The organism is Bifidobacterium sp. UTBIF-68 (assembly GCF_006408855.1).
GTDB lineage: Bacteria > Actinomycetota > Actinomycetes > Actinomycetales > Bifidobacteriaceae > Bifidobacterium > Bifidobacterium reuteri.
In genome coordinates this window covers 1-57,671 of record NZ_JFAN01000008.1, presented here as the reverse complement: position 1 = coordinate 57,671, position 57,671 = coordinate 1, and the positions used below count along the sequence as shown (strand labels likewise).

At 60.0% G+C, this 57,671-nt stretch carries 52 protein-coding genes, 1 tRNA gene and 2 pseudogenes (1 of these 55 running past the window's edge); 25 read left to right on the top strand and 30 right to left on the bottom strand.

Features of this window, described 5'->3' with window-relative positions:
- Together BW14_RS02590 and BW14_RS02585 are read right to left on the bottom strand one after the other, a co-directional pair.
- Window positions 1–573: the 5' portion of an AEC family transporter gene (locus tag BW14_RS02590; RefSeq protein WP_140463184.1), read on the bottom strand. Its footprint begins 558 nt before the window's first position; 573 of the gene's 1,131 nt are visible here — the first part of the coding sequence; the start codon lies at window positions 571–573; the stop codon falls past the left edge of the window.
- A gap of 82 nt (window positions 574–655) precedes the next feature.
- Window positions 656–1,183: a PadR family transcriptional regulator gene (locus BW14_RS02585; protein ID WP_140463186.1), complete on the bottom strand. Its 528-nt coding sequence runs from the start codon at window positions 1,181–1,183 to the stop codon at window positions 656–658.
- Between the two features lie 265 nt (window positions 1,184–1,448).
- On the opposite strand from BW14_RS02585, the gene BW14_RS02580 reads away from it, so the two are divergent.
- Entirely contained in the window at window positions 1,449–2,069 is a 621-nt protein-coding gene (locus BW14_RS02580; RefSeq protein WP_044090399.1) for an NADPH-dependent F420 reductase, read from the top strand.
- A gap of 179 nt (window positions 2,070–2,248) precedes the next feature.
- Here the strand turns inward: BW14_RS02580 and BW14_RS02575 are convergent, their stop codons facing one another.
- From BW14_RS02575 to BW14_RS02555, 5 genes are all read right to left on the bottom strand, one after another.
- The gene (locus BW14_RS02575; protein ID WP_044090418.1) at window positions 2,249–3,607 is read right to left on the bottom strand and encodes an MATE family efflux transporter; all 1,359 of its coding nucleotides are present in this window, start codon (window positions 3,605–3,607) and stop codon (window positions 2,249–2,251) included.
- 185 nt (window positions 3,608–3,792) lie between these two features.
- The gene (locus BW14_RS02570) at window positions 3,793–6,477 is read right to left on the bottom strand and encodes an excinuclease ABC subunit A (protein WP_044090421.1); all 2,685 of its coding nucleotides are present in this window, start codon (window positions 6,475–6,477) and stop codon (window positions 3,793–3,795) included.
- A 311-nt stretch (window positions 6,478–6,788) separates the two neighbouring features.
- Complete coding sequence (locus tag BW14_RS02565; RefSeq protein WP_081886630.1) at window positions 6,789–7,154, bottom strand: GntR family transcriptional regulator; 366 nt, start codon at window positions 7,152–7,154, stop codon at window positions 6,789–6,791.
- Window positions 7,154–8,203, bottom strand: a complete 1,050-nt coding sequence (locus tag BW14_RS02560; protein ID WP_140463188.1) for a hypothetical protein — start codon at window positions 8,201–8,203, stop codon at window positions 7,154–7,156. Before BW14_RS02560 ends, BW14_RS02565 begins: the two co-directional genes overlap by 1 nt.
- Before the next feature lie 223 nt (window positions 8,204–8,426).
- On the bottom strand, window positions 8,427–8,753 hold the full coding sequence (locus tag BW14_RS02555; RefSeq protein ID WP_044090401.1) for a type II toxin-antitoxin system HicB family antitoxin: 327 nt from the start codon (window positions 8,751–8,753) through the stop codon (window positions 8,427–8,429).
- Window positions 8,754–8,900: 147 nt separating this feature from the next.
- Here BW14_RS02555 and BW14_RS02550 point away from each other — a divergent pair, with 147 nt between their 5' ends.
- From BW14_RS02550 to BW14_RS02540, 3 genes are read left to right on the top strand one after another with little or no spacing between them, the layout of a single operon-like run.
- Window positions 8,901–10,136: a hypothetical protein gene (locus BW14_RS02550; protein ID WP_044090402.1), complete on the top strand. Its 1,236-nt coding sequence runs from the start codon at window positions 8,901–8,903 to the stop codon at window positions 10,134–10,136.
- A 21-nt stretch (window positions 10,137–10,157) separates the two neighbouring features.
- Window positions 10,158–10,412, top strand: a complete 255-nt coding sequence (locus BW14_RS12480) for a DUF4160 domain-containing protein (RefSeq protein ID WP_081886629.1) — start codon at window positions 10,158–10,160, stop codon at window positions 10,410–10,412.
- A 13-nt stretch (window positions 10,413–10,425) separates the two neighbouring features.
- Entirely contained in the window at window positions 10,426–10,674 is a 249-nt protein-coding gene (locus BW14_RS02540) for a DUF2442 domain-containing protein (protein WP_044090404.1), read from the top strand.
- A 265-nt stretch (window positions 10,675–10,939) separates the two neighbouring features.
- On the opposite strand, the gene BW14_RS02535 is transcribed toward BW14_RS02540, so the two are convergent.
- From BW14_RS02535 to BW14_RS02505, 7 genes are all read right to left on the bottom strand, one after another.
- A complete protein-coding gene (locus BW14_RS02535; protein ID WP_044090405.1) occupies window positions 10,940–11,983 on the bottom strand; it encodes a zinc-dependent alcohol dehydrogenase family protein in 1,044 nt (347 codons plus the stop codon).
- Window positions 11,984–12,156: 173 nt separating this feature from the next.
- On the bottom strand, window positions 12,157–12,840 hold the full coding sequence (locus BW14_RS02530; protein WP_140463190.1) for a haloacid dehalogenase-like hydrolase: 684 nt from the start codon (window positions 12,838–12,840) through the stop codon (window positions 12,157–12,159).
- A 145-nt stretch (window positions 12,841–12,985) separates the two neighbouring features.
- Window positions 12,986–14,185, bottom strand: coding sequence for an elongation factor Tu (gene tuf / locus BW14_RS02525; protein WP_044090407.1), 1,200 nt, complete (start codon window positions 14,183–14,185; stop codon window positions 12,986–12,988).
- Window positions 14,186–14,359: 174 nt separating this feature from the next.
- Window positions 14,360–16,483, bottom strand: coding sequence for an elongation factor G (gene fusA, locus BW14_RS02520; protein WP_044090409.1), 2,124 nt, complete (start codon window positions 16,481–16,483; stop codon window positions 14,360–14,362).
- A gap of 24 nt (window positions 16,484–16,507) precedes the next feature.
- Window positions 16,508–16,978: a 30S ribosomal protein S7 gene (gene rpsG / locus BW14_RS02515; protein WP_003828652.1), complete on the bottom strand. Its 471-nt coding sequence runs from the start codon at window positions 16,976–16,978 to the stop codon at window positions 16,508–16,510.
- 5 nt (window positions 16,979–16,983) lie between these two features.
- Window positions 16,984–17,355, bottom strand: coding sequence for a 30S ribosomal protein S12 (gene rpsL / locus BW14_RS02510; RefSeq protein ID WP_003808601.1), 372 nt, complete (start codon window positions 17,353–17,355; stop codon window positions 16,984–16,986).
- A gap of 418 nt (window positions 17,356–17,773) precedes the next feature.
- A complete protein-coding gene (locus BW14_RS02505) occupies window positions 17,774–18,835 on the bottom strand; it encodes a bile acid:sodium symporter family protein (RefSeq protein ID WP_044090416.1) in 1,062 nt (353 codons plus the stop codon).
- Between the two features lie 384 nt (window positions 18,836–19,219).
- Here BW14_RS02505 and BW14_RS02500 point away from each other — a divergent pair.
- Both BW14_RS02500 and BW14_RS02495 read left to right on the top strand, forming a co-directional pair.
- A tRNA-His gene (locus BW14_RS02500) sits at window positions 19,220–19,295 on the top strand.
- A gap of 361 nt (window positions 19,296–19,656) precedes the next feature.
- On the top strand, window positions 19,657–20,682 hold the full coding sequence (locus tag BW14_RS02495; protein ID WP_140489223.1) for a low specificity L-threonine aldolase: 1,026 nt from the start codon (window positions 19,657–19,659) through the stop codon (window positions 20,680–20,682).
- An 80-nt stretch (window positions 20,683–20,762) separates the two neighbouring features.
- Here the strand turns inward: BW14_RS02495 and BW14_RS02490 are convergent, their stop codons facing one another.
- From BW14_RS02490 to BW14_RS02475, 4 genes are all read right to left on the bottom strand, one after another.
- On the bottom strand, window positions 20,763–21,161 hold the full coding sequence (locus tag BW14_RS02490; protein WP_140489222.1) for a hypothetical protein: 399 nt from the start codon (window positions 21,159–21,161) through the stop codon (window positions 20,763–20,765).
- The gene (locus BW14_RS02485) at window positions 21,148–21,936 is read right to left on the bottom strand and encodes a serine protease (protein WP_140463857.1); all 789 of its coding nucleotides are present in this window, start codon (window positions 21,934–21,936) and stop codon (window positions 21,148–21,150) included. The genes BW14_RS02490 and BW14_RS02485 overlap by 14 nt, the downstream gene beginning before the upstream one ends.
- A gap of 139 nt (window positions 21,937–22,075) precedes the next feature.
- A complete protein-coding gene (locus BW14_RS02480; RefSeq protein ID WP_044089922.1) occupies window positions 22,076–23,251 on the bottom strand; it encodes a glycosyltransferase in 1,176 nt (391 codons plus the stop codon).
- A gap of 125 nt (window positions 23,252–23,376) precedes the next feature.
- The gene (locus tag BW14_RS02475) at window positions 23,377–24,669 is read right to left on the bottom strand and encodes a pyridoxal phosphate-dependent aminotransferase (RefSeq protein ID WP_140463855.1); all 1,293 of its coding nucleotides are present in this window, start codon (window positions 24,667–24,669) and stop codon (window positions 23,377–23,379) included.
- A 316-nt stretch (window positions 24,670–24,985) separates the two neighbouring features.
- Between BW14_RS02475 and purT the strand changes: the two genes are divergently transcribed.
- Complete coding sequence (gene purT, locus BW14_RS02470; protein WP_140463854.1) at window positions 24,986–26,311, top strand: formate-dependent phosphoribosylglycinamide formyltransferase; 1,326 nt, start codon at window positions 24,986–24,988, stop codon at window positions 26,309–26,311.
- 7 nt (window positions 26,312–26,318) lie between these two features.
- On the opposite strand, the gene BW14_RS02465 is transcribed toward purT, so the two are convergent.
- Entirely contained in the window at window positions 26,319–26,684 is a 366-nt protein-coding gene (locus BW14_RS02465) for a VOC family protein (RefSeq protein WP_044089926.1), read from the bottom strand.
- Window positions 26,685–26,908: 224 nt separating this feature from the next.
- Here BW14_RS02465 and purC point away from each other — a divergent pair, with 224 nt between their 5' ends.
- The 4 genes from purC to BW14_RS02445 all read left to right on the top strand — a co-directional run bounded on the left by purC (window position 26,909) and on the right by BW14_RS02445 (window position 33,683).
- Entirely contained in the window at window positions 26,909–27,661 is a 753-nt protein-coding gene (purC, locus tag BW14_RS02460) for a phosphoribosylaminoimidazolesuccinocarboxamide synthase (RefSeq protein WP_044089927.1), read from the top strand.
- A gap of 182 nt (window positions 27,662–27,843) precedes the next feature.
- The gene (locus BW14_RS02455) at window positions 27,844–31,602 is read left to right on the top strand and encodes a phosphoribosylformylglycinamidine synthase (protein ID WP_140463853.1); all 3,759 of its coding nucleotides are present in this window, start codon (window positions 27,844–27,846) and stop codon (window positions 31,600–31,602) included.
- Window positions 31,603–31,749: 147 nt separating this feature from the next.
- On the top strand, window positions 31,750–33,117 hold the full coding sequence (locus tag BW14_RS02450) for a lactonase family protein (RefSeq protein ID WP_258185072.1): 1,368 nt from the start codon (window positions 31,750–31,752) through the stop codon (window positions 33,115–33,117).
- The gene (locus tag BW14_RS02445) at window positions 33,108–33,683 is read left to right on the top strand and encodes a DNA-deoxyinosine glycosylase (protein WP_241451218.1); all 576 of its coding nucleotides are present in this window, start codon (window positions 33,108–33,110) and stop codon (window positions 33,681–33,683) included. Before BW14_RS02450 ends, BW14_RS02445 begins: the two co-directional genes overlap by 10 nt.
- On the opposite strand, the gene BW14_RS02440 is transcribed toward BW14_RS02445, so the two are convergent.
- Both BW14_RS02440 and BW14_RS02435 read right to left on the bottom strand, forming a co-directional pair.
- On the bottom strand, window positions 33,664–34,830 hold the full coding sequence (locus BW14_RS02440) for a type II toxin-antitoxin system HipA family toxin (protein WP_238566972.1): 1,167 nt from the start codon (window positions 34,828–34,830) through the stop codon (window positions 33,664–33,666). The genes BW14_RS02445 and BW14_RS02440 overlap by 20 nt on opposite strands.
- Window positions 34,830–35,165: a helix-turn-helix domain-containing protein gene (locus BW14_RS02435; protein WP_223847915.1), complete on the bottom strand. Its 336-nt coding sequence runs from the start codon at window positions 35,163–35,165 to the stop codon at window positions 34,830–34,832. The genes BW14_RS02440 and BW14_RS02435 overlap by 1 nt, the downstream gene beginning before the upstream one ends.
- Window positions 35,166–35,404: 239 nt before the next feature.
- Here BW14_RS02435 and BW14_RS02430 point away from each other — a divergent pair, with 239 nt between their 5' ends.
- A complete protein-coding gene (locus BW14_RS02430; RefSeq protein WP_044089932.1) occupies window positions 35,405–36,382 on the top strand; it encodes an aldo/keto reductase family protein in 978 nt (325 codons plus the stop codon).
- Between the two features lie 21 nt (window positions 36,383–36,403).
- Here BW14_RS02430 and BW14_RS02425 read toward each other — a convergent pair whose 3' ends face one another.
- Window positions 36,404–36,622, bottom strand: coding sequence for a hypothetical protein (locus BW14_RS02425; protein WP_044089933.1), 219 nt, complete (start codon window positions 36,620–36,622; stop codon window positions 36,404–36,406).
- Window positions 36,619–38,235, bottom strand: a complete 1,617-nt coding sequence (locus BW14_RS02420; protein ID WP_140463865.1) for a type VI secretion protein ImpB — start codon at window positions 38,233–38,235, stop codon at window positions 36,619–36,621. Before BW14_RS02420 ends, BW14_RS02425 begins: the two co-directional genes overlap by 4 nt.
- A 390-nt stretch (window positions 38,236–38,625) precedes the next feature.
- Between BW14_RS02420 and purF the strand changes: the two genes are divergently transcribed.
- From purF to BW14_RS02400, 4 genes are all read left to right on the top strand, one after another.
- On the top strand, window positions 38,626–40,137 hold the full coding sequence (purF, locus tag BW14_RS02415) for an amidophosphoribosyltransferase (protein WP_140463851.1): 1,512 nt from the start codon (window positions 38,626–38,628) through the stop codon (window positions 40,135–40,137).
- Window positions 40,138–40,392: 255 nt separating this feature from the next.
- Complete coding sequence (gene purM / locus BW14_RS02410) at window positions 40,393–41,439, top strand: phosphoribosylformylglycinamidine cyclo-ligase (protein ID WP_140463849.1); 1,047 nt, start codon at window positions 40,393–40,395, stop codon at window positions 41,437–41,439.
- Window positions 41,440–41,546: 107 nt separating this feature from the next.
- Window positions 41,547–42,818 (top strand): phosphoribosylamine--glycine ligase, encoded by a 1,272-nt coding sequence (gene purD, locus BW14_RS02405; protein ID WP_044089937.1) that lies wholly within the window; start codon window positions 41,547–41,549, stop codon window positions 42,816–42,818.
- 99 nt (window positions 42,819–42,917) lie between these two features.
- Entirely contained in the window at window positions 42,918–43,631 is a 714-nt protein-coding gene (locus BW14_RS02400) for a C40 family peptidase (RefSeq protein ID WP_044089938.1), read from the top strand.
- Window positions 43,632–43,737: 106 nt separating this feature from the next.
- Here BW14_RS02400 and BW14_RS02395 read toward each other — a convergent pair whose 3' ends face one another.
- Window positions 43,738–45,306, bottom strand: a complete 1,569-nt coding sequence (locus BW14_RS02395) for an aldehyde dehydrogenase family protein (protein WP_140463845.1) — start codon at window positions 45,304–45,306, stop codon at window positions 43,738–43,740.
- A gap of 42 nt (window positions 45,307–45,348) precedes the next feature.
- Window positions 45,349–47,877, bottom strand: coding sequence for a glycoside hydrolase family 2 TIM barrel-domain containing protein (locus tag BW14_RS02390; RefSeq protein ID WP_181161795.1), 2,529 nt, complete (start codon window positions 47,875–47,877; stop codon window positions 45,349–45,351).
- Window positions 47,878–47,883: 6 nt separating this feature from the next.
- Between BW14_RS02390 and BW14_RS11850 the strand changes: the two genes are divergently transcribed.
- A complete protein-coding gene (locus tag BW14_RS11850; RefSeq protein WP_181161796.1) occupies window positions 47,884–48,105 on the top strand; it encodes a hypothetical protein in 222 nt (73 codons plus the stop codon).
- A gap of 261 nt (window positions 48,106–48,366) precedes the next feature.
- Here the strand turns inward: BW14_RS11850 and BW14_RS02385 are convergent, their stop codons facing one another.
- From BW14_RS02385 to BW14_RS02375, 3 genes are all read right to left on the bottom strand, one after another.
- A complete protein-coding gene (locus tag BW14_RS02385) occupies window positions 48,367–50,439 on the bottom strand; it encodes an LTA synthase family protein (RefSeq protein WP_140463841.1) in 2,073 nt (690 codons plus the stop codon).
- A gap of 278 nt (window positions 50,440–50,717) precedes the next feature.
- On the bottom strand, window positions 50,718–51,644 hold the full coding sequence (locus tag BW14_RS02380) for a metal ABC transporter solute-binding protein (protein ID WP_140463839.1): 927 nt from the start codon (window positions 51,642–51,644) through the stop codon (window positions 50,718–50,720).
- 299 nt (window positions 51,645–51,943) lie between these two features.
- Window positions 51,944–52,840 (bottom strand): hypothetical protein, encoded by an 897-nt coding sequence (locus tag BW14_RS02375; RefSeq protein WP_258185037.1) that lies wholly within the window; start codon window positions 52,838–52,840, stop codon window positions 51,944–51,946.
- A 52-nt stretch (window positions 52,841–52,892) separates the two neighbouring features.
- Between BW14_RS02375 and rpmB the strand changes: the two genes are divergently transcribed.
- The 8 genes from rpmB to BW14_RS02335 all read left to right on the top strand — a co-directional run bounded on the left by rpmB (window position 52,893) and on the right by BW14_RS02335 (window position 56,977).
- Window positions 52,893–53,132, top strand: coding sequence for a 50S ribosomal protein L28 (gene rpmB, locus BW14_RS02370; protein WP_044089944.1), 240 nt, complete (start codon window positions 52,893–52,895; stop codon window positions 53,130–53,132).
- Between the two features lie 164 nt (window positions 53,133–53,296).
- Window positions 53,297–53,467 (top strand): 50S ribosomal protein L33, encoded by a 171-nt coding sequence (rpmG, locus tag BW14_RS02365; protein WP_044089945.1) that lies wholly within the window; start codon window positions 53,297–53,299, stop codon window positions 53,465–53,467.
- 15 nt (window positions 53,468–53,482) lie between these two features.
- The gene (gene rpsN, locus BW14_RS02360) at window positions 53,483–53,788 is read left to right on the top strand and encodes a 30S ribosomal protein S14 (protein ID WP_140463837.1); all 306 of its coding nucleotides are present in this window, start codon (window positions 53,483–53,485) and stop codon (window positions 53,786–53,788) included.
- Between the two features lie 29 nt (window positions 53,789–53,817).
- Entirely contained in the window at window positions 53,818–53,940 is a 123-nt protein-coding gene (locus BW14_RS02355) for a 50S ribosomal protein L36 (protein ID WP_003813936.1), read from the top strand.
- On the top strand, window positions 53,940–54,107 hold the full coding sequence (gene rpmF / locus BW14_RS02350) for a 50S ribosomal protein L32 (protein ID WP_094667360.1): 168 nt from the start codon (window positions 53,940–53,942) through the stop codon (window positions 54,105–54,107). Before BW14_RS02355 ends, rpmF begins: the two co-directional genes overlap by 1 nt.
- A gap of 99 nt (window positions 54,108–54,206) precedes the next feature.
- Window positions 54,207–55,832: a metal ABC transporter solute-binding protein, Zn/Mn family gene (locus BW14_RS02345; RefSeq protein ID WP_140463835.1), complete on the top strand. Its 1,626-nt coding sequence runs from the start codon at window positions 54,207–54,209 to the stop codon at window positions 55,830–55,832.
- Between the two features lie 242 nt (window positions 55,833–56,074).
- Entirely contained in the window at window positions 56,075–56,548 is a 474-nt protein-coding gene (locus BW14_RS02340) for a Fur family transcriptional regulator (protein WP_258185036.1), read from the top strand.
- Window positions 56,549–56,629: 81 nt separating this feature from the next.
- On the top strand, window positions 56,630–56,977 hold the full coding sequence (locus tag BW14_RS02335) for a lectin-C (RefSeq protein ID WP_181161797.1): 348 nt from the start codon (window positions 56,630–56,632) through the stop codon (window positions 56,975–56,977).
- A gap of 318 nt (window positions 56,978–57,295) precedes the next feature.
- Here the strand turns inward: BW14_RS02335 and BW14_RS02330 are convergent.
- Both BW14_RS02330 and BW14_RS02325 read right to left on the bottom strand, forming a co-directional pair.
- Window positions 57,296–57,400 (bottom strand): annotated as a pseudogene (locus BW14_RS02330) (class C sortase); the annotation flags it as partial.
- A 41-nt stretch (window positions 57,401–57,441) separates the two neighbouring features.
- A pseudogene (locus BW14_RS02325) lies at window positions 57,442–57,671 on the bottom strand (IS256 family transposase); the annotation flags it as partial.

Below are 57,671 nucleotides of genomic sequence, written 5' to 3'. Positions count from 1 at the left end.
TTCACCTGCATTATGCCTTTTGTCCGCACTGTGCCTTCCATCCACACCGCGACTTCCGGCGGCACTGTCGTTCACACCGATTCCGCCAGCGCCGCCGGCCGCGGCCGTAGGCCGAACCGGCTCGCACAGCCACACGCCGTACGTCCACAACAACGTCTGGTCGATGATCGACATCAGCGCCACATAGATCGCACCCTCCCTCGGCCACAATGCCATGATGAGCGGGATGCCGATGAATCCGGCATTGCCGAACACCAGCGATGCCTGGAAAACATGACTGCGCGAACCTTTGAGCCGCAAAAGATGCGCGAATGCCCAGAACGTGAGGATGAGCAGACCGTACATCACGGCGGTAAGCAGCATCACTCCCCAGTTGGCCTCGAGGTGCGAGCGGTCCGTACCGTCCACGGCATTCGAGAAGACCAGCACAGGGATGAGCACGTTGAGCAACAGCGAGCACATGCCGTCCAACGCGGTTTTGCCATAGAAACGCAGACGCACGCACCCGTATCCCACCATCAACATGATGAGAAAACCGACCAGCTGGCCGACCATCACGCCGAACTGTCCCACAGACTCCCTCCCGCTTGAGCAAACATCATCCGGCGACTATGTAAAGCGGCCATCTGGACAGCATGGCGGCACGATACGTCCGCTACTCGGATACGCCAAGTTCCTTCATGAGCCAGGCGCGTTCGGCGGCGATTTCGGCGTCATGGATCTCGGTGATGGCGATACGGTACTTGTCGGTCAGACTTTCGTTGTCGATTGGCCCTTCGCCGTCGCTGTACATGCGCCGCACATCCGAATCCAGCAGATCGAGCCGACGCCGCAGTACGGCATTGCGATCAGCGACATCGGGGATGACGGACAGGAAGGACATCACCACCGCCCATTTGGTGATGTCGCTGAGCATATACCCGCTCGTACTCTTCAGCTCCTCGATAAGCTTCTCACGACCCGCCGGCTCAAGGTGAAACTCACGCAGACGGCGCCCATTGACCACATTGAACGCCTCCCCCAAATAGCCGGCTTTGACGAACTTGCTGGTGACCGAATGGAGCGTGCCGTCGCTGAAGGCGCGGTTGTATCCCTGGAGCTGCTCCATCTTCTTGCGCAGCCTGTAGCCGCACAACGGCTCCTCGGAAAGGAAGCCCAACGTCATGATTTCCACAATATTCATGCGTTCATGATACCTCAGACTGAGATATTTCAGAACGACACGCCGCAAGCCACGGTTAATAAACCCCTCAAAACCGTTGGAAATACAGCGATTTCGCGACCGACATAAATCTTATTGATATATCTCAGCTTGAAATATATCAACGTGAGGTGCATACTGGCATCAACGCGAACATCGCAGACCGGTCACAGCACCAGACGCAGCGACATTCGCCGACAATCTAACCAACAAGGCAATAGGCTTTCATCATCGAAAGGAACACATCATGGCAAACATCACCATCTTCGGCGCAGGCAACATCGGATCCGCCGTGGCGGGCATCGCCGTCAAGGGCGGCGCGAACGTCCAGGTCATCGACCGCAACCCCGATAAGGCCACCGCCGCAGCCGAGGGCGTAACCGGCGCGAAGTTCGGCGAGGCCGCCATCACCGGCGACATCGTCGTCCTGGCCCTGCCCTTCCCCGCCTACGACGAGGCGATCGCCGCCTACGCCGACCAGCTCGCCGGCAAGACCGTGGTGGATGTCTCCAACCCGATCGATTTCACCACCTTCGACCTCGCCCTGCCGGAAGGCGCCAAGTCCGCTGCCGAGTACGTGGCCGCCAAGCTTCCGCAGTCTAGCGTGGTCAAGGCGTTCAACACCACCTTCGCCGCTACGCTGGCCACCGGTGAGAACGACGGCGCACCGACCGTGGTGCAGCTCGCCGCCGATGATGAGGCTGCCAAGAAGTCCGTGGCCGCCTTCATCGAGGCCGCCGGACTCAAGACCGTGGATGCCGGCGCCCTGAAGCGCGCACAGTACCTCGAGGGCTACGGCGCGCTGCAGATCATCCTGGGCGTCACCGAGCAAACCCCGTGGACCGCCGGCTTCAAGGTCGTAAAGTAATCACTTATCCCACAACGCACGCGCGGAGCCGATATCACCGATATCTGGTACACGGTATCCGCATGACAAGTGCCCATGACAGTGCCCCTGTGCGTTCGCGCAGCCCAATCGCTTGCCCGAATGCACAGGGGCACCCTTGTCTTCCGCTGCCAACGCCCTTTGTCGTATCACAGCGGACACTAACGCAGCTCGCGCAGGATGCGATGCATGAACGGAACGGTGGTGGCGAAGGTCAGGATGTCGGACACGGTCTGCGCCACCTCCACGCCAGTCACCCCGAAGAAGTGCGGCAGCACCAGCACCACCGGCGCCAAGTACAGGCCGGTGCGGCATACGGCGAGGAATGACGCCATACCCGTCTTCCCCATCGTCTGGCTGATCATATTGCCCATCATGTTCATGCCGTTGAGCGCCACGGTCAGGCATTGGAAATGCAGGGCAGCCACGCCCACCGTGACCACCGCCGGATCGGAACGGAAGATCTCCACCAATTGCGGCGAGGACAGCCAGATGGCCGCTCCAAGCACCAACAGTATGCAGGTGGACAGCTTCACGCAGAACCAGAAGCCCTCACGCACACGGGCGAACTTTCCTGCCCCATAGTTGTAGCCGCATACCGGCTGGAATCCCTGCCCCAGACCGATAATCACCGAATTCACCCCGAGCATGATGCGCATCACGATGGCCATGCCGGCGATCGCCGCATCACCGAACGGGTTGGCTGCGATGTTCACGCATGTGGCGGCAATGGATCCGGCGCTCTGACGAACCAACGAAGGCAAACCGCCGCCGATGATCTCGCGCACCAACAGCATATCCGGCCGGCAGTTGCGCAGGGAGAGCTTCAGCACGCCAAATCGGGCACTCATCGTGGTCAGGATGATAAAGCTCACGGTCTGGCAGATGCCGGTGGCGAGTCCCGCCCCGAAAATTCCCAAGTCAAGTACGAAAATGAACAGCGGGGCGAGCAGGAAATTGAGCAGAGCGCCACTGACCAGCCCGATCATGCCGAACGCGGATTGGCCTTGATATCTGAGCAGTCCGTTGAGCGCAAAGGAACCGCATACGCAGGGCGCCGCGACCAGAATAGGCGTCAGATACTGCACGGCATAGGGTGCGATGGTACTGGTGGAGCCAAGCATCATCACCAAGGGCCTGAGCATGGCGAGGCAGATCAGAGCGATCAGCAGCGCGGAAAGCACGGCTCCGGCGAATCCCAGCGCCAGCAACCGGGAGGCGCGTTCATTGTTGCGCTTGCCGAGTTCGCGGCTCATCGAGTTGCCGGCACCGTTGCCGAAGAAGAAACCAATCGCCTGCAGGATGGTCATGATGGAGAAGGCGATGCCGATGGCACCGGACTGCGCGGTGCCGAGCTGTCCGATGAAGAACGTGTCGGTCAGGTTGTACGCGGTGGTCACCAGGTTGGAGACGACAGCCGGCAGCGAAAGCCGCAGAATCAACGACGGTATCGGCTGCTCGGTCATCTGCCGGTATTTCGCGTCCGCACTTGCTCGTTTGATGCCCTGAACCTGTTTCACGGCGGCCATCCTACTCCCCCGTCAGTCCTGTACTGGACGTCGTGACCGGTATGCGGGGCATGCAAGCGAAATTCGAGCCATGGGATATCCTGACGCCCGACTCGACATCCCATATCCCACATGCCAAGGATTCCGCACGCCGCGTCATTCAGGGCAGGCACCACGAACGCCGCCGACGACGTTATCTATCGAATATGCAGATACCGCCCGGTGATGCTCGCGGGGTCCGCAGCGACCTGCTCCGGCGTGCCGGTAGCGACGATGTGCCCGCCGGCCTCGCCGCCGCCTGGCCCCATGTCGATGATCCAGTCGGCGTTGGCGATCATGTCGAGATCATGTTCGATGACGATGACCGTCGCACCCGCCGCGACCAGCCGGTCGAAGACGCCAAGCAATACACGCACGTCAAGCGGATGTAGGCCGATGGTCGGCTCATCAAACACGAACACCGCATCCGACTGCGCCTTGCCCATCTCGCTGGCGAGTTTGAGCCGCTGCGCCTCGCCACCCGAAAGCGCGGGCGTCGGTTCGCCGAGTGTCAGGTAGCCGAGTCCCAGATCGTGCAGTGTAGTGAGCCGACTATGCACCTTCTTCATGTCGGTGGTGACGGCGAGCGCCTCATCCACGCTCATCGCCATGAATTGCGGCAGCGTCAGCGAACGCAGGGGCGCGTCCACATCCCCCTGTTCCGCCGTGGATCCCTGTTCCATCGTGATTCCGCTCTCCGTCAATGTGGCACCCGGCACAACGGCACCGGCATCCGAACCGCTGCCTACGTTGTCACGCGCACTCAACTCGCCACAAGCCTTGACGACCTTCCCATCTCCGCCGCCTTTGACCGGTCGGTGGATAAGGCTCGCTTCCGGCGCATACCGCGACCCACGGCAGTCCGGGCAGGCGATGGTGACGTCCGGCAGGAACTGCACATCCAGTGAAATCGACCCGGTGCCGTCGCAGGTGGGGCAACGCAGCCGTCCGGTGTTGTAGGAGAAGTCGCCGGCCTTGTATCCGGCGGCCTTGGCCTCGTCCGTGCGAGCGAAGGCGCGGCGCAAATCGTCGTGGATGTCGGCGTAGGTGACCACGGTGGAGCGCACGTTCGCACCGATCGGCGTGGCGTCGATGAGGTTCGCGCGGGTGATGCTGTCCGCTTCGATGCCGCGAACGTGCGCCGGCAGACCATCTCCATCGACGTTGGCCTTGAGCGCCGGAATCAGCGATTCCAGCACCATCGTGGTCTTGCCCGAGCCCGAGACGCCGGTGACGACCGTGAGTCTGCCGCGCGGTACGTCCACGCTCAGCGGCTTGACGGTGTGCAACGGGCCGGTCTCCATGTGGATCCGGCCGGCATCGAACATCTTTTCCGGAGCGACGCGGGCACGCACGCGGGTCTCGCCGTTTTCGGTCAGGAACGGCGCTATGCGGCTGCCCGGGGTCTGTTCGACCTTGTCGACCGCGCCCTGCGCGATCACATGACCACCGCCGGCGCCGGCCACCGGCCCCATCTCGATGAGATGATCGGTGGCCTTGAGCACACGTACGTCATGATCGACCACCACCACGGAGTTGCCGTCCGCCACGAGGTCGCGCATCACGCCAAGCAGGCCGTCCACGTTCGAGGGATGCAAGCCAATGGACGGCTCATCGAGCACGTACAGCACGCCGGTGGTACGGTTGCGCACGGCGCGGGCCAGTTGCACACGTTGGCGTTCGCCTGTGGACAGCGTGGCGCCGGCACGGTCGAGCGACAGGTAGCCGAGACCGAGTTCAAGCAGTCTGCGGGCTACGTCGAGGAACGATTCGCAGATGTTCGTGGCCATCGGGCGCATGCTCTCAGGCAGAGTACCCGGCACGCCCCGCACCCACGTCACCGCGTCGTCCAGGGTCATGGCGGTTGCCTGCGCCAGATTGATGCCGCGTATTTCCGGCGCGCGTGCGGCGGCGCTCAGGCGCGTACCACCGCAGTCGGGACACGGCTTCTCCTCCAGGAATCGCGCCACGCGCTTCAATCCCTGCTCGTCCTTGGCCTTGGCGAGCGCGTTCTCGACCGTGTACACGGCGTTGTAATAGGTGAAGTCGAGCTCGGCGAAATCGTCGCCTTTCTTGGGCCGATACAGAATGTGCTTCTTGACGGCCGGTCCGTTGAATACGATGTCACGCTCTTCGGGCGTGAGTTCGCGGAATGGCACGTTGGTGCGCACGCCCATCGCGCCGCACACCTGCTTCATGAGGTCCCACATGAGCGAGCCCCATGGCAGCACCGCGCCGTCGTCGATGGATTTCGATTCGTCCGGCACCAGTGCGGCGCGGTTCACCTCGCGTACGATGCCGGTGCCGGAGCAAGCGGGGCATGCGCCCGCCGAATTGAAGGCCAGGCTTTCGGCGCCGGGGCCGTGGAATCGCTTGCCGCAATGGCTGCATACGATCGGCTGCTCCAACGCCACATTAAGCGTGGGGTCCGCGTGGGTTCCGCATTGCGGGCATACGTGCGAACCGACACGGGAGAACAGCAGACGCAGGCTGTTGAGCAGTTCGGTCATCGTGCCGAAGGTGGACCGGATGCCGGGTACGGCGGGCCGCTGATGCAACGCGAGCGCCGCCGGCACGTGCAGCACCTCATCCACTTGGGCGCGACTGGCCTGGGTCAGGCGCCGGCGCGTATACGTGGACAGCGCCTCCAGATACCGCCTTGACCCCTCCGCATACAGCACGCCGAGCGCAAGCGAGCTCTTGCCCGAACCGGAGACGCCGGCGACACCCACCAGCTCGCCGAGCGGCACGTCCACATCGACGTTCTTGAGGTTATGCACCCGCGCCCCGCGCACCTCGATGGCGCGAGGCCTGTGTGGCGCAGTCGTTGATATCCCGGACATCATCGACTCCCCGGATGTCTCCGGACTCCCGGACTTTGCCGAATCCTCGACCTTCCCATCAACATCCATATGCCGCACCATCTTTCCCTCGATCCGGAATCATTGTATGACCTGCCATACGAGCGCTAGGACAACGAACCTGATTATCCGTAGAGGCGCCGATAGATGACCAGCACGGCAGCCGTCCATCATCAGTCATCCGTCAGACGGCGCACACGCATAACGCATAACGCATAACCTGCGGAATCCGGCAGACTGTGGACTGCTATGGCACACGTCCGCAATCCGCCGGCACAGGACCTGATGTGAAACTACCACTGGGCGCGCAGGGCGCTGATGGCGTCCTCAAGGCTGGAACCAAGCCGCCGGGACTGTCCGGCGTAGTCTTTTGCGGCCTCCAGCAGGGGTTCGGGGATGGTCGCCACCCGCCTGATTCGGGCGGCGCGACCGGGGGCGGTCTCAATCACCCCTTGCTCAGCGAGTTCGGCATAGGCCTTGGCCACGGTGCCGGGTGCGATGCGCAGGTCGCCGGCCAGCTGACGCACCGACGGCAGTTTGTCACCGTCATGCAGAAGGCCTGCACGAACCATACCTTCGATTTGCTCACGAATCTGCTCATATACCGGCACCGGCGACGATTCGCGTATCACCAGGCGCACGTCATCGCCGCCGCCCATCATCGTGTCCTCCGAGGCGAAGTCCACAACTGGACCAATGCGGAACACGCCATCACGAGGTAGATGACCGCCAACACGGCCACCACGCCACCCATGATGATCTGTATGTTGCCCAAGGTCGGATACACATCATCCGCGTAGGCCGACGACCATGTGCCGCTGTTGGTGCCGACCCGAACCGTTGCGGTTCCCGCCACCATCAGTACCGCCGACGCGTAGACCAGCATCGTGCCGACCGACAGGAACACCGTGAATCGCGTCAGCAGTACGCGCCACAACCGGTCAGCATCGGCGAATCGGGCTTCAGGAGCACTCGGCACATGGGCGATGCGCCAGAGCGCCGCGCAGGTCAGGCCGACCAGCACCAGTGTGACGACGGCCAGTGGGATGGAATAATACGATCCGGGATAAGGACCGGAGGAATGAGCCCACGTCCCATTCGGAGCGACCAGCTGGATACTGCGCATCAGGCCGAAATCATCCGGACTGGCCGTCACCGTGGTGTATCCGAGATAGATAATGAGCAGCCCGGCGGCAAGCATCGGCTGCATGAGCACATACCGTCGCGCGTACGTCCATGGTTCGCGGGATTGCAGCGACGCCGTACGCACCTGGCCGCCGCCCAGCCGATCGGACATGTCCGGAAAGGGCAGCGCAAGAGCCAGCATGACCGCCGATGCCGCAAGGCCGGGAGCCATCGATGCGATGCGATACATATCCTTGGGCACTACAAATCCGACTATCAACACCATGACCAACACCGCCACACCGACGAGCAGAGCACACGCCATGCGACGGCGCACAATGGGCATGGGACCGCCCGCCGTCATATCCGGAACAGCCTCCCCTTCCATCAGGCCGCCCGATGAACCACCTGACGAATCATCCGATGGGCCACCCGACGAAACAGGCTGCTTCACCGACAGCGACGGCTCACGATTCATGTGCACCAACGCCCTGACGATCAGCACCACCACGGCGACAACAAGCACCAGCCGTAGCAAACCTATCAGCAACGCTGCCACTACGCCGAAAACAGAGAACGACATCGTACTCACCTCATCGCGCTTGAGGTGCATTGCCGCCTGTTACCGAACGCCATCAGCCATTTCGCCCGAAACCATTCGGCACCTCCAGCATGCAACTGCACCATATTTCTAGTACAGTTCAAAGTGTATCAGAAGTATGGTGCAGTTGCAATGGGTCGGCCGCTGCGTACCGATCAGGGACAACGTCCAGAGACAACGACAACGACGCAGAAGCAAAACGATTTCAGGACAAACGAGCCTGAACCAATCTATTCAGAGACACCCCCTGCTCAGCCGCTTCGATGGACAAACGTCTATGCACTTCAGGCGGCACCCGAACCATAAAGTGACCCGAATAATGGCGATCCTCGAAAGGAACCGGAACCGCAACGCCCCTCTCGACCAACTTGGCAGCCTCATCATGAGCCGAAATCCGAATACCGGTTAACGCCTCGACAAACGAACCGGACACGAATCTCAACTCCGGCATCTCCGCCACCGTTCCCACAAAACCCTCGCATTCATCCGACCAATGCACGCGATACACATATCGATCAATCACGTTTTTCATGGCACCCCAAGAATCATCCACTCGAATTATTCAATCATTGTAATCGGCCGGCGCAGGCAACCCATTACACCCACACACATCGCATATTCGAACATATGTGCTACACTGGTATCAATACAGATACCACATTTAAGATTGGGAGCCATCATGCATCACAGAACTCTTTTCGCCCCGCAAATCGACAACATGATCCGTTCCCCCAGATCATGGGAACCGGATATTTACCTGCCTCTCGATACTGCGGCCACACAGCTGTTTGACGTACTCGACAACATCGAGCCCTTAGGAGAAGACGGGTTCCGCCTACTGTGGATACCCGCAGAACGCGGTCCGATCACGGCCTTCGGCCACTACGACGAGCTGTATGAAGACGGCGAGTATCAGACTTATCAGGAATTCGAGCAATCCTGGTTAAGCTCCTATCCAGATGAAACCGTCTGGTACAAAATCACCTGTACTGAATATGACGATTGCCGGCATCTATTCATCAACGGCCGTTTCTGCATTCGTTTTGCCAACGATGATCATACCAACAATCCTGAATATTATGTTCCATTAATGAACTGGCTGATGTGCGGTGCTCAATACTGCGTTATCCAATGTAAAAACGATTCATATAACACCATTATTCGTGAAAAACTCCCATTTGACATGAGAACAGGAACAATCCTTCGCCGTGACGTATGGGACATATTCCCTGAGAATAAAGATATTTTCCTCAACGGTATCCACACTGAAGACATCCTACGATTCACTCAATTGTTCTCATCACTAGAAGAAGGAACCGTACTTAATAAGAAACTCCCCACACTAACTTCAGGAGAATATTTCAAAGCCTGTATGCTTGGATATGAGGCAAGTGGATACGCTTGCCCAAAGATGGACGCCACGCCGCTTGACTGGTGCATCAAGTACGCGGACTTTCGACATCACGGATTACGCGATCTTGATCAGAACTCACCAGAAGATTTCGAAGCATGGATGGACAGCAAACAAGCTGAAGGCCACACATGGGAAGTTCGCCCCGGTCACGGCTTTTCATGGATGCATCTTTTCCCGCGAAAAGACGAAGGCGGATGGTCTTTCAACGTCTCAGGTGCAAATTATTGGTCGTGCATTCAAGCAATTCACTTTGCCTTAGCGCTATATGATGCTGAGCTGCCCGTTTCGGTACTTCACGCTCGGCAAATAGCTCATATGGCAAACGGCAAAGACCTTATAGGAATAGTCCCACGCTACAGACTTCCAGTGTATTGCAGTGACTTATTCCAAGACAAAGACATCATCGACTACATGCGGCTTCCCTATGAACAAAGAGACAAGATCATCAAGAAAGCACACTGGTTTGACCTTCCCACAGTCCATATCAAAGCATCATCCTGATGTTTTCAACTGGAATTCGATATGCCGGAAATTTGCCGATTCAATGGAATCAGAATAACCATGAACTTTGCCGACCATGCTCCCCCGCATATTCATGCCGAATATGCGGGCCATAATGCCACGTATGACCTTAGCGGCAACTCAATCGGGGCCCAGCCTTTGCCCAAAAGACAACATACAATGGTAGTCAGGTGGATTTCGAGAAGGCGTGACGAGCTTCACCACGCTTGGCTCGCAGCTTCAAACTACTCGAATCCAGGAATGATAGAACCGTGACAAGGAGTGCGCCATGAACATCGACTACTCAATCCGCGTTAACAGCGCACAGCCGTTACCCGGTTATAGACTCAAGGTGATTTGCTCCGACGGGGCATCCGGTGTTTTCGACATGTCAAAATACATAGATAAAGGTGTTTTCCGTAAACTCAACGATCCTGCGGAGTTTGCCAAGGTCAAGCTCGTCTCAGGAGTACCCACCTGGCCCGGCAATATCGACATTGCCGCCGAACGTGTTCGCAGCGACATGACCACCGTCTAATGGCCCGTCTCGCTAATAATTGAGGAGTTCAGGCTCGGTCTCTTCCCTATTCAGCTTATTCAGATTCGCTGCTAGCCCCTCATCAAAGGGGCCACCCACACAGACAATTACGAGCAGACCACTACTTACTGCGTCATTAATTCGTGTATTGCGCGCCGAAGCGTCAGTATGTATGAGAAATGTTCGTCAACCCACATACATACTGACGCTTTTAGCGTGTGTAACGACATTCTCTCGACATTCTCTCGACACGCACCCGCAAATCTCAGAAGCGAATCAGCGCCTTGATGACCTTGCGCTGGTCCATCGCCTCATAGGCATCCTGAATATGGTCAAGATCGTATTCGGCGGTGAACACGCGACCGGGATTGATCTCGTGCTTGAGTACGGCATCCAGCAAGCCACCGTCGATGTCGTAGTGACGGACCGGCGCCGGACCGCCCTTGATGCCGATGTTGCCGTAGAACGTGCCCTCGGCGCTGATGGTCACATCATGCGGCAGACCGACACGGCCAATCACACCGCCGCGACGGACCAGCGCAATGGCGGTGTCGAAGGACTGCTTGGAGCCCACGCATTCGAGCACGGCGTCCGCACCGTAGCCGTCGGTCATCGCCAGCACCTTGTCGATGGCGGCCTGATCACGCTCGGGCACGATATCGGTGGCGCCGAATTCGCGGGCCAGCGCCGCTCGATCCTCATGGCGGCTCATGGCGATGATGCGCGTAGCCCCGCGCATCTTGGCGGCGATCACGCCGCATAGACCCACGGCGCCGTCACCCATCACCACGGCGGTGTCACCGGGCTTGACCTCGGCGGATGCGGCGGCATGATACCCGGTAGACATCACATCGGAGATGGTCAGCAGGGAGGCCAGCGTGGCATCGTCATAATCCTCCGGTGAGCCAGGCACCTTGACCAACGTGCCATCGGCTTCCGGAACGCGCAGGTATTCGGCCTGGCTGGCGGAGAAGTATCCGCCGTGGGGGCATACGGATTCGAATCCGGCCTTGCACACCGGGCACTTGCCGCAGCTGAACGGGAACGGCACAATCACGAAATCCCCCGTCTTGACGCTTTCGACAGCCGAACCGACCTCTTCGACTACGCCGATGGCCTCATGGCCGATCTGACTGTTGGGCTCCTGCCCGGACAATCCACGGTAGAACCACAGGTCTGAGCCGCATACGCACGCGCGGACAACGCGGATCACGACATCGTCGTCCTGCTGTACCCGCGCCTTGGGAATCTCCTCCACCGCGATAGTTCCCGGCTTGACGAAAACAGCGGCTTTCATGGTATCGCTCATACCCACTCCTTTGACTTGTCGTTGAGGATATCGTTGCCTGATATATTAGCTGCCGTCATCACCGCCAACGATTGGGGGCACACGCGTCAGGCAGTCATCCAGCGCACTCTATTGAATACCGTTTCCCAGTCGATATCCAATAGGCAATGCACATGCCAATCCATGCCTTTACGTTATTTCACCTGTGTTATGACATTGCCTTTGACCATGAAACCCTTGCGGGCCATATCGATCATCGGCTGGTCGAACGCGCTGTCCGTATAGAATTCATCAATCACCGCATCCGGGCCAAGTACTTCGCGCAGGCGCTTCGGCTTGTTGGTGTTGAAATTGAGATACGTCACCTCGAATGTTCTGGGGTCGATGGTCGAGGCAATGAGATTGTGTACTCCAAGCCGGCGGCACGCCTCCCCCACAGTCACATCAAACGACGCGGTCAAAATCACATCATCCGGTCTGGGTTCGTACCACGGCTTGATCTTGGACATATTGCGATCCCAGAACGCATTGACCAATGACTTCAAGCCACCATCCAAATCGTCGGCTCCGATGACGGACGCGTCTGCAACCATGACATCCTTGTCAAGTCCCGCTTTCACCGCATTGTCCAACGCCTGCGTGCGTAGACCGTCAATCGATCTGGACTTGGCCAGGTCCTGCAGGTATTTGCGAGTGACCTTGCCAACTCCGTGCTCCATCTGCTCCAACGTGGCCTTGCCGAGTTTGTATTTGATGGCGTATCGAAGCACCGGTGCCAGGTGACGAAACACTTTCACATCATAACGGGCACTGAACAGATAGAGGTCGAACAGGCTTTCGCCGTCATATATGGTGCCGTCAAAATCAAAAACCCGCATATGCTGCCTTCCTGCTCAGTTATCAACTATAAACTGCCGCAGGTCCGCAACGGTTGAAATCAGCATAAAAAATCCCCCTTGGCGCGAACCAAGGGGGATGTACTACGCTAGTTCAAGCGTGACGGGAAATCATGTCTGATGATAATCAGGCGATGACCTTGGTCACACGGCCGGAGCCAACGGTGTGGCCACCTTCACGCACAGCGAAGGTCAGGCCTTCCTCCATAGCGATGGGCTGAATCAGCTCAACGGTGAAGGTGGCGTGATCGCCAGGCTGAACCATCTCGACGCCTTCCGGCAACTCGATGACGCCGGTGACGTCGGTGGTGCGGAAGTAGAACTGCGGACGGTAGTTGGAGAAGAACGGCGAGTGACGGCCACCCTCGTCCTTGGTCAGCACGTAGACCTCACCCTCGAACTTGGTGTGCGGGGTGACGGAGCCCGGCTTGGCCAGAACCTGGCCACGCTCAACGTCGGTACGGTTGATACCGCGGAGCAGCAGACCGGTGTTGTCGCCAGCCTCGCAGGAGTCCATGGTCTTATGGAAGGTCTCGATGGAGGTCACGGTGGTGGACTGGGTCGGACGAACGCCGACGATCTCGACCGGGGAGTTGACGGCCAGCTGGCCACGCTCCACACGACCGGTGACGACGGTACCACGGCCGGAGATGGTGAAGACGTCCTCGATAGGCATCAGGAACGGCTTGTCCAGATCGTGAACCGGGGTCGGGATGTACTCGTCGACGGCGTCCATGAGCTTCTTGATCTGCTCAACCCAGTGCTCGTGATCCGGAGCGTCATTGTGCAGAGCGCCGTAAGCGGACACACGGATGACCGGGCAGTCACGATCGAAGCCGTTCTCGTCGAGGAGGTCACGGACCTCTTCCTCAACGAGCTCGATCAGCTCTTCGTCCTCAACCATATCGCACTTGTTCAGAGCGACGAGGATCTTCGGCACGCCAACCTGACGAGCGAGCAGCACGTGCTCGCGGGTCTGAGCCATCGGGCCATCGGTGGCGGCCACAACGAGGATAGCACCATCCATCTGGGCAGCACCGGTGATCATGTTCTTCACGAAGTCAGCGTGGCCCGGGCAGTCGACGTGAGCGTAGTGACGCTTAGCGGTCTGGTACTCGATGTGGGAGATGTTGATGGTGATACCGCGGGCGGCCTCTTCCGGAGCGGAGTCGATCTGGTTGAAGTCGTACTCAGTGTTGATATCCGGGTACTCCTCGTACAGAACCTTGGAGATGGCGGCAGTCAGGGTAGTCTTACCGTGATCGACGTGGCCGATGGTACCAATGTTAACGTGCGGCTTAGTACGCTCGTACTTTTCCTTTGCCATTACTCTTTGTCCTCCTGGACGTCTCGTGAGTTTCCCATGCGCTTTCGCATAGGCACTCGCTCTATTGTACTGGGTTTCTGGGTTATGTGCCACATTGAGGAGCCAGAACCCAGTCAGCGGTACACGATTTTACCGCTGACTGGAGACACTGGCTAGCCTTGACTGTGGCGCGTGTCACTCGCCGCGCTGAGCCTTGATGATCTCGTCGGAGACGCTCTTCGGCACCTCGGCGTAGGAGTCCATTTCCATGGTGAACATGGCGCGACCCTGGGTCTTGGAACGCAGGTCGCCGATGTAGCCGAACATCTCGGACAGCGGCACCTTGGCGTCGATGACCTTGACGCCGATGGCGTCGGTCATGGACTGGATGTTGCCACGACGCTGGTTCAGATCGCCGATGACCTCACCCATGTACTCCTCAGGAGTACGAACCTCGACCTTCATAATGGGCTCGAGGATGACCGGCTTGGCCTTGGGAGCAGCTTCCTTGAAGCACATGGAACCTGCAAGCTTGAAGGCCATTTCGGAGGAGTCGACCGGGTGCATCTGGCCATCGGTGACGGTGGCCTTGACGCCCACGACCGGGAAGCCGGCGAGAATACCGGATTCCATGGCCTCCTTGACGCCAGCCTCGATGGACGGGATGAACTCCTGGGAGATGTGACCGCCGGTGACGGCGTTCTCGAACTCGAAGGTCTTGCCCTCGGTGGTGTCGAGCGGCTCGAAGTTCATCAGGACCTTTGCGAACTGGCCGGAACCACCGGTCTGCTTCTTGTGGGTGTAGCCCTGGTCCATGACGGCCTTGCGGATGGTCTCGCGGTAGGCGACCTGCGGCTTGCCCTGGTTGCACTCAACCTTGAACTCGCGACGCATACGGTCGACGATGATGTCGAGCTGGAGCTCGCCCATGCCGGCGATCAGCGTCTGGCCGGACTCTTCGTCGGTGGTGACCTGGAAGGTCGGATCCTCTTCGGCCAGCTTGGCGAGGGCGATGCCCATCTTCTCCTGATCGGCCTTGGTCTTCGGCTCGACGGCCACCTGGATCACAGGATCCGGGAAGGTCATGGAGTCGAGGGTGATCGGGTTGTCGATGGCGCACAGGGTGTCACCGGTGGTGACGTTCTTCAGACCCACGAAGGTGTAGATGTTGCCGGCATCGGCCACATCCATCGGGTTCTCCTTATCGGCGTGCATCTGGAAGATCTTGCCGATACGTTCCTTCTTCTCGCGGGTGGAGTCGAGCACGGAGTCACCCGGCTTGACGGAGCCGGAGTACACGCGCACGAACACGAGCTTGCCGTAGAACGGGTGGGTGGAGATCTTGAAGACCAGGGCCGAGAACGGATCGGTCTTGGTGGGCTTGCGGTCGATCTCGATGGACTCGTCACCAGGCTGGTAGCCCTTGATGGCCGGCACGTCCTCGGGGGACGGCAGGTAATCGATGACGGCGTCCAGCATCGGCTGCACACCCTTGTCCTTGAAGGCGGAACCGCAGAAGACCGGGAAGGCCTTCTTGGCGATGGTCAGCTGACGCACGCCGGCGCGGATCTCTTCCTTGGACAGGTCGCCTTCCTCGAAGAACTTGTTCATGAGTTCGTCGTTGGCTTCAGCGGCGGCCTCGACAAGCTTCTCGTGGTATTCCTGGGCCTTCTCCTGGTACTCTTCCGGAATCGGGTCCATGTTGTAGTGAGCACCCAGCTCGTCGCCGGTGTTCCAGTCGTAGGCCTTCATCTCGACTAGGTCGATGACGCCGGTGAAGTCGCTTTCGGCACCCATCGGCAGCTGCATCACGATCGGGTCAGCGCCCAGCTTCTCGCGGATGGTGTCGACGGAGTAGTAGAAGTTCGCGCCCAGCTTGTCCATCTTGTTGACGAAGCAGATACGCGGAACGCCGTACTTGTCGGCCTGACGCCACACGGTCTCGGACTGCGGCTCCACGCCTTCCTTGCCATCGAACACGGCGACAGCGCCATCGAGCACACGCAGGGAGCGCTCCACCTCGGCCGTGAAGTCCACGTGGCCAGGGGTATCGATGATGTTGATCTGGAACTTCTCGTCGGTGTCATGGGTCTGACGGTTCCAGAAGCAGGTGGTGGCGGCGGACTGAATGGTGATGCCGCGCTCCTGCTCCTGAGCCATGAAGTCCATGGTGGCGGCGCCATCGTGGACCTCACCGATCTTGTAGCTCTTACCGGTGTAGTACAGGATACGCTCGGTAGTGGTGGTCTTACCGGCATCGATGTGAGCCATGATGCCGATGTTACGGACGTTGTGAAGATCCGAAATCTCTTCAGCCATCGTTGTTCCTTATTTCTCTCTGGATTACCAGCGGTAATGCGCGAAGGCCTTGTTGGCCTCTGCCATCTTATGAGTATCCTCGCGACGCTTGACAGAAGCACCGAGGCCGTTGGAGGCATCCAGGATCTCGTTGGCCAGACGCTCGGCCATGGTCTTCTCACGACGGGCGCGGGAGAAGTCGGTCAGCCAGCGCAGCGACAGCGTGTTGGCGCGGTTCGGCTTGACCTCGACCGGCACCTGGTAGGTGGCGCCACCGACGCGGCGGGAGCGGACCTCGAGGGACGGACGGATGTTGTCCAGGGCGCGCTTGAGCACGGCCACCGGCTCCTGGTCGGACTTCTCCTTGACCATGTCGAGAGCGGAGTACACGATGTCCTCGGCGATCGACTTCTTGCCGTCAAGCAGAATCTTGTTGATGAGCTGCGCCACCACGGTGGAACCGTAGATCGGATCGGGCAGCACGACGTGCTTCTTGGAAGGTCCCTTACGTGACATATCTCTTACTTCGCCTTCTTTGCTCCATACAGGGAACGACCCTGCTTACGGTCCTTGACACCCTGGGTATCGAGCGCACCACGCACGATGTGGTAACGCACACCCGGCAGATCCTTCACACGGCCGCCGCGCACGAGCACGATGGAGTGCTCCTGCAGGTTGTGGCCCTCGCCCGGAATGTAGGCGGTGACTTCGACGCCGGAGGACAGGCGAACACGGGCGACCTTACGCAGTGCCGAGTTCGGCTTCTTCGGGGTGGTGGTGTAGACACGGGTGCACACGCCGCGACGCAGCGGGCTTCCCTTCAGTGCCAAAGTCTTGGACTTCTTCGGCTTTGCCTGACGTCCCTTGCGGACGAGCTGTTCAATAGTAGGCAACTTGAATTCTCCGATTCAGTGGTTTCTTTTCTTTCGTGTGACCGCCGCACTGCGCCCACACTTTTCACCGAATCGTCTCGCACGTTCAATCCGCGCTTCGCGAAGCGTAAAAAGCAGCCCAGTCCACCGGCCCGATGGCCTTCTCGCCTCCTGCCTTCGCATTGCTGCGAGCATTCATCGGCGTGAAGGATATCCCAGCGCTGCACCTGTTACATAAGGCGCACCGTCGGCACACACAAATATCTATAATACGATTTCCTCGGACAACGACGCGCCCGAATCCTCCGGGCATCAGGCGCGGCCAGACAAAGCCAGACAAAGCCAGACCGGCCCCAGACAGCAAGTGCCCCCGAGGAGTCCATGTCACTCGGGGGCACCGCTACATCTTCAGTTATGAATCAGTATACCACTTCGGCGATCAGGCCTCGGCCTTGGCAGCGGCCTTGTCGGCGTCAAAGGCGTGCACGGAATCGGATTCCTTGGCGGAACCCTTCTCGCCATTGTCGGAATCCCAGTGGATTTCGTGCTTGTCATCGTGGTTGCGCCACCAGCTGGAGAGAATGGAACCGGAGATGTTGTGCCACACGGAGAAGAAGGTGGACGGCACAGCGGCAATCGGGTTGGATGCGAAGGAGGTCAGGGCCAAGGTCGCGCCCAGAGCGGAATCCTGCATGCCGACCTCGAACGTGATGGCCTTCTGCTGAGCGTAGCGGAAGCCCTTCGGGTAGATCTTGTACATCAGCTTGGAGAAACCGAAGCCAAGAGCGTAGCCGGACAGGTTGTGCAGGATCACGACCGGGATGGCCATGAGGGAGGACGCCACGAACAGCTTCGGGCCGTTGGCGGCGACGACCACGCCGATGATCAGGAGGATGGCCACCTGAGAGACGATCGGCAGTGCCACGGTGACCTTCTCGATCTTCTTGCCGAAGATCATATGGCACACCACACCAAGGGCAATCGGGAAGAGCACGACCTTGACGGCGTTGAGGAACAGGGACTCCACCGGCACGGACACGTACTGGGAGGCGAGCCACTGCATCAGCAGCGGGATCATGAACGGGGCGCACAGCGTGGAGAGGATGCCGATGGAGACATCGAGCGCCACATCACCGCGGGAGAGATAGCTCATGACGTTGGAGGAGGTGCCGGACGGGCAGCAGCCGACAAGGATCACGCCGACAGCCAGCGCACCGTCAAGGCGGAAGATCCAGCACAGCAGCACGGCGATGAGCGGCATGATGACGAAGTGGGCCACCGTACCGACAATGACCATCAGCGGCTGGGTGAGGATGCGCTTGAAATCGTCAAGCGTAAGGGTCAGGCCCATGCCGAACAACACGATGCCCAGCATGTATCCGGTGTACGGCTTGCCCCACAGGCTGGCCTGCGGCACGAAATAGTTGAACACGGCCCAGACGACCACGATGGCGGTAAACCATTTGGTCAGCCAATCAGCGAAGGCCTTAACTTTTCCCATTGGTGATTCTTCTCTCTGTAATGGATGTAACAACGTTTGAAACTAAGCGAGCCCAGCTTGACACGAAACGTAATGCTCACATTGTGAACGTTCACCCGGTCAGGAACGTTGTTTTTGGACGTTTGCGCGAAAACGGATGCGCATCGTTGTGTATTTCCCCAACCCGGCATCCGCGGCAGAGATGCGCTGCGGGGATGCGACCGCCACAATTGTTCATGGCGGCTTCCGCACGGCCCGACCCCCGACACAGCCGACACAGCCGACACCGCCTACACAGAGAGCGACACCAACGTACGCACATGCGACACGCCGGTGAGCACGCCGGCCGAAAGTTGTGTATAGTATCCATCTGTTGTCTTCCAGTCCTGCTGGGAAACAAGTATGGTGGCCATAGCTCAGTTGGTAGAGCATCTGATTGTGGTTCAGAAGGTCGCGGGTTCGAGCCTCGTTGGCCACCCCATTACCCCTCTGTTTATTGCGCGGAGGGGTTTTGTTTTTCTCAACAAGCGTACGTCTTTCCTAGGCTAAGGGTCCTTTCCTGGCTTATCGGTAGTACCACCACCCGGTTTCGGACTATTGGTTATCAGCTATCAGGTTTCCCGCTGTATGTTCGCGCATCAACGCAACAGCCGCGAACATACAGCCGATTCCGAGCCGCTAAGAGACCGCATGTTCGCGGCATCCTCGTTCGGACGCGAACATACAGCCGATTCCGCACCACTAAGAGACCGCATGTTCGCGGCATCCTCGTTCGGACGCGAACATACAGCTGATTCCCACACAATGTAGACTCGGGACTATCGCCTAGAGAGGGACTCCTGATGCTGTCTTTTGAAAACGACTACTCTCGCGCCGCGCATCCGTCGGTGATCGACGCCATAGCGCGCGCCAACGAACATCTGTACTCCGGATACGGCTCCGATGAGCTCACCGAACAGGCCAAGGCCAAGATCCGCGAAGCCTGCGGCAAGCCGGATGCGGATGTCTGGTTCCTGGTGGGCGGCACCCAGACCAATCAGGTGGTGATCGACACCATCACCCCGGCCTATGCAGGCGTTGTGGCAGTGACATCCGGACACCCCAACGTGCATGAAGCCGGCGCCATAGAGTTCTCCGGGCACAAGGTGCTCACCCTCCCCCACCACAATGGCAAGATGGATGCGCACGAACTGGACGAGTTCTGCAAGACCTTCTATGCCGACGGCAACTATGAGCACATGGTCTTCCCCGGTTCCGTGTACGTCTCGCAGAGCACAGAATACGGAACAATCTATTCCAAGGCCGAATTGGAGGCGATCGCCGAAGTCGCGCACCGCTACGACATGCCGCTGTTCGTGGACGGCGCGCGTCTCGGCTATGCGTTGACCGTCACCGGCGGCGACCTGTCGATGGAGGATCTGGCGAATATCGCTGACGTGTTCTACATCGGAGGCACCAAGGTGGGCGCGCTGTTTGGTGAAGCGGTGGTATTCACCAAACACAACACGCCGAAGCATTTCCTGACCCGCATCAAGCAGCATGGCGCCCTGCTTGCCAAGGGCTTTGTGCTGGGCGCGCAGTTCGATGCGCTGTTCACCGATGACCTGTATTTCACGATCGCACGCAACGCGAACATCGCCGCCGACCGTATCCGCGAAGCGCTCAAGACCAAGGGCTATCAGCTCACGTTCGAAGCGCCGACCAACCAGATCTTCATGACGATGGACCAGCCCACCATCGACCGCCTGACGCAGCATGTGAAGCTCGGCTTCACCGAGAAGGCCGACGATATGCATACCGTCATGCGCATCTGCACGAGCTGGGCGACCACGTCCGAAGAGGTCGATCAGCTCATCGCGCTGCTGTAAAAAACAAAAACCGGTGGTATATGCCAGACAGTAATACTCAGATACCAATCAGACATATACCACTAACGTAATTCGAGACTTCATGAATCAACTTTGATTACAATATTAGTGACAGATTGATCTACATTAATCACTCTCACTTCATGGTTATCATATTTGCATGAGCGAAATAAATCGCTACAAGATACATCCAATCTCCATTCCCCGTAATGCAGATTACCATGATATTGACCATTTTTATTCGTATAGTAAGCAACCAATGTCATTAATTGATTACTGTCAAGGGGAGTGAAGCTCACAGAATAGCCGCTTTGGGGAACATCGCTATCATCAACAACAGTAACTGTAACATCGGAAATCATTTCATTCTTAAAAAAATATAAAAGAGAAACAGAAGCAAGAATAATAATAATAATAATTAAAAAAATGATATTAATAACACTATTTCCGAAAGAACGATATTTCTTATTGTAACCCATCGTTATTCGCTTCGTTATATAGCTTATAAACACGATCATTAAACCTTGGGCTTAACAGTGTATGTTCTTGGCTAGGAACAGCCGACAGTACCCCATTCGCCCAACCTATACCTGTATTCTCATCATAAAGCTCAAGCCAGGGGCTGCCTGACGCACCATGCGCATCCACAAAAGAGCACCCTGAAGCCTTCAACACGTCATCCATATTGAACGGGTACAAAGTTTCAACTTTTGTCACACACGACTGCGGATCTTTATTGTTTCCTGGATTCTTAGGATATCCAACAATTCGAGCAGTAAAACTACCAAGATTCGAATGACCAAAACCATGGCCACCAAAAACTTCAACCGGCTTGCCCAGATAATCGGGCATTACAGAAGACACACTAATAAAACCAATATCATTAGGAACATCATATACAGATAACGATTGAGTATTGGCATTATTAATCCAGTCTGTAAATACTCGAGCAGTACCCATAGCATACATCTGCGTGTTTCCGCCAGACGGTGACGCATTAGGTACAAACATAAACTTAGTATACCAACCACTCCCACTTCCCCCATGTAAACAATGGGCAGCTGTCATCACCAATTTCTTAGAACTACTATTAACAAGCGAAGCTGTACAGGCTCCCTGCTTCTCCCCATTAACGAAGAACAACAATCCAGTAGGGCGAGCCGAACTGTCAGGATTAAATCCTGAGCGCGTTTTTAACCCTAGCGGCACAGCGGGTGGCACTGAATGGAATGTAGTTGTTATTTCTTTATCCACGTAGTATTCATCAGTTAAACATTATCAACATGGAAAAAATGTAAGTTACCACAAAGCACAACGTAGTATCGCTAACAAAAATCGTCCACATAGTTGATTTGCATATATCCCATGCTTCATCTATTCACATAGCGCTATCTCATTCCTCGATGGCCTCGCGCTCCATGTCCACGAACTTGTGCACGGACGCCTCTACGGAATAGTGCTCCTTGGTGTTCTGGGCGTACCTGGCACCCCATGCGACCCGTTCGCGCTGATGGGCGATCCACCAGTCGATGCGTCGGGCCAGCAACGCCGCGTCCCGCACCGGGAACAGTGACTCATCAAGCAGTGCGAATTGGCTTGCGGCAGACAGCTCGGACGCGGCGATCACCGGGACCAGGCCGCAGGCCATCGCCTCGATGACGCTCACCGATTCGATGTCCGCTATGGAGCAATGCACGAACAGGTCGCCGGATCGCAGCAATTCCGGCATGTCGGCATGCTTATGGAATCCGATGTCCGCCTTGCGCGCAAGCAACCTGCCGGCGCGGAACTTCAGATAGTGCTTCAGCGGGCCGGTGCCGGCGATGACCAATTGGATGTCCGCGGCATGGCGGGACATGGACACCGCCTTGATCAACGTGATCTGGTCCTTCTCGCGCGCGAGGCGCCCGGATGCGATGATGCGGAAAGGCACCGGCGACGCCGCATCAGGGTCCTCTGACGATTCGGCGGGGGGCTTCGGCGTGTAGACCGGCGAGTACCCGTTGGAGATCACGTGCAGCTTCGCCTGATACCCGTGCGAGCGCAGCAGGCTCGCCGTCATCTCGGTCGGCACGTGGATATGGTCGATGCGCTTGTACAGCCAATGCTTGAACAACCAATACAGAAATCCGGAGATGCCGGGGATATGACGCAGCGGCCCTGCGGAATACAGGACGTTCTCTGGCTGCAGATGGAACCCGGCGGTCACCGGGATGCCCATCTGACGGGCCACTTTGGCGGCATGACGGCCGAATTTGAACGGCATATAGACATGCACCACGTCCACGCCGCGGAATGCGGTGCGGAACAGGGTGTCGCTCGGCTGCGCGAACTGCATGAGCTGTTTGGAGGCCACCCAGGAGACCAACGGCACCTTGTTCACGCGTGCAGGGTATTCGGGAGCGCCGATGCCCACCAGCCGCACATGATGTCCCTGTCGCTCAAGTTCGGCGGCCCATTGCAATGCCGAGTTCGACGTGCCGTTGCCCTGATTGCCGACGGTATCCACCACCAAAGCGATGGTCAGCGGCCTGTCGATGCTCTCTTCACCAGTTCCGTTTTCGTGCATTGCCTTAGTGTAAGCCCCATGCGCTCCATGGCCCACCCGCAATCATGATGCAACGGGGACGTACCGTGAACAATGGTGTGGCGTATAACGAATTGTCTAATTACCTAGGCAACCCAGCCGATGGCTTATCGCAGATCATCCAACACTCGGCGTATGCGAGAGACCGCCTGATACAGATCAGCCGTATGCTTGAGCAGACTGATACGCACCCAGCCTTCGCCGTTCTCGCCAAAGCACGTACCGGGCATCAGCGCCACCCCAGCGGTGTTGAGCAGCCATTCGACGAATGCATCCGATACGCCGACTGCGGCATGCGTAACCGCTCCCTCAACTTCGGCATTCGGCAAGTCACCAGCGCCTGAACCACCAGCATCTGTATCGTCCACCCAACCCCGCTGCCCCGGTATGCGAGCCCATGCGAACAATCCACCGTGCGATTGGGCGACGTCCAGACCACTGCCGTCCAATCCGTCGCGCACAACCTCGAACCGGTGCTGGTATTGCACCGCCAAGTCTTTCGCGGTGGACTGGTCGGAATTCAACGCGATCGCCCCGGCCTGCTGGATGACGCTGGATGCCAGCACGGCGGTCTGCCGGTGCACCGCCTTGACCGCGCCCAGCACCTCGGCGTTGCCCGCCACGAAGCCGCCTCGCCACCCGGCCACCATGAACATCTTCGACAACGACCCCAATTCCACCGCCACATCCAGCGCACCCGGCGTCTCCAGTAGACTCAGGGAATGGGCCTCACCGAACTCAAGACCGGCATAGGCAAAGTCATTGAGCACGATGAAACCGTATCGCTTCGCCAGCCGAACCGCCGATGCATACAGTTCGGGCGACGCCACGGCACCGGTGGGATTGTTCGGATAGTTGAGTATCAGCAGTTTGGCACGCTCCCACAATCCGGCATCCACGGCATCCAAATCCGGCAGAAAACCGTGTCCTGCGTCGGCTGGAATCGTCTCGAATCTGCCTCCGGCGACGGAGGTTGACCCCTCATACTGCGGGTAATAAGGGTCTACTGCGACCACGGTGTCGCCCGGGTCAATGAGCGCCTGAATCACAGTGGCGATGCCCACCGACGAACCGGATGTGGCAAGCAGCTGTGTTGCGGGATCCACAGTCACACCATGCTCGCGCTCATACCAGCCGGCGATGGCGTTCAGATATTGCGGTACGCCATCGAACGGCGGATACCGGAACAGCCCTGGGTCATGGGCGGCTTGGGCAAGTGCGTCCTGCACGAACACAGGCGGCTGACCATCCGGGTTGCCTTTGCTCAGATCGATGATGTCATGTCCTGCGGCAATGGCGGCCGCGGCGCGTGCGTCGGCTTCGGCGAAAGGGTTGCCGGGGAGTCCCACCGCTCTTCTGGAAATCAGTTCAGAAACCAGTGCAGCGTCCTGCGCCGACATACCGCATCCCCCTTTGTCTGTCGTGTTGACCGCCTGAATCCTGGCGAACCTTCGGTCATCGAACCACTTAGCCGTCAAACCGCCTGAACTGCTCAGGCTGGCCGCCTGTTGGGCGTATGAACCTATAAGGCCAGCCGAGCATCCCCTATAACGTTGGCCCGACCGCGCTGAACAAATCGGCCGGTGATTCATACGGTACGGGAGGTTTGTTCCATATGCAATGGCGCGCCTATACGTGATGCTTATAGCAGGTTACAGTCTGCAACCGTCGTGGGACTCAAGAGGGAAATCATCGCGGTATGGCAGAATGTGGGGTATGACTGAGCATGCCGTGAACGATTCCGCAAACCTCGACTCCCCCGCGACCGCCAACGCCCCCGCTGTCGGCCGCCCGCTGGGCACGCCGCTGGGCAAGCGCCCCACCCGCGTACTGTTTCTCGGCGCGGGCGAGCTGGGCAAGGAGGTGACCATCGAACTGATGCGTCTGGGTGCCTGGGTGTGCGCCGCCGATTCCTATGCAGGCGCGCCGGCCCAGCAGGTGGCGCATGAGTATCGTGTATTGGACATGGCGAGCGCCGCCGATTTGCAGGCTCTGTTCGACGAGGTGAAGCCGGACATCATCGTGCCCGAGGTGGAGGCCATCGCCACTGATGTGCTGGCGGGTGCCGCCAAGGCCGGCGCACAGGTAGTGCCGAGTGCCGAGATCGCGGCGATCTGCATGGACCGCGAGCGTCTGCGCGTGCTCGCCCACGAGGAGCTTAGCCTGCCGACCACCCCGTATCGTTTCGCCGGCTCGTTGGAGGAGCTGCGCGCAGGTGCTTTGGAGGTCGGCTATCCGTGTGTGGTCAAGCCGGTGATGAGCTCGTCCGGTCACGGCCAGTCCGTGGTGCGTTCCGCCGACGCGATTGACGCAGCATGGACTGAAGCGCAGGAAGGCCGTCGCGCCGCCGGCGAGGGGGATGTGTCGCGCGTGATTGTGGAGGCGCTGGCTCCGCTGGACTATGAATTGACAGTGCTTACGGTGAGCTCGTCGGCCGGGATCGTGACGTGCGCGCCGATCGGCCAGCGTCAGGAATCAGGGGATTACCGCGAATCATGGCAGCCGGCCGTGGCGGTAAACGGCGATGCCGATCTGTCTGTACTTGACCGCGCTCATGACATCGCCCGCGCCGCCGTGGAGGGGCTTGTGGCCCGAGCACAGACCGCAGGCGAGACCGGCTGGGGCGTGTTTGGTGTGGAATTGTTCGTGCTGACCAATGGTCGCGTGTTGTTCAACGAGGTCTCCCCTCGCCCGCATGACACTGGCATGGTGACGATGGCCTCACAACGGCTCAGCGAGTTCGCGCTGCATGCCCGGGCGATTCTGGGCCTGCCGGTCACGCCCGAGCATGTGGCGCTGACGTTGCGCAACGGTCAGGTGGCCGCCAGCCACGCCATCGTGGTGGAAGGCGAAGGCGAGGCGGTATTCACGAACGTCGCCGAGGCGCTGGCCGAGCCTGACACTGATCTGCGCATCTTCGCCAAGCCCGAGGTACACGGCCACCGCCGTATGGCCGTTGCGCTGGCCATCGGTACCAGTGAAGCCGATGCCCGCGCCAAAGCCGCACACGTCGCCGACGCACTGACGATTACCGTGGAGTAGCAACCAATCAGCTCAGCATGGCCTCGATGTTGTTGCCATCCGGGTCATGGATGAAGGCGGCGTAGTAGGTCGGGCCATAGTTCGGACGAGGACCGGGCTGGCCGTTGTCCGTGCCGCCGGCCTCGAGCCCCGCCGCATGGAATGCCTTGATGGTGTCCTCATTCTCGGCGCGGAAGGCCACGTGCGTCGGCACGACCGGATTGTCGCCTTTCGGAGACTCCAGCCAGACGCTGTCGCCATCCTCGTCGTTGGCAAAGCACACGGCACCCGGGTATTCGGCCTTCTTCACGTAACCGAGCGGGGCCAGCAGCTTCCCGTAGAATTCCGCACGCTCGTTAGCGTCCTTGACGAACAGTCCAATGTGATCGATCATGACGAACCTCCTTGTATCATTACGTCACTTCCCATTATCGCCTTTGTCGTGATTGATATCCGCGATTCGCCGATAATTCGTCTCAGAGGTCAAGATTCCTTCATCTCAACCACGGACGCCAGGAACAGGCGCTCCGTACATGTCGGATATCCCCGGCGATTGGTACCCTTTTTACCGTTAGTTCACCCAGAAATCCGCTCTTCAGCACGATTTGGAAGGCAGTCATGGAGAAACTGGAAAAGCTCTACGAGGGCAAGGCCAAGCAACTGTACGCAACCGACGATCCCGAGATTCTGTGGGTCGAATACAAGAACACCGCCACCGCCGGCGACGGTGAGAAGAAGGAAGACTTCACCGGCAAGGGCCGTCTGAACAACCTCATCACGACCATCATCTTCGACCTGCTCAAGAAGCGCGGCATTGACAGCCACCTCGTCAAGCGTGTGAACGCCACCGGCCAGCTGGTGCGCAAGGTGAACATGTTCCCGCTCGAGATCGTGCTGCGCAATGTGGCCGCCGGTCACTTCTGCTCGCGTCTCGGCGTGGAGGAGGGCCTGCCGCTCAAGGAGCCGGTGCTCGAGTACTTCCTGAAGAACGACGATCTGCATGATCCGTTCGTCAACGACGATGACCTGGTGGCTCTGGGCGTCTGCACCCGCGAGGATCTGGCCGAGATCGCCCCGCTGGCCCGCAAGATCAACGAGGCCCTGATCGAGATCTTCGCCAAGATCGACGTCAAGCTCGTGGACTTCAAGATCGAGATGGGACGCGCCTCCGATGGCACGCTGCTGCTGGCCGACGAGATCACCCCGGATTCCTGCCGCCTGTGGGACCAGCGTGACCATTCCGGCAAGGTGGAGCACCTGGACAAGGACCTGTTCCGCCGCGGCCTCGGCTCGATCATCCCGGCCTACGAGGAGATCGAGGAGCGTCTGGCCGAGCTGGCCAAGTCCGAAGGCATCGAAGTCGCCGAGTGACGCACACGCTGCAACATACCGCATTTGGCTCTCCTCGGTGAGGGAGCTGTCAGTGACGCTGATTTGAGGGGAGGACCAATGGTCTCGCAGCCACGGCTCCCATCGGTCATCTACCACGTCAGCTTCCCTCATCGAAGGGAGCCAAATCCATTCCAGCTTTGATTTGTTGAGAAAGGAACCCCATGGTTTTCCGCGTGTACGTGGAGAAGAAACCCGGCTTTGATGTCGAGGCGCAGCAGCTTGCCGGCGAGCTGCGCACCATCCTGGGCATCAGCGGCCTGAAGGCCCTGCACATCGTGAACCGTTACGATGCGGAAGGCATTTCCGAAGACCTGTTCAATCAGACCGTGCCCACCGTGTTCAGCGAACCGCAGGTGGATAACGTGTCCTACGATCTGCCCGATTTCGGCGACGCCAAGGTGTTCGCCACCGAATTCCTGCCCGGACAGTTCGATCAGCGCGCCGATTCGGCGGCCGAATGCATCCAGCTCATCTCCCAAGGCGAGCGTCCGACCGTGCGTTCCGCGAAGCTGTACGCCCTCGAAGGCAATCTGACCGATGCGGACATCGAGACCATCAAAAAGTACGTCATCAACCCGGTCGAGGCGCGCGAGGCCAGTCTGGACACCAAGGCGACCTTGAAGACCCAGGTACCTATGCCGGGCAAGGTGGAGGCCATCGCCGGATTCAACGAGATGGACGCGGCCGCGGGCCAGCGGTTCATCGACGAACGCGGGCTTGCCATGGATCTGGCCGATCTGGAATTCTGCCAGCGGTACTTCACCGAGGAGGGCCGCGAGCCCACCATCACCGAAATCAAGGTGATCGACACCTACTGGTCCGACCACTGCCGCCACACCACGTTCGGCACCGAGCTGGACGAAGTGGACATCGACGACGCCGTGGTCAAGGCCGCTTTCGACCGCTACATGGCGATGCGCCATGAGCTGGGCCGTGATGCCAAGCCCGTATGCCTGATGGACATGGGCACGATTGGCGCCAAGTGGCTCAAGAAGAACGGCATCCTGACCGGTCTCGACGAGTCCGAGGAGATCAACGCCTGCACCGTCAAGGTCAAGGTGGATGTGAACGGCGAGGATCAGGACTGGCTGTTCCTGTTCAAGAACGAGACGCACAACCACCCCACTGAGATCGAGCCGTTCGGTGGCGCTGCCACCTGCATCGGCGGCTGCATCCGAGATCCTCTATCCGGCCGCTCCTATGTGTATCAGGCCATGCGCGTCACCGGTGCCGCCGATCCGACAGTGCCGGTGTCTGAGACGCTGGAAGGCAAGCTGCCCCAGCGCAAGCTGGTGACCACCGCTGCCGCCGGCTATTCCTCCTACGGCAACCAGATCGGCCTGGCCACCGGTCAGGTGGACGAGATCTACCATCCCGGCTACGTGGCCAAGCGTATGGAGGTGGGCGCGGTCGTGGCCGCCACCCCGGCCGACCATGTGCGCCGCGAGACCCCGGCCCCCGGCGACAAGATCATCCTCCTGGGCGGTCGCACCGGCCGTGACGGCATCGGCGGCGCCACCGGCGCTTCCAAGGCACATAACGTGGAGTCGCTGGAGCTGGACGGCGCCGAAGTGCAGAAGGGCAACGCTCCGGTCGAGCGCAAGCTGCAGCGCCTGTTCCGTCGCGGTGACGCCTGCCGCCTTATTAAGCGTTGCAACGACTTCGGTGCGGGCGGCGTGTCCGTGGCGGTCGGCGAACTGGCGGACGGCCTGTATGTGGATCTCAACACCGTGCCCAAGAAGTACGAGGGCCTGGACGGCACCGAGCTGGCCATCTCCGAATCGCAGGAGCGCATGGCCGTGGACGTGGCCGCCGCCGATGTGGACGAGTTCCTGGGCTATGCCCGCGAGGAGAACCTCGAAGCCACGGTGATCGCCACCGTGACCGAGGACCCGCGCATGGTGATGACCTGGAACGGCGACGAGATCGTGAACCTCTCCCGCGAGTTCCTGGCCTCCAACGGCGCATCCAAGCATCAGGTCGTGCACGTCGAGGCGCAGCAGGCGTACGAGGTGCCGGCCGAATGGCGTTCCGGCTCGCTCGCCGAGCGTATGCACGCGCTCGTCACCAACCTCAATGTGGCCTCCAACAAGGGACTCTCCGAGCGTTTCGATTCCACAATCGGCGCGGGCACCGTGCTCATGCCGTTCGGTGGCGTCAAGCAGCTCACCCCGAACGAGGCCATGGTGGCCAAGTTCCCGGTGTTCGGCGAGACCACCACCGCCTCCGCGATGGCTTGGGGCTTCAACCCGTACATCATGGAGAAGAACCAGTTCACCGGCGCATACCTGTCCGTGGTCGAATCGCTGGCCAAGCTTGTGGCAGCCGGCTTCGAACACGAGAAGGCATACCTGAGCTTCCAGGAGTACTTCGAGAAGCTGCGCGACGAGCCGGAACGCTGGGGCAAGCCCACGGCGGCCGTGCTTGGCGCGTTGATGGCCCAGGTGGACCTTGGCGCCGGCGCGATCGGCGGCAAGGATTCCATGTCCGGCTCCTTCGAGGATTTGGACGTGCCGCCTACGCTCATCTCCTTCGCCGTGGCCGTGGGCAACATGAAGCGCGCCACCTCCCCCGAGTTCAAGGGTGCCGGTCACCGCATCGTGCGCATCGCGCCACGGTATTTGGCCGACGGCCTCACGCCGGACAAGGATGCGCTGCTCGACGCGTTCGCGCTGGTCGAGGAGCTGACCGACCCGTCGCACCACACCGCGCTGGCCGTATCCACACCGGGCTATGGCGGCACCGCCGAGGCCCTATTCAAGATGACCGTGGGCAACGGCATCGGCGTGGACCTCAACGACGGCATCGCCGTGGACGACCTGTTCGCTCCCGCATACGGTTCGTTCATCGTGGAGCTTGCGGACAACGAGAAGATTCCGGCGGTCTCCAACCTGGTCGAGGTGGGTGAGATCGGTGTGACCACGGAGGGTTATGCCTTCCGTGCCGCCGGCGAGACCATCGATCTGGCTCACCTGCAGAACGCATGGGAGGGCGGCATCGAATCCGTGTTCCCGTACCGGTCCAAGGGCGCGGAAAAGAACCAGACTGTGGAGACCATCGATTTCCACACCGAGGCATCCGGCGTGAAGAAGACTGTGTACACGGGTGCTTCCGTGGCCAAGCCGCGTGTGATCATCCCCGTGTTCCCGGGCAACAACTGCGAGTACGATTCCGCCGCCGCCTTCGAGCGCGCCGGTGCCGAAGCGCACACGCTGATCGTCAACAACCTCACCCCCGAGGCCGTGGCCGAATCCGCCGCAGCGCTGGTGGAGGAAATCAACAAGAGCCAGATCGTGATGATTCCTGGCGGCTTCTCCGGCGGTGACGAACCGGACGGCTCCGCCAAGTTCATCACCGCGTTCTTCCGCTCCCCGGCCGTGACCGAAGCGGTGCGCGACCTGCTGAAGAACCGCGATGGTCTGATGCTCGGCATCTGCAACGGCTTCCAGGCCCTGATCAAGCTGGGTCTGGTGCCGTTCGGCGACATCGTGCCGATGACCGCCGAATGCCCGACGCTGACGTTCAACACCATCGGCCGCCACCAGAGCCGTCTGGTACGTACGCGTGTGGCCTCCGACCTGTCCCCGTGGCTGGCCAAGACCTCGGTCGGCGACGTGCACACCGTGGCCATCTCCCATGGCGAAGGCCGCTTCGTGGCCTCCGACGAGGTGCTGGCCAAGCTCAAGGCCAACGGCCAGATCGCCACGCAGTACGTGGACGAGGCCGGCGTGCCGGGCATGGATCTTGCCGTGAACCCGAACGGTTCACTGCTCGCCATCGAGGGCATCACCAGTCCGGACGGCCGCGTCTTCGGCAAGATGGGTCATTCGGAGCGTTCCGGCAACGGCCTGTACGCCAACGTGCCCGGCGACAAGGTCCAGCCGATCTTCGAGGCCGGCGTGGAGTACTTCACCGCCTGATGCGCATCTGATATCCGCCAGATGAATACGGAAAGGCTGTTGCCTGCCGGAAGAGACTGAGTTTCCGGCAGGCAACAGCCTTTCCGTTTTTCCAGATATTTCGGACTCCCCCTTGGCTCAGGGTCGCAGTGGAGTAGATTGAATGTCATGGCTCATGACGTGGATGACATGGATACCCGTAATGGGGATATGACACTTGCAGTCGGCGGGTTTGGCGCTCTTCGCGGCTCATCATGCCCCGGCATCGAGGCGCTGACGTTGCACACATCGATTGACGACGATGGCATGACGCAGGCAGTGTCGTTGCACAAGGAGGGAGTTCTGGCCGACGTGCCCTCCCCCACGTGGATTACGCGTGACGGTGACACATTGTATGCCGTATTGGAGGACACCAATGAGGTGGCGTCATTCCGCATCGATTGGGATGGCGGCACTGTCTCCGATGCCGACACCGTTGACACCGATACCGTCGCCGGCCCGCGTACAACCGCGCTGTCTTTGACTGAGCTGTCCCGTGTGCCGACTCCGGGCAGCAGCCCGACCCACGCGGCGGTAGCTGTGGACGATCTGGGTGGGAAGCATCTTATCGTGGCCAATTACGCCGATGGCCATGTGTGCGTGCATCCCATCGCCGCCGACGGCTCTGTGCTCGAGGCCACACAGGTGCTTGCCGGTAAAGGGCGCGGACCGCTTCCCGCTCAGGAAGGCCCCCATGCGCATTGGATTCTGCCCTTACAGGACGGCCACGTGCTGTCCACCGATCTGGGTGCTGATCGCATCTATGTGCATCGTTGGGAGCATGGCAGGCTTGAGCGAACCGGCGAGGTACCGATGGCATCCGGCACCGGTCCGCGCGACCTTCATCTGCTGCCCGTTCCGGGCGCGGCGGATGCTGCGGCGAACGGCTCCGATTGGCGTGTGGCCGTGGTCGGCGAGTGGGCGAATACGGTGACGCTACTCGGCTCGGAGAATGCCACCGGCGCACTCGACACGAATGACGACACCGCCAGCATCAAGGTGTTGCAGACCGTCGATCTTGGTGGCGATCCGCTGGATCAGGCGGCTTCTTTGGCCTTCGTACCGTGGTCTGCTCTGCGGCGCGGCGAATCGGATGGAGACGCGGACGGCAATGCATCAGGCTCCGGAGACGGAGACGACAACAAACATGATGCCGGCAATGCGGCGGTGGCTGCTGCCGTGCACGATATCTCGCAGCACAACGACATCTCCGGAATCGCCTATGTGGGTCTGCGCGGCTCGGAACGTATCGTGGCGTTGGCATGGGACGGTGAGCGCCTGTCCCGTCTTGCGCCGGAGGACGAGCCGGGTTGGCGCGGGCGCGGCGTCGACTGCGGCGGCAGCCGTCCGCGGCACATCCTGCCGGTCGGAAACCTCCTGCTCGTGGCGAACGAGGTGTCGAACGGCCTGACGGTCTTCCATCTGGCTTCGGACGGCGAGCCGACACGGGTCGCCGCTCTTCCCTCCGGCTCCCCGACCGTGTTCGTATGCCTGTGAAACGCAGTACAGCCATGGACAGCCGTGTGGAACATCATGTGAAACATGTGGAGCATGGATTCGGGCCGGTGTGGGACGGCACGTCACGTGTGCTGGTGCTGGGATCGATGCCGAGTCCGAAGTCGCGCGAGGAGTCGTTCTACTACATGCATCCGCGCAACCGGTTCTGGCCTGTGATGGAGGCGATATTCACCGACCCGGCCAATCCGACGGACGTCGCGGGCGATACGCCACAGTCGCGACGCGGGTTCGCCCTGCGGCATCACGTCGCGTTGTGGGACGTGATTGCCTCGTGCGACATCATGGGCGCGTCCGACGCGAGCATCCGCAACGCCGTGCCGAACGATCCGGCGCCAATCCTCGCTACCGCGCCGATCACACGCATCGTCACGACCGGTGCCAAGGCCGCGCAACTGTATCGCCGTCTCATCGCTCCGACGTTGGCGGCGGACGGCATCGACGTGCCGATGACGCCGCTGCCCTCGACCAGCCCGGCCAACGCCTCGATGAGCCTCGACCACCTCATCGCCGTCTACCGTGAGGCGTTCATCCCATACTTGCCATGAATCCCGCATCGGCCACACGCTCACGGATGTCCTTGGCTATGGAGATGCACCGCGCACGGGCGATGCCGGAGCGTGTGCCGACCATCGTCAGATCATCAATCGTGATTCCCCGCCCTTTACCGTTCACGGCGGTGGTGTGTTCGCCGTTGATTCCGGGGTTTTCGGTCAGATCGTAGCCGGGAGACAGATGCCACTCCCCTTTGTCTCGGTCATACAGGTATGAGAAGTTCTTGGCATGATCATCCCGGTTGCCGATGAATACGTTGAAGCACATCAGCCTGTAGAGACGCTCGCAGTCCTCCACGCTGTTGCACAGGCGCATGGTAAGCCGCATCAGCAGACCGTAATCGAGGTTGGCGAGACGGTGGGAAGTCTCCAACAATCCTCCGGCCGAAACCATATGAATCTTCGTTCGTGAGTGGTTCGGCCCGCTCACTCGGTCGAACCGCCGAGTACCGAAATACCCGGCGCACCGCTTCGATGGGAACAGCCGTGTTTCCGGCATGTCGATGCCGCAGGCGACCGCCAATCGGGAGATCGCATACTCCTGTTCGCCGATATTCGCGGGATCCATGGAGGACGGGAATTTGATGATCCATTCCTCGCCGTCGATTTCCGTCAGGATCTTGGGACGCGCACCTCCGGACGAACCGCCGAGGGCGAACAGTGTGTCTAGATCATCCGAAAAATCCGTTTCCAACAGGCTGGCGCATTCCGCTGCTATGTCGTCCAGATCCGTCGGGAATACGCTGTCATCCATCGATGCGGCCGGCTCGTACTCAAGCGCTCCCATGCCGCCGGCGCCCACGATCGACAATCGGGTCAACGGGCCGACCGAGAACGGATCAATACCGCGTTCCCGTAGCATGCGATCGGTCAGCAATCTTCCCCAACCATCCGGCATGCTGTCGTCGAACACCCCGAACATGCCGTTGAGCGGGTCTCGCTTGGCCACGAACACGCCGGATCGCAGTGGCAGCGACAGAGGGCTGATGCTGAATCCGGCAGTCAGCCAATCATGGTCGTAGGCGAATGCCAATGTGCGGGACGGAGCCATTGTGAGCCATCCCACGGTCATCCCGTCATAGATCACGCGCACACGATCCACGGTCGCGTCCAGGTTTCCCAGTTCATCGCGAGACATCATCACTGCGCTTTTCTGCCTTTCTCGCCAACCTTCCCGCCGACCACCTTGCCGGAGTCGCCACGTGCGGCGACGACGGCGTCGATGTCCCTGTAGTACGGGTGTGCGAACAGTCCTTCGAAATCGCCCTCGCATCCCAACGCGAAGGCTATGTTGATCAACGATGTCAATGAAATCTCATGTGACTGCTCGAACCGTCTGAGCGACGAGAGGCTGACACCCGACTTGGAGGACAACGCCGTTTGGGACATGCCATGCTCCTTGCGGCGCGCGACCATGCGACGTGCGATACCGGCGGACACATCACCCGGCATGACTTCATCCAGCAAAGTAAACATACCAACATATTAGCAATTTCCAGTTATTAGAAGCATTATTATTAATATATAGATAGTTTTTTATACTGTATTGTTCCAACGGCGCCTTGCGACACGCGAGGTGACGCGGTGCGGGTTTGCGTTCAAGTGCGGTTGAGGTGTTTCCATGGACGTGTTAGCGTTCACGGCCGGTTGCGACGGAGACACCCGATCGGCGCGTGGAACGCGGAACCGCAGGAGCTGCAAACGAAGGAGCATCAATGAAGTACCGCAGCGTGGGCAAGTCAGGACTGAAGATCAGCGAGATCGCACTGGGAAGCTGGGTGACGCAGCTGACGAACGACGCGCAGCTGGACACGGCGCGAGACATCGTACGACTCGCCTATGAGTCGGGCGTCAACTTCTTCGATTGCGCGGACGCCTATTCGGGCGGCGCGGCCGAGCGGTTCCTCGGCGAGGTTCTCAAGGAATACCCCCGCAAGGAGCTGGTCATCTCCAGCAAGGTCTTCTTCCCCACCGGCGAAGGCGTGAACGACCGCGGCCTGAGCCGCAAGCATATCTTCGAAAGCATCGACCAGACGCTGAAGAACATGCAGCTCGACTATCTGGACATGTACTTCTGCCACCGCTTCGACGAGACCACCGATCTGACCGAGACGCTGCGCGCCATGAGCGATCTGGTGGCGCAGGGCAAGGTGCTCTACTATGGCGTCTCCGAAGAGTGGGGCTCCGCCCGCCTCGAGGAGGCACAGCGCATCATCGACCGCTACAACCTCTACCCAATCACCGTGGTGCAGCCGCAGTACAACCTGCAGGACCGTTACATCGAGCATGAGATCATGGGCACCTGCCGCAAACTGGGCATCGGCATCACCACGTTCTCCCCGCTCGCACAGGGCCTGCTGACCGGCAAGTACCGCAAGGGTCAGCCGCTGCCGGCCGGTTCGCGCGCCACCTGGCAGTCCGATCACCAGATCAACGACCTGCTCACCGACGAGAACCTCGACAAGGTCGAGCGTCTGCGCAAGGTCGCCGAGGAGCTCGGCACGAACCTGCCGGTGCTGTCGATGGCGTGGATCCTGCAGCACCCGGAGATCAGCTGCGTGATCGCCGGTGCCTCCAAGCCGAGCCAGCTGGAGAACAACATCAAGGCCTCCGGCTTTGTGATCCCCGCCGACGCGATGGCCGAAATCGACAAGATCACCGGCTTCCACCGCTTCGAACGCCACGTGGGCTGATTCCGTCTCAGCCAGCCCACATCAGGCTCCGAAATCCGTATCGCCTTGGGCCTCGGCCTTGGCGATGCGGATTTCGGCGTTTTTCGCCACCTGTTCGATGACCTGGTCATAGCCGGTCAAGGCGGCGAACGGCATGAACTGGGCGGCGCGGTTGTGACGGGACATCTGCGGATGCCGGCGTGAGACATGATGCGGCAAATCGATGATGTCGTCGTAACGGTGAGTCTCCTGCAGCGTCATGCGCTATGGCCTCCGATCTGCGTATTGCGCGCGATGCCGGTGGCGCCGTCCTCCAGATCCATGGCCTTGATGACGGCATTGCGACCGAAGCGTCGCTTCACATCAAGCAGTGTGCGTTGGATGTTCTGCTCTCCTTTCCCTCCAATGCCATTTTCCGGTTGCTCCGCTGAACCGTCACCGCCGTCATCCGCCCCATCGCCGCCCAACCCAGCGCCCGACGGCTCGTCGGCGAACAGATCGAGCTGCTCATACCGCTTGCCGACCGCCAGCTCATCAAGCGTGGCCAGATCATCGGCGATAACGGTCAGCCGACGCACCAACAGCATCGGGTTGGCGATGCGCTCGAACAAGGAGGCCATGGACGGCCGGATGCTGGCCGCGGATGACGTGAATCCCTCCAATCCGATGGAACCGACCGACGGTTTGGGCACCGCACGCCCATAACGGTCATAGGAGACGTCACCCTGATAGTGATTCTTGGCGTACTCCGCCATCCGTCGCATCGATTTGTCCTCGCAGCCGTCAAGTTTCCGGGGATTCAGGCTGCCGATGTCATAGCCGATGGCCAATGTCAGGCGATTGGTCCTGACACCTTTGGCCTCAAGATCAAGCGCCAGCGCGTCCGCCATCTCCTTGACGATAAGTCGGGCCGTACGCCAGTCGGCCGGCCCGGTGAGCACCTGCCCGATGCTGGTGCTGTGCCCATCCGGTTCATATGACTTAATATCCGCGATGGTGCACGACTCCCAGCCCCACGCATGGTCAATCAGCAACTCGGCGTTCACGCCGAACATGCGGTACAGCAAATCCTCGTTGTAGTAATCCGAAGCCCGCCCCACCGAGCAACGGGCGATATCCCCCATGGTCAGCAGGCCGGCATGCTCGAGTTTGCGGGCATAGCCTCGCCCCACCCGCCAGAAATCAGTGAGCGGCCTATGGTTCCAGAGCAATCGACGATACGACATCTCATCAAGCTCCGCCACCCGCACGCCGTCCTTGTCGGCCGGCATATGCTTGGCCACGATATCCATGGCGATTTTGGCCAGATACAGGTTGGTGCCGATGCCCGCCGTGGCGGTGATACCCGTCTCGGCGAGAATCTCCCGCACGATGGTCATAGCCATCTCATGCGGCGTCATCTTCAAGGCACGCAGGTATGGCGTCGCATCGATGAACACCTCATCGATCGAATACACATGGATGTGTTCGGGAGCCGCGTATTTCAGGTATATGCCGTAGATCTTCCCGCTCACCTGCAGGTAATGCGCCATGCGCGGTTTGGCGATGATCATCGAGGCCTTGAGCGATGCGCATGCCGCCAGATCATTGGCGTCGCAGGACTCTCCGATGAATCGGCCCGTAGGCGTATGGAGGGCGCGCTCCATATTGACCGCCGCCAGACGCTGCTTCGCCTCGAACAGACGCGCGCGCCCCGGAATGCCATACGCCTTGAGCGACGGCGAGACGGCCAGACATATGGTCTTGTCGGTGCGGCTCTCGTCCGCCACCACCAGGTGCGTGGTCAATGGGTCCAGATTCAGCGCCGCGCATTCCACGGAAGCATAGAAGGATTTGAGATCGATTGCGAGATACGTATGTGTCTCCCGAACCATCATCCGCCTCCCTTCGGTCGCATCCCTTATGATTTCCAGGCACGCCCATGATACCAAAACAGTCGAACATTTGTTCGATATGTTCGTGTCGAACCCGAGAATCAGACGACCCGCGCCAAACCTCCCCAACCAACCTCCCGAACCCACCCACCTCAGCGCAAGAAATCCCGGAAATCATCCCACTCGTCCCGGAATCCTTGCACTACGCCAGCTCCAGCGCAAGAAATCCGGGATGATGGGGACGATTCCCCGAAATCCTTGCGCCGGGACAGCGCCACTCGACCCGAGGAGGAAGAAAAGAAGACCATGCACCCCACAACACGGCGATGTAGCCGCCGATTGGTAGGGTTGACAGATAGTTAACCCCCTGTTTGAAAAAGGAGCTTTGGCTTGTCGGCTGAACTCGAAGACATTCATGAGGAATGTGGCATCTTCGGCGTGTGGGGACACCCTGACGCCGCCCGGCTCACCTATTTCGGCTTGCACGCATTGCAACATCGCGGCCAGGAAGGCGCTGGCATCGTCTCCAATGACAACGGCCATCTCATCGGCCACCGCGGCCTCGGCCTGCTCACCCAGGTGTTCGGCGACGAGCGGGAAATCGAGCGGCTCAAAGGCAACCGCGCCATCGGCCACGTGCGCTACGCCACTGCAGGCTCCGGCACCACGGACAACATCCAGCCGTTCATCTTCCGCTTCCATGACGGCGACGTGGCCCTGTGCCACAACGGCAACCTGACCAACTGCCCGTCATTGCGCCGCAAGCTCGAGGATGAAGGCGCGATCTTCCATTCGAATTCCGACACCGAAGTGCTCATGCACCTCATCCGTCGATCCCTGCAGCGCACCTTCATGGACAAGCTCAAGGAAGCGCTCAACACCGTGCACGGCGGCTTCGCCTACCTGCTTATGACCGAGAACGCCATGATCGGCGCACTCGACCCGAACGGCTTCCGCCCGCTCTCCCTCGGCAAGATGAAGAACGGCGCCTACGTGCTCGCCTCCGAAACCTGCGCGTTGGACGTAGTCGGCGCCGAGCTGGTGCGCAACATACGCCCCGGCGAGATCGTGGTGGTCAGCGACCACGGCTACAAGATCATCCAGTACACCAACAACACGCAGCTGGCCATCTGCTCGATGGAATACATCTACTTCGCCCGCCCGGATTCCGACATCTACGGCATCAATGTGCACTCCGCCCGCAAGCGCATGGGCGCGCGCCTCTTCGCCGAGGCCCCCGTGGATGCGGACATGGTGATCGGTGTGCCGAACTCCTCGCTCTCCGCCGCATCCGGTTACGCGGAGGCAGCCGGGTTGCCCAACGAAATGGGTCTGATCAAGAACCAGTATGTGGCACGCACCTTCATCCAGCCCACGCAGGAGCTGCGCGAACAGGGTGTGAGGATGAAGCTGTCCGCCGTACGCGGCGTGGTCAAGGGCAAGCGCGTCATCGTCATCGACGATTCCATCGTGCGCGGCACCACCTCCAAGCGCATCGTACAGCTGCTCAAGGAGGCCGGCGCGGCCGAAGTGCATATGCGCATCAGCTCGCCGCCGCTCAAATACCCGTGCTTCTATGGCATCGACATCTCCACCACCAAGGAGCTGATCGCCGCCAAGAAGAGCGTGGAGGAGATCCGCGATTACATCGGCGCCGACTCCCTGGCATATCTGTCGCTCGACGGTCTGGTGGAATCCATCGGGCTCAACGCCGACGCGCCCTATGGTGGTCTGTGCGTCGCCTACTTCAACGGCGACTACCCCACCGCCCTCGATGATTACGAGGCCGACTTCCTCAAGTCGCTCACCCCGGAAGATCGCGTGCGGCTGCCGGAATTCGCGCTGTACAAGAGCAAGTACGTCGGCAACGAGTACAACACCGTGCAGCCTGAAGCCGTGTAGCCTCGTTGCCGCGCGCCATCGCCCTGACTACCTGAACTACCTGACTACCCCTCAGTCAGCTTCCGCTGACAGCTCCCCTGACAAGGGGAGCCGGATAATATCGAAACCAATCTCTTCAGACCTCCCCTGACAAGGGGAACCGGATGATAACGGAACCGATCTTCAGATCTCCTTGACAGGAGAACCTGATACATGAAACCAGCTCTGCAGACGGCTTCCCCATCAAGGAAGCCGGAATACTAGAAAGGCCCATTCATGCCAAAAGCATATGAGAACGCCGGCGTAAGCGTCGAAGCCGGATACGAAGTCGTCAACCGCATCAAGTCGCATGTGGCACGTACCGCACGTCCCGGCGCAGGCGGCATCGGCGGTTTCGGCGGTCTGTTCGACCTCGCCTCCCTTGGCTATAAGGAACCGGTGCTGGTTTCCGGCACGGATGGCGTGGGCACCAAGCTCATGGTGGCCAAGATGATGAACAAGCATGACACCATCGGCCAGGACTGCGTGGCCATGTGCGTCAACGACATCCTCGCCCAGGGCGCCGAGCCGCTGTTCTTCCTTGACTACATCGCCTGCGGCAAGAACGATCCGGCCCTGCTCGAGCAGGTCGTCAAGGGCGTGGCCGACGGCTGCGTGGACGCCGGCGCCGCACTGGTCGGTGGCGAAACCGCGGAAATGCCCGACATGTACGATGCCGACGAATACGACTTGGCTGGCTTCACCGTCGGCGTCGTGGAAAAGTCGAAGATCATCGATGGCAGCACCATCGCCGAGGGCGACGTGCTCATCGGCCTGCCCTCCTCCGGCATCCACTCCAACGGCTACTCCCTGGTGCGCAAGATCCTGTTCAAGGACCACGACCTGACCGTCGATTCCAAGCCCGAAGAGCTGGGCGGCGAAACGCTGGGCGAGGAGATCCTGAAGCCCACGCGCATCTACGCGAAGCCGCTGAAGCCCCTGTTCGCCGGCGACGACCTGCTGCACGGCGTGGCGCACATCACCGGTGGCGCGTTCGTGGAAAAGGTGCCGCGCATCATCCCCGAAGGCCTCGCCGCCGCGTTCGATATCACCAGCTGGGACGTCCCGCCAATCTTCCGCCTGCTGCAGAACCTCGGCAATGTCGATGAACTCGAAATGTACAACATCTTCAACATGGGCATCGGCATGGTGCTTATCGTCGCCCCCGACAAGGTGGCCGAAGTCGAACGAGTGCTTGACGCCGAGAACGAGAAGCACTACACCGTCGGCAAGATCGTCAAGGACGTCGACGGCACCCGCGTTCAGCTGCACAAGGGCATGTGATCCCCGAAGGGTCCTGGAGTAAAGAACTCCAGGACCCCAGCATGCTCGCACCAGCGAGCATAACCCCGTATAGACTTTCAGCAGAATCAGGAAAGGACACAATAAGGATGGGTCAGAAGGTTCTGGTCATCGGTTCCGGTGCGCGCGAACACGCCATCGCCCACACCCTGCTCAAGGGCTCCAGCGTCGATGAGGTCACCGTGGCTCCGGGCAATCCGGGCATGGTCGGCGATGGTATCCGCATCACGCAGCTCAGCCAGTCGAATCACGCCGCGCTCATCGAGTTCGTGCAGCAGAACGGGTATGACTGGGTGTTCGTCGGCCCTGAAGTACCGCTGATCGAAGGCATCGTGGACGATTTCGCCAAGGCCGGCATCAAAGCATTCGGCCCGAACAAGGCCGCCGCCCAGATCGAGGGTTCCAAGGACTTCGCCAAGCAGCTCATGGCGCGTCACAACATTCCCACCGCCAAGTACCAGACCTTCAGCGATCTGGAACTGGCCAAGGAATACGTCAACGAACATGGCGCCCCCATCGTCATCAAAGCCGACGGTCTCGCAGCCGGCAAGGGCGTGACCGTGGCCATGGACCTGCACACCGCCATCCGAGCGCTCGAAGACATCTTCGTCGACCATCGTTTCGGCTCCGCCGGAGCCAAAGTCGTCATCGAGGACTTCCTCGAAGGCCAGGAATTCTCCCTGATGAGCTTCGTCAACGGCACCGAATTCTGGCCTATGCCCATCTCCCAGGACCACAAGCGCGCCCACGATGGCGACGAAGGCCCGAACACCGGCGGCATGGGTGCCTATAGCCCCGTGCCGCAGATTCCCCAATCCGTCATCGACGAGGCCATCGACACCATCGTGCGTCCGACCGTCGAAGGCATGGCCGAGGAAGGCACCCCGTTCACCGGCATCCTCTACGCCGGCCTGATCGCCACCGCCAACGGCCCCAAAGTCATCGAATTCAACGCCCGCTTCGGCGACCCGGAAACCGAAGTCGTGCTCCCCAAGCTCACCTCCGACCTCGGTGCCGGCATCAGCGAGATCCTCAACGGCGGGACTCCGGAATTCACTTGGGATGAAACCAATGCCACCTTGGGCGTCGTCCTCGCATCCAAGGGATATCCGGAGCATGTCATCAAGGGCGCGCGCGTCCCTGAAATCCCCGTCGATGAGGACTCCCACGTCTACTATGCCGGCGTCGTCTCCGACGGCAAGGGCGGACTCGTCGCCGATTCCGGCCGCGTGCTCCTCGTCGAGACCTCCGCCCCTGACATCAAGTCCGCGCAGGACAAGGTGTACTCGATCATCGACAAACTGGATTGGCGGGGGATGTTCTATCGCCACGACATCGGTTTCAAAGCCCTGAATGACTGATTACGGAGCGTCCTCGGCGTTGCCCCTGTACCTTTCGCGTGAGGTACAGGGGCAACGCTATATTGGTAGGCAGTTTGTGTGGAAGGAATCATTGCATCCATGGTGACCATCAATCACGTCGGCACGTTCGCCGCATCAGCTGCCTGCATCGCTGCTCTCGCACTTCCGCTGGGCTTTGTCCCCATGGCCAACGCAGCAGACAGTGCCTCCGGAGCTGTCTCTTCGGCTCGTGCGTTTCCTGCTTACAAATCCACCAAGCGCATCACCGTCGGCGTGGAATCGACGTCCACCGACAGCAACGGCGACTGGGGCGATGTCGAATCATTGAATGTGCCTCAAACTCAGTCCCAAGCCGAGAAGGACGCAGCCGCAGAGCAAGCCCAGGCCGCTCAGGCAGCTCAGGCAGCTGCGGATTCCGCCGCCGAGGCAGCCAGCCGCAGCGCATCCCGCACCGCCGTCGCAGCCAATGACGTGCCTGTCTCCGGAAATGCCACCGATCTCGTCGCGTTCGCATTGCAGTTCCAGGGAGCCCCATATGTCTATGGAGGCACCACCCCCGATGGCTGGGATTGCTCCGGTTTCACCCAGTACGTGTTCGCCCACTTCGGCATCAGTCTGCCTCGTATCGCTGCGGACCAAGGTTCCGCAGGCACGCTGGTCACCGATCCGCAGCCCGGCGATTTGATGATCAGCGCCACGCACGCCGGCATCTACATCGGCAACGGTCTGATGATTCATGCCATGACGCCGGCGCAGGGCACGCAGGTCACTGCGGTGATGAGCGGTATGAGCTATTACCGTGTGCTGAAGTAAGTTGAAGTAATCAGCACAACGTTCGCGCACAGGAATGGGGGATGCATGATGACATACATCCCCCATTCCATATCCTTCCATATCCAGCTATGGCCTCGACTCGAACTCAGCTCAATGCAATGATGCAATCGACGATCCGGGTACGCCAAGCATTGAACGGTGGATACACCGCCTGCATCGTATCAGGCCATTGAGTCTTGGAGACCACCGTCTTGATATGGCTGAACGTCTCGAACCCGGCCTTGCCATGGTAGGAACCCATGCCCGAGGCCCCCACGCCGCCGAACGGCAATCGGCTGGACAGCAGCTGCGCCAACGTCAATGAATATCCCAGAGACCCGGACGACGTTTCACGCTCGAACGCCAGACGGACAGACCGGTTACGGGAGAACACATAGGCAGCCAGCGGGCGTGGACGGCTGTTGATGAAATGAATGGCCGCACGCGCATCCTTGACCACCAGAATCGGCAGAATGGGACCGAAAATCTCCTCCCCCATCACAGCCGCATCCGGTTGCGTGCCGAACAGCACCGTGGGTGCCATATACCTTGTGGCGCGGTCGACCACGCCACCGCACATCACACGACCCGCCGGATCCATAACGCCGGGCACTGTAAGGATGTCGGCATGCCCGTCACGTTTCGCCTTTTCCCCATCGGTCGTCTCATCCGCGCGGGCGGCGGTGATACGACGACCGACCATGTCCACTGCAGCACCGACCACTGACGCCACCTGCACCAGCGGAGAGCTCGGCTCCTCAGCTGGCACGGTACCGGCCGGCAGCAGCTTGCAGAGCCGCTCGATATGGCGATTGTTGACGATCCGCCCATAGTCCGACGACACAGCGGGATCCTTGCCGAAGAATTCGCCTATCGCCACACCGATGCGTTTGGCCAGCACCTCGGCGATATCCGGTGTAGCCAGCACATAATCCGGCGCAACGCAGGTCTGCCCGGCATTGGAGAATTTGCCCCACGCGATGCGTCTGGCCGCCACGTTCAGATCGACGGAACCATCCACGAAGCATGGCGATTTGCCGCCGAGCTCCAACGTGACCGGCGTCAGGTGCTGCGCCGCCGCAGTCATCACGATTCTTCCGACACGCTCGCCACCGGTGTAGAAGATATGGTCGAACGGCTGGTCGAGCAGTTCACCGGTCTCCTTGGCGCCCCCTTCCACCACGGCGACCGCTTCCGCATCAAGATATTGCGGCAGAAGCTGCGCGATGAGTTTCGACGTGTTGGACGCCAGCTCCGACGGCTTGACACATACGGCATTGCCCGCAGCGAGCGCATCGGCCAATGGCTCCAACGCCAGCAACGCCGGATAATTCCACGGTGCGATGATCAGCACCACACCCTTGGGCTCGGCGATCGTCCACCCTGCGGCGGGCTGCAGAGCCCACGGCATCGGCACCGGGCGTCGGGCCGACCAGATCCCCATCCGATTGCGCACGAAACGCGCTTCGGAGACTATCAAGTCAAGCTCCATCAGCACGGTCTCCATGGCGGGTTTGCCCAGATCGGCGGTCTGCGCAGCCACGAAATCCTGACGGTGCTCATCAATCAGGCGTCGCAACGCATCGAGTTGCGCGCGGCGCCAGGCAAGCGGACGCGTGCGCCCAGAGGCATATGCACGCTTGAGATTGGCGAAGGCATCGGTTCCAGTGGTCATGTCAAGGCCTTTCAGATAAGTGCGCGTCATCGGCATCGCGCATCACGGTTCATACGATTCATACGCCCTGTTTTCGGCCCGCCATATGGCCTGCGCCCGACCGAAGTACGTGGTGCAGGTGTTGCCGGCGAGTTCATCGAAGGTGATGGGATTGGCACTGGCCGCCCCGAGCAACGTGGCATGGGCGAGTACGGCATTCAGTTCCGCATCGGCGTTCGACACATGGGTTGGCACGCCGCCCTCATGCCGTGAAACACTCTGTGAAACATATGCTCGATCTCTGCCGCCCACCGGCTTCCCCTCAGGTGCATCTACGAGCACACTGCCATCCTGAAGCACGGTGATGGCGCGATCATCGGTGACGTGCACTTCGCCTTTCGCGTCCGTAAGCGCTATGGATTCATAGACCAGCTCCTCGCCGTTCCATCGAGGATCGTCTCGCGGATATGGGTTGGGAACCCGTTCGAATACCGTGGTGACCATGAATTCCCGACCGGCCGAGGTCAGCGAACTGTCGGCTATCGGCTGTCCTCCGCTGTCATAGGCCGTCGCGGTGATCGTACCGGGCTCATACGGGACCCGGAATTCCGCCATGCACCGGCGCACCGGCGCACGTCCGACATGACGTCCGTTCAGCGACAGTTCCACGCTTCTGCCACCCGAATACACCTGGACTATGGCTTCCCGCCCCTCATATCCAGCCCATGACCAGCTGGCTACACCGTCATGCCCTCGCTCTATGAACCGCGCGGTGCGACCGACGCGGGATGAGGATGAACCCGCTCCATACAGCAGCTGCATGGGACGTACGGTGATGGCCGGGGTGCGCCGCATACCGGTGACGATCTGCCGGTACAGCATCTGTCCGGTCGGCTCGCCGGTAATGTCGATAAGACCGGAGCCGCCCAACAATCCCGGATACCGTCGGTATGGGCCGGTCAGATGGCCGCGCAAAGCCATATGGTCGCCGTATTGGCACATCCAACCGTATGGCTCCGGATTCGAATAGGCCCATGCGCTGACCGACGCTTCGCCGATGTAATCCCAGCCGGTCCACACGAAGTCGCCGATCATGTACGGCAGCCGTTGAGCGGTGGACCACGTATCGATGATCTCCTGCGGATAGGTCTCGCTGGCGCAGAACACCCGGTTGGGATGCCGGCGGTGGAACCATTCGGGCCCCTGGCGGCAATAGTTCAACCCCGCCACATCCACTTCATCGAACACCGCATTGCTCTGCCGATCCATGATGCCGGTGGCGAGCGCAGCCGGCATGAGTCTGTCGATGATCGACAGCATGATCGGTCCCGAGGCGTGTTCGAGTGTGGTGTTGAGCCCCGGTTCCCCTTCCACTGTGATGTCATGCTGGTCCATGCCGGCCTTGGTTTTCGCGGCTATGGACAGCGAAATCGGGTTCACGCAGTCGATGATCGGGCGGCTGGTGTCCAGAGAACGGATGATGGCGCGCATGGATCGCGCCGCGTCGGCGGCACGCGGTGACTTGGTATCCGCAATCTCATTGCCTATGGAATACAGCACCACGCTGGGATGGTTGCGGTCCTTGCGGATCATCGATGCCAGATCGTCGGCGTAATGGTCGCGGAAATCACTGGCGTAATCGTAGCTGGTCTTGTGCATCCACCACATGTCGAACGCCTCGTCCATAACGAGCAGTCCCACTTCATCACAGGCGTCGAGGAACGCCTTGGACAGTGGGTTGTGCGCCGAACGGACGGCGTTGAAGCCTTGTTGTTTCAGTATGCGCGCGCGGCGAAATTCGGCATGCGGCATGGTGGCGGCGCCGAGGATGCCGTTGTCGTGATGCACGCAGCCACCGTTGAGCAGTGTGCGCCTGCCGTTGAGTCGCAAGCCATGCGTGGCGTCGCAGGTCAGGGTTCGGATGCCGAACCGTTCGGTATGGGTGTCGAGCAATATGCCGTCATCGGCATGCAATTCGATGAGTGCGGTATACAATGTGGGCGAATCCGGCGACCAGAGTCGAGCATCCTCAATGGTGCCAATGGTGCCGCTCCCCTCCTGGAATTGGGCCGCGACCTCTCCCTGCGCATCGATGATGGTGACATCGAGATACTGACCGAGGATGAGTGGATCGTCAAGGGCAATCGTCACCGTGGCATTGACGTGGTAACCGGTCGGCGCCTCGGCCATGTCATCAACGACAAGGGCCTCGATATGCACGCCATCCGGTCGAATCGCATCCGCGCTCTCGGCGGTCCACAGCCACACCGGCCGGTAGATTCCCGAGCCTGAATACCAACGCGAATTGGGAATATCGGAGTTGTCCACTACCACGGTCAGCGTATTGGTTCCGGGCTTCAGCAATGCCGCGATGTCGAGATAATAGTCACCGTATCCATACGTCAGCTCGCCCGCCAAAGTGCCGTTGACCATCACCGTGGCATGCGGGTACACGCCCTCGAATTCCAGCAGGCATGAGGCTGGCGGACGACCGTCGAAACGTAACGTGGTGCGGTATTCATACGTGCCGCCCGGATAGTAACCGGTATTGTATCCGTTCGCAGTATCCGGATCGCGATGCTCGTGAATCATCGCGTCATGGGGCAACGTGACCGACTGCCATACTCCGGAACCTTTGCCGCCAATGCTCCGAAACTGCCACTGGGAATTGATATCGACGCGCCGCATAGCCTTATTGTAGGCCAGCAGCACCGAATATGCGCGATGCGCACGATTGCGGCAGAAACAACCACCGCTGAAAAGACGTCAGCACAAGAAATTCCCGAAACAAACCCAATCGTCGAGAAAACCTTGCACTGAACCAACCTCAGCACAAACAATTCCCGAAAAACCAGCCCACTGGGCTGTGGGCTTTACGGCAACGTCACAGCAATATCGGACGGGCTACGCCCGCACTTTACTGACTCGCCTGTCGGCTCGCCACACTGCCTACGGACAACCCACCGGGTTGTCCGCTTTACGGCAGTGCTACAGCAACTTCGGACGGGCTACGCCCGCGCCCTGCTGACTCGCCTGTCGGCTCGCCACACTGCCTACGGACAACACACCGGGTTGTCCGCTTTACGGCAGTGTCATGAAATCGGTGTTTTTGAGGTAGTTTTTGCCGGCGGTGATGTCGTATTGGATGAGCTTGTAGTCGGCGAGCAGCTGCTTGGTCCCCTCGTCGAAGTCCTCGGTGGACATCGGCTCGCCATCCTGGTCCAGATAGATGCTCTGGCCTTCGGGGATGCGCTCCCAACCCTGGATCTGGTTGACCACCGGTGGCTCCATGGCGGCGATCTTCGCGTGCATCTCAGTCAGGAACGCCAGATACGGCGACACCTTGGCGTCCATATGCTCGGCGGCCTGGGCCACGAAGAAGTTCGGTGAGGAATAGGCGGCGTCATCGGTCTTGACGCCCTGGGTGCCGGACGCCTTGTTCGACCAGATGAAGTAATCGGTCAGATGCAGGGCCAAGGAGTTGCCGTCATCCTGGCTGGCCGAGGAATAGATGCCGGGCAGGTGGTCGCCGTAGAACACCACGGTGACCGGCTTGTCCAGCTTGTCCAATTCGTCCAGGAATTCCTTCGTGGCCTGATCGGTGATCGACGCGCCCTTCTGATAGGTTTCGATCGACTCCTGCTCATCCTTCTCCAATGGCGTGCCGGTGGTGGATTCGACGGTGAAGTCGTTGTCCTTGTACCACTCGTGGTAGGGCATGTGGTTCTGCATCGTGATGATCTGGATGAACTTGTTCGCGGTGCCGTCCTTGATGCCCTCAAGCGCCGAATCGTACGAGGATTTGTCGGAGACATAGGGCGAATCGTCGATCTTGTCCTGGTATTTGATCACATCAGGGCCGGTCAGCGTATAGAAGTGCGAGAATCCGAACTTCTTGTAGTTCGTGGCGCGTGAATACATGCTCGACTCGTAGGGGTGGTAGCCAAGCGAATTCGCGGGCGCGCCCCACATCTGGTTGATGGTGGGCGCCCAATGAGCGCCGGGCACCAGCTGCTGGTACGGGCTGGTGAGAGAGGAGTCGAAGTTGGCCATCGACAGGCCGGTCAACCCCATGTATTCGAGGTTCGCGGTGCCGCCGCCATAGCCCGAGGAGAGCATCAGACCCGAGGTCGTGTTCTCCTTGATCTTGCGGATATTGGGCATGGAGTCCTTGTTGACCTTCAGCCCGGGCACACGGCTCGGGTCGGAGAATGATTCGGACAGCACGTACACCACGGTGGAATCGTTGAGATTGTTGGCGCGGGAGGCGTTGATCCGCTTGGCCTCCTGCTCGTAGCGCGCCGCCACCTCCTTCATGGTCTGCTCGGAATAGTCGCCCGGCTTATCCATGATCTTGGGGTTGACCTGACGGGTGAAGGCCACGAGCGGGCCGTTGCGCTGCGCATCATAGACCGAATCCCACATGGAGGGCTTGTCGCCCATGCCCAAGGAGAGCTTGTTGGCCCAGGAATCCGTGGTGCTCACCTGCATGCAGTACAGGGAGAAGGCAAGCAGTGGCAGCAACAGCAGAATCAACCGGGAGGCGAAGCTCAGCCCCATGTTCCCGGTGCGGATCATACGGCCTTGGCGCCCATCGAAATGACGCAGCACCAGAATAAGCGCCACCAATGCGATGAATGCGCCCAGCGCCACCAAAATGGTCACGTGGGCCCCGGCCGGGATGAAGGTGAGCATGTTGCCGGTGTTGGTGCCGAGGAATCCGAGATCGGCGGGCAGGATAGCCTCATATCGGATCTCCACCTTGAAATGCTCGATCGCGGCCACGAAGATGCCGGCCGCGAGGATCACGATGCTGGCCGTCCAGAACCGGTTGAACAGCATGAGCAGCGCCAGATACAGCAACCCGACCAATATCACGTTCAGCAGGAACACGAAATTGCCGTCGGTCCACATTTTGCTGACGAATCCGAAGCCGACCGTGGGGCTGGAAAGCTGCACACGCGTGGAGCTGGAGGAGACACCCACTTCGAGCGCCGCCACGGCGATGATGTCGAATACGAGGAACAGCACGCCGTACAACCAGCCGGGGAACGGCTTGTGCGGGTGCTTCGGGGTGACTTCGTCCGCCTCGGCCCGGTTCTCCCAGAGCCGCCAACGGAACTTCGATGTGGTGTTACTGGTGTTCTCGCTCATTCGCCTGCAGTTTACCTATTGTTTCTTCAATATTTCCAAAGGGCTATTGTTACCGCACAACCTTGGGGAATCATGATCATGCGACGATTCTTTACGGTTCTCTGACTCCTCAGAATAGTGCAAAGGGTGCCTCGGCATAACCGAAGCACCCGTATACAAGGAGCCTTCCCCAATAGCTCGCGTTCTCACTATCCCTATGCGAACCGCGCTATTCGATCGGCTTATTGATTATGATCACGCACCGTTGTGTCTGTTGCGCATTACCGCCTGTCGCCAAGTCACTTCACTGCGGCGGCGAACTGATCGACCAGGGCATCCATCCAGTCGAGCAGGTTGTCGTATTCGGACGGCATCTGTTCGGTGAGTTCCACGATCGGCACGTTGGCATCCTTGGCCGCACCGGTGATCTGATCGGTGGTGGAGTTGGCCTCCTGGGAGTTGAAGACCAGCATCTTGATGGAGCCGCCCTTCAGCGCGTCCTGGAAGTCCTTGATGTCGGCCGGGGTCGGCTCGCTCTCGTTGGCGGAGGCCTGCGCATAGCCCTTCGGCGTGGCGTCGCTCATCTTGAGGTCGTCGGCCAGATACCACGCCACGGATTCAGTGGCGGCATAGGGCAGGTTCGCCGTCTTGGCGGACGTCTCCTTGATCTTGGACTCGAGCTTGTCCTCCTTGGCGTGCCAGTCCTTGTTGAGCTGAGCGTAGTCGTCCTTGTTGTCCGGGTCGGCCTTCTGATAGGCGGCGGTGATGGCGTCGGCGGTGGCGGAGCGGACCTCGGCGGAGAACCAGACGTGCGGGTTGTCGCCCTCCTTGATGCCGGCGGTTTCGGCGGCGTCAACCAGCGTGGCATTGGTGGACCCGGCCGCCTTGGATGCCCACGGGTCGTAGTCGGCGCCGTTGACCACAGCCACCTTGGCCGAGCCGAACTTGGCTACGTCCGCGGCCGTGGGCTCGTAGTCGTGCGCCTCCACGTTGGTCTTGGTCATGATATTGGTGACTTCGACGTTGTCGCCGCCAAGGTCGGCGGCCACCGAACCCCACTGGTTGATGGAGGCGACGACCTCGATCTTGCCGGAGGATGCGGCGGCGCTGGAATCGGACTTGGTGTTGCTGTCGGCGTTGCTGGAGCCGCAGGCGGCCATCGAGAACAGGGTCGCGGCAGCAGCCGCGACGGCGAATGCACGCTTGGCATTGGACATGATGGACATGGTTTGGGTTTCCTCTCTATTTCAACTGCCAGGCCGGGCGATGCTGATGCTGTTGCATCATCGCCCGGCCACCGAGACGACAGAATAACACATATTGAGAACTATTATCATTTGCATTTGTTTCGGCGTGTTCTCATTCGGCCGCGCGACCCGTCACAATCTTCAACACCCGGCCCTCCGTAACGCAGCAACACAGCAAAACACAGCATGACCAAGCAATGCCGAACGACACAGATCGCGATGCTCTCATCCACCTGACCTATTCACCCAATTCCAATCAGCCCTGCATCAGCGCGCACTCAGACACGTGGCACCGTTGCACCGGACGCCACACCCACCAGCTCCATCAGACTTACGGTATGGGCGTCCTCGCATATCAGCGCATCGCAGTCGGCTATAGCGCGAATGATGTCACGGCACCGGCACTCACCATCCGCATCCAGATGACGCGCCAAACAGCCGGCTCCGACCACCGGCAGCTCCAATACGCACGAAGACTCTCGAATCAGGCGGGAGACCACGGCACCAGTGGAGCGCTCATCATAGACGCCATCCTCCTCACCCAAGCCATAGAGACACAGCCGATCGTCGTCGAAGAACCGCTCCTCGAACTCGTCAAGACCCACCGCATTGGCGACGACACCGACGAACAACGGCATACTCCAGTCATCAAGGCGGAACAAATCCGTCAGATACTGCGCCACCAGAGAGCCCTCCAAACCGACCGGCAACGAGACAAGGAACGCCTCAGGCATGGTAAACGACAGGGATTCCGGCGACGCGGACGCGGAAATCCCCATAGCATCCGACAACCCATTCGACTCAATCCTTGGCGGCACTTCCGATCCCACCCCGACACCTGTTGCAAACGCCGAGCATATTGACTTCAGCACGCGTCCGACGTCATGCTTCACCGTGCAACTCATGCAGCATTCCTCCAAGGCGAACGAGTCGGTCTTCCCGAATGCCAGATCGTCGGCTCGCGGTCGAGTAATCGTACGCACGATGTCCAGCCCGGACTCGACGGCGGCATTCGGACGCACGTCATAGGCGATCGAGCATATGGACGGACAGGAATCAGCCAACGAAAACGCAACGGCATCAAGACTGAGCCGATCCGCCCCTGTGAGCAGCACCACCGGCACGCCAGCGCCGCGTTCCGCGTTTCCCAATGATTGCAATACCGGATGAATCATAACGACCTTTCTTTTTGATAATGGTTATCATTATGGTGTATAGTCTGCAATCATGTCCAAACAATGTCAAATCCTGGGCACGCATGCCTCCACCGGCAATCGCGTCTCCCATTCGCATCGGAAAACCAAACGAACCTTCTCGCCTAATCTGCAAACGAAGCGGTATTGGGCCCCGTCTCTGGGACGCACCATCACACTCACCGTGAGCGCCAAAGGCATGAAGACCATCGACCGCATCGGCATCGAAGCGGCGCTCGCTCGCATCCGCCGCAACCAGAACGTCAACCGATGACTCGCGCCCGATACTCGCTCGGCAGACACTGGCTGCTCGACGCGGGCGACGCTCATCAGCCCTGCGATGCGCACTCGGCAGGAAACCATTAGGCACCCAACAGCCATCCGTCAGATACCTGAGATGCAACCAACAGACAACCAATAGAAAGCAGTCGAAGCATCATGTCAAGCAAATCATCGGAGATCAGACCGGTCATCACCCTTAAATCCACGGCGGGAACCGGCTTCACCTACACGACCCGCAAGAACCGACGCAACACGCCGGACCGACTCGAACTGCTGAAGTTCGACCCGGTGGTGCGCAGGCGCGTCGTCTTCCGGGAATCGCGCTGAACAGGAGGAAATCCCATGGCCAAAACCAGCAAAATCAACCGACAAATGCAGCGCGAACGCATCGTGGCGAAATATGCCGAACGGCGAGCGCAATACAAGCGGGACAGCGTCAACCCGCACCTGCCGCCCGAGGAACGGGCCGAAGCCATGCGCAAACTGCATGCGCTCCCCCGCGACGCCAGCCCGACCCGCCTACGTAACCGGGACTCCATCGACGGGCGGCCGCGAGCCTTCAACCGCAAGTTCGGGCTTTCGCGCATCAATCTGCGCGAAAAGGCGCATAAGGGCGAATTGCCCGGCGTAGTGAAATCAAGCTGGTGACCCACAAACCGTAGATAAGAAGCAACACCATGAAAGTCAAATCCTCCATTCGATCGCTGGCGCGTAAGGACGGCTCCTACGTCGTCCGGCGCCGCGGACATCTGTACGTCATCAATAAGAAGAATCCGCATTGGAAAGCGAGGCAAGGCTGATGGCACTGCCGAAATACCGGACCTCACGGTCGCACACCCGCTCACGCCGAGCCAATTGGAAGGCGAAAGTTCCACAGTTGGCCACGGTCACCACACCGGAAGGCGAAGTCGTCCAGGTTCCCCAGAATCTGGCCGCAGCCGTACGGAAGGGGTATATGAAGCCCTAATGTCCCGCGTGTCCTGCGTCGGAAATGTGTTGACAAGCAGAGCACACCCAGAAACTGAACAATCAGAACAATACGAACAATCAGGTAGAAAGCCCAAACATGACTAACCCAAACGCTAGCCAGCCCACACCCGAAACCAATCCCGATGCTCGCGCAGCCATCGGCGAACGCCGCAAGCCAATCATCGCCGCCATCGCCGCATTCTGCGTCGGCGCGCTGCTCGCCGGCGGCATTGTCGGCGGATTCGCCTACGCAAGACAAGGCCAGACGTCCGGCGGTGAGCCCGGCGGCAGCACCACGGCGACGGCTGCGGATTCCTGCGACACGACATTCACCGTGGTCGCCTCGGTGAATCAGTGGGGTTCGCTTGCCGAGCAACTCGGCGGCTCCTGTGCCGAAGTCACTTCGCTGATCAACTCGACCTCCGCCGATCCGCATGATTACGAGGCCACCGCCTCGGACCTCGCGAAGCTCGCCAAGGCCGACATCGTGGTGCTCAACGGCGCCGGATACGACGGCTGGGCGGAAAAGGCTCAGCTTAACCCGGACAAGCAGACCATCGTGAACGTGGGCGACCTCATGGGCATCACCGCCACCGAGGAGCACTCCCACGAGCATGAGGAAGGCGAGGAAGGCGAGGAGGGTCACCACCATCACCACGGCTCCACGAACCCCCACGTGTGGTTCAGCCCCGAAGGCGTGCTCAAGGCCGCCGAGGCAATCAACGACGCCTACGTGACCAAGGCAGGCGAGAACTCGAAGACCGCCGCCACCGTGCAGCGCCACTTCAACGAGTGGAACGGCGAGTACGCCGACTTCGTCGCCCTCGTGAACAAGGGCCGCGCCGCGGGAGTCGAACGCAACTACGTGGCGACCGAGTCGATCATCAGCTACCTGCTCGATTACATCGGTGCGACCGACAAGACCCCCGAAACCTACACCAACGCGATGAACAGTGAGTCCGAGCCGTCCGCCGCCGACCTCAAGAACGCGATGGACATCGTCGCCAGCGACGACGTGGACATCCTCGTCGTCAACCCGCAGGAGATGGGCGGCTTCGCCAAGAAGCTCAACGAAGCCGCGCTCTCCAGCAACAAGACGATCATCTCCGCCACCGAACAGCTGCCCGAAAACCAGAAGACACTGCTCGGCTGGCTCACCCTGATCGCCAAGCAGGCGCTGGCCACCGACACCACGAACGGCTTCTTCCTCACGCAGGACGTCAAAGACCGCACCCTGTCCGATTACGAGGGCGAATGGCAGTCCGTATACCCGTACCTTCAGGACGGCACACTCGACACGGTGATGGAGGCAAAGGCCAAGAAGGGCGACATGACCGCCGAGGAGTACAAGCAGTACTACGACACCGGATACAAGACCGACGTGGAGAAGATCGTCATCACGGGCAACCAGATGAGCTTCACCCGCGACGGCAAGACCGCTACCGCCACCTACCAGTACGACGGATTCAGAATCCTCGACTACGCCAAGGGCAACCGCGGCGTAAGGTTCCTGTTCACCGCCACCGGCGACGTGCCCGAGGGCGCACCGAAGGTCGTGCAGTTCTCCGACCACGGCATCGCGCCGGGCAAGTCCGCCCACTTCCACATCTTCATGGGTGACTCCTCCCAGGAGGAGACCCTGAAGGAGATGGACAACTGGCCCACCTACTACCCGGCGTCGATGAGCGGCGAGGAGATCGCCACGGAGATTCTGGCGCACTGAGCCATACCCGCGGCGTCGTCCCGAGCCGGCCCCTGAACCACCACTTGCGCCCCGATCGGAAACATGTTTCTCCGCCGATCGGGGCGCATCATCATGTCTCGCCATTCTTCGGGCACGACGGCACCGGCGCACCGGACCGGCGCGACCATGGCGTCAGGTTCGCGGATTTCCCGCACAACCATCCGACTTGCCTTCTAAACGATAACCACTATCATTATCCAATGGGAGAGGAGGGGAATACAGTGACCAATCACGACGGACAACAGCGCGACGAGCGCGCGGAGTCGCCCAACCCCCGCATCACCAGACCGCGCATGCTGATCGAGCAGACACTGTCGGAGTTGTCGCGCTTCGCCACCGCTCAGGAGATCACCGACATCCTGCGCAACCGAGGCACGCGCATCGGCACCACCACCGCATACCGGAATCTGCAGATGATGGCCGGCCAAGGAAAACTCGACATCATTCATCTCGACGGCGAAACCCTGTACCGCGCCTGCACCGACCATCGTCACCACCACCACATCATGTGCCGGAGTTGCGGGAAGACCATAGAAATCGAGATTCCAGGGCTGGAACAGTGGATCGATCAGGCGGCGGCCAAACTGCACTACATCAACGTCGCCCATGAGCTGGAAATCTACGGCCTGTGCCCCCGCTGCGCGCAGAAGGTCATCGACAGTGCCCACGACGGCGACGGGCAGCGAAACCGGTAACCACTTTCACTAACTTCCACACGCACCGCGCGCGTCTTATCCTTTCAATCGAAAACCATGGACACATTGAAAGGAAAACTTATGACCATCAAAACCATCGACCAGCACGCCTACGAAATCGTCACCGAGGAAGGCACCTTCGCCGTCTGCAAGGACACGCTCGCCAAGTTCGACATCTCCGCCCACGAGCACGGCGTTGCCGCATGCGGCTGCTGCGGCTGCTGCCTGACCGGCGACTGCTGCGACGACAACGACTGCATGCACGGAACCGACGAGCAGTGCGAGGGCAAGGCCTGCATTCACACCTGCCACGAGAACCGCGAAGGCCACGAGTGCGCCTTCTGCCACCTCGCCTTCGACACCAACGAGAAGTGCCACGAGGAGATCCTCGCCGATCTCAAGGAGCTGAAGGCCGAACTCGCCGCCTGAAAAACGATTTGTCCGGCCCGTGCGATGAGTGAATTCATCGCGCGGGCCGGGGCCACAGGCCGTGCACCCCTTCCCTTCCAAGCGGGCGTCCCCCGTCATTTAAGAGAGGTACCCCCCTCAGAATGACGAGGGACGCCCGCTATGCATACGCCGCGATTACGCGCGATGCCGCGCACGGATCGACGCCCTGCACGAACCGGCGCTGCATACAAACCCCGAGCCGCCGCCCAAAACGATGAGAAACACCACAATCCCCGCCATCGTCGGCACCGATTCGCGCCGTGTTGCGCTTTCCCCTCCCCCACGTGAATCGGAAGGCACGCGGACACCCGATACGAGAAGCCTATGGGTGTTCACCCCATACGGGGTGCAGGTCATCAGCGTGACGCGGTCCTCTCCGGGAACAATCAGCAGTTGCGTCGAGCTTGTCAAATTGTTTGTGTTTGGGGTTTTGTTTTTGTTTTTTAGAGGTATGGTTCCATGCGTTCGGGATACGCGGCGGCGAGTTGGGCCAGGGCCTGTTTCCAGTTGGTGGTGACCCGCCCCTCGATGAGACGGCATTCGCTTTTATGGCGTTTGCCTTTCCCGGTCTTCTCCCGTTGTCTGGCCCGTTTGTCCTCGATGTCGCAGATCGCGAGCCACAGGAGCTTGACGACGGCCTGGTCGTTGGGGAACTGGCTGCGGTTGCGGCCGG

Bases quoted from the DNA above. Each gene is read 5' to 3' on its own strand.
- BW14_RS02585 (WP_140463186.1), bottom strand. From the start codon at position 1,183: ATGAATATTGTGGAAATCATGACGTTGGGCTTCCTTTCCGAGGAGCCG.
- BW14_RS02580 (WP_044090399.1), top strand. From the start codon at position 1,449: ATGGCAAACATCACCATCTTCGGCGCAGGCAACATCGGATCCGCCGTG.
- BW14_RS02570 (WP_044090421.1), bottom strand. From the start codon at position 6,477: ATGTCCGGGATATCAACGACTGCGCCACACAGGCCTCGCGCCATCGAG.
- BW14_RS02565 (WP_081886630.1), bottom strand. From the start codon at position 7,154: ATGGGCGGCGGCGATGACGTGCGCCTGGTGATACGCGAATCGTCGCCG.
- BW14_RS02560 (WP_140463188.1), bottom strand. From the start codon at position 8,203: ATGTCGTTCTCTGTTTTCGGCGTAGTGGCAGCGTTGCTGATAGGTTTG.
- BW14_RS02555 (WP_044090401.1), bottom strand. From the start codon at position 8,753: ATGAAAAACGTGATTGATCGATATGTGTATCGCGTGCATTGGTCGGAT.
- BW14_RS02550 (WP_044090402.1), top strand. From the start codon at position 8,901: ATGCATCACAGAACTCTTTTCGCCCCGCAAATCGACAACATGATCCGT.
- BW14_RS12480 (WP_081886629.1), top strand. From the start codon at position 10,158: ATGCCGGAAATTTGCCGATTCAATGGAATCAGAATAACCATGAACTTT.
- BW14_RS02540 (WP_044090404.1), top strand. From the start codon at position 10,426: ATGAACATCGACTACTCAATCCGCGTTAACAGCGCACAGCCGTTACCC.
- BW14_RS02535 (WP_044090405.1), bottom strand. From the start codon at position 11,983: ATGAGCGATACCATGAAAGCCGCTGTTTTCGTCAAGCCGGGAACTATC.
- BW14_RS02530 (WP_140463190.1), bottom strand. From the start codon at position 12,840: ATGCGGGTTTTTGATTTTGACGGCACCATATATGACGGCGAAAGCCTG.
- tuf (WP_044090407.1), bottom strand. From the start codon at position 14,185: ATGGCAAAGGAAAAGTACGAGCGTACTAAGCCGCACGTTAACATTGGT.
- fusA (WP_044090409.1), bottom strand. From the start codon at position 16,483: ATGGCTGAAGAGATTTCGGATCTTCACAACGTCCGTAACATCGGCATC.
- rpsG (WP_003828652.1), bottom strand. From the start codon at position 16,978: ATGTCACGTAAGGGACCTTCCAAGAAGCACGTCGTGCTGCCCGATCCG.
- BW14_RS02505 (WP_044090416.1), bottom strand. From the start codon at position 18,835: ATGGGAAAAGTTAAGGCCTTCGCTGATTGGCTGACCAAATGGTTTACC.
- BW14_RS02495 (WP_140489223.1), top strand. From the start codon at position 19,657: ATGCTGTCTTTTGAAAACGACTACTCTCGCGCCGCGCATCCGTCGGTG.
- BW14_RS02490 (WP_140489222.1), bottom strand. From the start codon at position 21,161: ATGGGTTACAATAAGAAATATCGTTCTTTCGGAAATAGTGTTATTAAT.
- BW14_RS02480 (WP_044089922.1), bottom strand. From the start codon at position 23,251: ATGCACGAAAACGGAACTGGTGAAGAGAGCATCGACAGGCCGCTGACC.
- BW14_RS02475 (WP_140463855.1), bottom strand. From the start codon at position 24,669: ATGTCGGCGCAGGACGCTGCACTGGTTTCTGAACTGATTTCCAGAAGA.
- purT (WP_140463854.1), top strand. From the start codon at position 24,986: ATGACTGAGCATGCCGTGAACGATTCCGCAAACCTCGACTCCCCCGCG.
- BW14_RS02465 (WP_044089926.1), bottom strand. From the start codon at position 26,684: ATGATCGATCACATTGGACTGTTCGTCAAGGACGCTAACGAGCGTGCG.
- purC (WP_044089927.1), top strand. From the start codon at position 26,909: ATGGAGAAACTGGAAAAGCTCTACGAGGGCAAGGCCAAGCAACTGTAC.
- BW14_RS02455 (WP_140463853.1), top strand. From the start codon at position 27,844: ATGGTTTTCCGCGTGTACGTGGAGAAGAAACCCGGCTTTGATGTCGAG.
- BW14_RS02450 (WP_258185072.1), top strand. From the start codon at position 31,750: ATGGCTCATGACGTGGATGACATGGATACCCGTAATGGGGATATGACA.
- BW14_RS02445 (WP_241451218.1), top strand. From the start codon at position 33,108: ATGCCTGTGAAACGCAGTACAGCCATGGACAGCCGTGTGGAACATCAT.
- BW14_RS02440 (WP_238566972.1), bottom strand. From the start codon at position 34,830: ATGATGTCTCGCGATGAACTGGGAAACCTGGACGCGACCGTGGATCGT.
- BW14_RS02435 (WP_223847915.1), bottom strand. From the start codon at position 35,165: ATGTTTACTTTGCTGGATGAAGTCATGCCGGGTGATGTGTCCGCCGGT.
- BW14_RS02430 (WP_044089932.1), top strand. From the start codon at position 35,405: ATGAAGTACCGCAGCGTGGGCAAGTCAGGACTGAAGATCAGCGAGATC.
- BW14_RS02425 (WP_044089933.1), bottom strand. From the start codon at position 36,622: ATGACGCTGCAGGAGACTCACCGTTACGACGACATCATCGATTTGCCG.
- BW14_RS02420 (WP_140463865.1), bottom strand. From the start codon at position 38,235: ATGGTTCGGGAGACACATACGTATCTCGCAATCGATCTCAAATCCTTC.
- purM (WP_140463849.1), top strand. From the start codon at position 40,393: ATGCCAAAAGCATATGAGAACGCCGGCGTAAGCGTCGAAGCCGGATAC.
- purD (WP_044089937.1), top strand. From the start codon at position 41,547: ATGGGTCAGAAGGTTCTGGTCATCGGTTCCGGTGCGCGCGAACACGCC.
- BW14_RS02400 (WP_044089938.1), top strand. From the start codon at position 42,918: ATGGTGACCATCAATCACGTCGGCACGTTCGCCGCATCAGCTGCCTGC.
- BW14_RS02395 (WP_140463845.1), bottom strand. From the start codon at position 45,306: ATGACCACTGGAACCGATGCCTTCGCCAATCTCAAGCGTGCATATGCC.
- BW14_RS02390 (WP_181161795.1), bottom strand. From the start codon at position 47,877: ATGATTCACGAGCATCGCGATCCGGATACTGCGAACGGATACAATACC.
- BW14_RS11850 (WP_181161796.1), top strand. From the start codon at position 47,884: ATGGGGCAACGTGACCGACTGCCATACTCCGGAACCTTTGCCGCCAAT.
- BW14_RS02385 (WP_140463841.1), bottom strand. From the start codon at position 50,439: ATGAGCGAGAACACCAGTAACACCACATCGAAGTTCCGTTGGCGGCTC.
- BW14_RS02380 (WP_140463839.1), bottom strand. From the start codon at position 51,644: ATGTCCATCATGTCCAATGCCAAGCGTGCATTCGCCGTCGCGGCTGCT.
- BW14_RS02375 (WP_258185037.1), bottom strand. From the start codon at position 52,840: ATGATTCATCCGGTATTGCAATCATTGGGAAACGCGGAACGCGGCGCT.
- rpmB (WP_044089944.1), top strand. From the start codon at position 52,893: ATGTCCAAACAATGTCAAATCCTGGGCACGCATGCCTCCACCGGCAAT.
- rpmG (WP_044089945.1), top strand. From the start codon at position 53,297: ATGTCAAGCAAATCATCGGAGATCAGACCGGTCATCACCCTTAAATCC.
- rpsN (WP_140463837.1), top strand. From the start codon at position 53,483: ATGGCCAAAACCAGCAAAATCAACCGACAAATGCAGCGCGAACGCATC.
- BW14_RS02355 (WP_003813936.1), top strand. From the start codon at position 53,818: ATGAAAGTCAAATCCTCCATTCGATCGCTGGCGCGTAAGGACGGCTCC.
- rpmF (WP_094667360.1), top strand. From the start codon at position 53,940: ATGGCACTGCCGAAATACCGGACCTCACGGTCGCACACCCGCTCACGC.
- BW14_RS02345 (WP_140463835.1), top strand. From the start codon at position 54,207: ATGACTAACCCAAACGCTAGCCAGCCCACACCCGAAACCAATCCCGAT.
- BW14_RS02335 (WP_181161797.1), top strand. From the start codon at position 56,630: ATGACCATCAAAACCATCGACCAGCACGCCTACGAAATCGTCACCGAG.